Consider the following 56,335-nt stretch of genomic DNA (forward strand, 5'->3'; position numbering starts at 1 on the left):
GCGATGCCGAGGGCCCAGTTCGAGGCGCAGGTCAGGAACGCGTTCTGCGCCACCAGCGAGGTCATCGTGTGGTCGATGTCGCGCGAGAACTCGTAGCGCACCTGGTCGGCGAAGGGCTCGCGCACCAGCGATCCGAGGTGGTCGCGGTCGACGTCGCGCACGTGCTGCGTCCCCGAATAGAGCAGGTAGACCGACACGCCGCGACCGACCAGGGTCGCCATCGAGCGGCTGAAGGTGGCGCGCACCTCGGCCGGGGTCTCCTTCTCCATCGTGAAGATGTTGACGGCGGGCGTGTCGGCGGCCACCGGCGCGGCGTTGGTGAAGGTGCGCCGCAGCCAGCGCATGGTCTTGCCGATCACGGCCGGGTTGGTCGGCGCGGCGAGCGCACGCCGCAGCGAGCGCTCCCAGTGCCAGCGGCGGCCGGCGAAGCTGTAGCCGTCGAACAGCAGGATGCCCGTCACGCGCGGATCGTCCACCGCCAGGTTGAGCGCGTGCGCGGCGCCCGAGCACAGGCCCACCACCAGGAAGCGCTGGATGCCGTGCGTCGTGCGAAGCAGGTCCATGCCGGCCTGCAGGTCGACCACGCACTGCGCGTAGTAGCCCAGGTCGGTGCGCGCCGGGCCGCTGTCGCCCAGGCCCGCCAGGTCCATGCGCAGGCTGGTGATGCCCATCGTGGCGAGCCGGTGGGCCAGTTTCACGTTGATCCGGTGCGGGCCGCCGCGATGGTTGGCGCCCATGTTGAGCATCAGGCATGCGATCGGCGCGCCGGTGCTGCTCGCCGGGGTGGTGATCACGCCGACCAGGTTGCGCTCGGGCCCGAAGAGGATGGGGATTTGCTCGATGTTCATGTCACTCATTCATCGTTGCGAGTAGTTGTTTCAGCGCTTCGGCCGGCACCAGTGCGTTGCTGCTGCCGGGGTCGGAGTTCCAGTCGAGCGGATGATCGAAATCGAGCACGTGGGCCGCGTCCTGCAGCCGAACCCACTGGGCGACGGCCTTGTCGCCCGGTCGGGTGATCACGGTGACGCGGCCGGTCGTCTCGCAGCGCAGCTCGTCCGGCTGCAGCCGCAGGAGCTGCGCGCGCAGCCGGGCGGAGACACCGAAACCGGAGGCTTCGGCGACGAAGGCATTCTCGTCGCTGGCGAGCTGGCGGCGCAACGATGGCTCAGGGATGCAGTAGGAGATCTCCAGGGAATGGACATGCCACTCGCGCAGCATCCGCGCGTAGGCGGGTCCGTCCATGATCGGCTCCCACAGCAGCAGGCGGTCCAGCACGGGCCGCGTCTGGCGCGCCGCCAGCAGGGCCAGCGTGCCGCCCAGGCGGGCGCCGAGCCAGTTCAGGGGCGGCGTGCCGGCGGACGTGGTCGACAGCCGGCGCAATTCCTCGTGGGCGGCCACGACATCGCGCGACCAGCCCTCGAGTTCGCCCTCGACATCGTCGCCCGGCGAGTCGCCGGTGCCGTAGTAGTCGAAGCGCAGGACCGAGAAGCCGGCGCGCGAGAGCCGGTCGGCCAGCACCTTGAAGAAGCGGTGCGACCGCAGCGCCTCCTGGCCGAAGGGCGGGCATATCAGCACCGCGCCACGCACCGGGCGGCCTTCTCCGGCGGGATGGTAGAGGCCGAAAAGCCGGCGCGAGGCCGGACCGAACATCAGGGGAGTCATGCGGAGGTCTTCGAAGCATGCGCGGCGCCGCATGCAGAAACGGAGGGGGACGGGTCGCGGGCCAGACGCAGCGCCAGCGCGCCGACGGCGTCCGGCCCGCAGGGGAACGACTCCAGCCGCACGCGCTCGATGCCCTCGAGGGTCTGGATGTCGATGTCGAGCGCTTCCGCCATGTTCGCCTCGACGCCGACCTCGAAGCTGTCGGTGGCCAGCTGCAGGCCCAGGCCCAGGGCCTTCAGGCAGGCCTCCTTGCGCGTCCAGCAGGTGAAGAAGGCCTTCTCCGCCGCCAGGGCGCCGCGCGACTCGACGCGTTCGAGCGCCCGCTGCTCGGCCGGCGTGAAGTAGGTCCGGGCCATGGCGGCGCGGTCCGAGAGCGGGCGCAGCACCTCGACGTCGATGCCGATCTCGTGCGTGTCCGACAAGGCGACCGCGCCCAGGTCCTGGCTGTGGCTCAGGTTGAAATGCGGCGCGTTCGGCCCGCCCGGTCCCGCTCCGGCCAGCAGCGGCTTGCCGAAGACGTTCTCGGTCAGCTCGACCAGGGCGCCAGGCAGGCCGGTGCGCTGCGCCAGCAGCTGGCGCAGGGCGGCATGCGCGGCGACGAAGCGATGGCGGTCGCGGGCGAAGACGAAGCGCTGCGAACGCTCGCGCTCGGATGTCGAGAGCTGCGCGCGCAGGGCTTGCGGCACCGCCCGGTCGAGCGCGACGAGCCAGACGTCGCAATGGGCCTGGGCCGGCCCGTTCAGCGGCAGCGGCATGGAGAGCGCCATCGTCATCGTCGTCGTGCCCTGCTCTAGCCCTTGCGGCCCCAGCCCTGGAACATGCGGCCGAGCAGGCCGACCCGGGCCGGGGCCGGGGCGTCGGCCGAGGCCAGCGTGCCGGGCGCGGTCGGCACGGCCGCGGGCTTGGCCGCGAGCTGCGCCAGGCTCTCGAACACGTAGCGCCGGGGCTCGACGCGATGGCCGAGCACTTCCTGCGAGTGCTGGACCACGCGCATCGCCATCAGCGAGTCGCCGCCCAGATCGAAGAAGTTGTCGTCCGGGCGGATCTCGTTGACGTCGATGTCCAGCGCGCTGGCCCACAGCTGGGCCAGGCGCGCCTGCTCGGGCTGCAGCAGCGCCGTGGTGCTGGCGACGGGCGCCGGCGCCGGTGCCGCCTGCGCCGCCGAGGCCTGCGCCAGGATGGCGGCCGGCTGCGCCAGCTCGCCCAGGCGCGTCGTCGGGTGCGCCGCGACGGCGGCCAGGATGTCGACGAAGTTCTGCCGGAACGCCGCCGCCGTGGCGGCGGAATAGAGGCTGGCGTTGTAGACGAAGAAGCCCTCCAGGCCGGTGGGGCGGTCGAGCAGCCAGAGGCCGAGGTCGTCGGTCAGGCCCTTCTGGAACAGCATCACCATGTCGTGCGCGAGCGGGCCCCAGTGGCGCTGGCGCTCGCGCGTGTCCTGGAACGAGAACACGGCCTGGTAGAGGCCGGCGCGGCGCTGCGCCGTGCTGGCCTGCTGGGTCAGGTGCTGGAACGGCAGGTCCTGGTGGGCCAGCGCGCCGGTCATGTCCGCGCGCAGGGCGGCGGCGAAGTCGGTGAACGACAGTTCCGGCCGCGCCTCCAGCAGCACCGGCACCAGGCCGACGAAGAAGCCCATCACGTCCTCGAGCTCGGGCACGATGCGCCCGCGCACCGGCATGCCGATGCCCACCGCCGGCTGGCCGATGGCGTTGGCCAGCGCGGTGCCATAGGCGGCCATCAGCACCATGTTGAGCGTCAGGTTGTGGCGCCGGGCGACGTCGCGCAGGGCCTCGGAGAGTGACGCCGGCACGCTCAGGTGCTCGCTGCGGCCCTCGCCGGGCGTGCCCGCGCGCACCGGCGTGTCGGCCGCGAGCATCGACAGCACCGGCGCCGCCGCGAGCCGGGCGCGCCAGTAGTCGCGCTGGCGCGCGGCATCGGCGCCTTCCAGCCAGCGGGTCTGCCAAGCGGCGAAGTCGCCATAGCTCACCGTCGTCTCGGGCAGGGCGGTCTGCACGTCCTGGCCGGCCACCAGGCCGGCGTAGAGCGTGGCCATCTCGCGGTAGAGGACGTCGAACGAGTAGCCGTCCCACACCAGGTGATGCGCCATGAACAGGAAGACGTGCTCCTGCGCGTCCAGCCGGTAGAGCGCGCAGCGGAACAGCGGCGCGGCGTCGGTGGCGATCGGGGTGTCGATCACGGCCTGCGCGCGGCGGCGCATCTCGGCCTCGCGTTCGGCCACCGGCAGCATGCCCAGGTCCTCGAACGGCAGCTCGAGCACGACCTCGTCGTCGATGCGCTGGCGCCAGCCCTCGGCATTGATGGCCGGCACGATGGCGGTGCGCAATGCGTCCTGGCGGCGCACCACGTGGCGCAGCGCGCGCTCGAACAGTGCCCGGTCCAGCGGCCCGGTGAGGCGGTGCACCGATGGCGTGTTGAATGCCGTCGTGCCCGGATGCAGCTCCTCGGCGAAGCGCATGCGCTGCTGCTCCAGCGTGAGCGGAGCGGAGCGGCGGTCGCTGCGGCGCGGGATGGCGATCTGCAGCTGCGTGCCGCTGGCCTGGATGCGGGCGATCTCGGCGGCCATGCGCTCGGCCGTCGGCGCCTCGAACACCTTGCCCAGCGGCAGCTGCAGGCCGAAGGTGGTGCCGATGCGCACCGCCAGCCGCGCGGCCAGCAGCGAATGGCCGCCCAGCGCGAAGAAGTCGTCGACCACGCTCATGTCCGGCGTGTGCAGCACCTCCTCCATCACCGCCAGCACCAGGCGCTCGCGCTCGTTGCGCGGCGCGATGCGCGCCGCCGCGACGGCGGCCGGATGCGGCGCCGTCGCCGCAGCGGGCGCGGGCAGCGCCTTGCGGTCGACCTTGCCGTTGGGCAGCAACGGCAGCGCCGGCAGCGTCACCACGTGCTGGGGCAGCATGTACTGGGGCAGGCTCTCGCGCAGGTGCTCGGCCAGCGTGCTGCGGCCGATGGCGATGCCCGGGAGGGTGGCGAGGTAGGCCACCAGGCGCACGTCGCCGGGCTTGTCCTCGCGCGCCAGCACCACGCTGCTGGTCACGCCGGGCATCTCGTTGCAGCGCGCCTCGATCTCGCCGAGCTCGATGCGGTAGCCGCGCACCTTGACCTGGAAGTCGTTGCGTCCCAGGTGCGCGAGCAGGCCGTCGTTGCGCCAGCGGCCGCGGTCGCCGGTGCGGTAGATGCGCACGGTCCGGCCGCCCAGGGTGGTCGTCACGAAGCGGTCGGCCGTGAGTTCGGGCCGGTGCAGATAGCCGATGGCCAGGCCATCGCCGCCGATGCAGATCTCGCCGGGCACGCCCGCGGGCAGCGGCTGCAGGTGCTCGTCCAGGATCCAGACGGTGGTGTTGGCGATCGGCCGGCCGATCGACACGCCGGTGCGCCCGACCAGTGCCGGATCGACGCGCCAGAGCGTCGACCAGATGGTGGTCTCGGTCGGGCCGTACATGTTCCAGACCTCGCCGGCGGCCTGCAGCAGGTCGTGCGCCAGGTCGCCCGGCAGGCTCTCGCCGCCGACCAGCGCCTTGAACGGGACCCGGCGCTGCCAGCCGGCCTCCAGCAGCAGGCGCCACATGCCCGGCGTGGCCTGCAGCATGGTGGCGCCGCTGGCGTGGATCAGCTCGCCCAGGGCGGTGCCGTTCATGGCGACGTCGCGCGTCGCGATGACGACCTCGGCGCCGACCGACAGCGGCAGCATCAGCTCGAGCACGGCGATGTCGAACGACAGCGTGGTCACGGCCACCAGCCGGTCGTCGCGATCGATGCCCGGCTCGTGGCGCATGCTGCGCAGGAAGTTCGCCACCGCGCCGTGCGGCACCGCCACGCCCTTGGGCTTGCCGGTCGAGCCCGAGGTGTAGATGACATAGGCGGTGTCGGCCGGCCGGGCGTCGAGCGGGCCGGGCGGCAGCGCGGCGTCGGACTCCTCGAGCCAGGCGCGCTGGGTGTCGAGCGCGAGGGTGCGCGTGGCGGCCTCGGCATGCCAGGCGCGCGGCGCGGTCGCCACGTCGGAGAGCGTCAGCAGCAGCGCCAGGCCGGCGTCCTCGGCGTAGTAGTCCAGGCGCGCCTGCGGGAAGTCGGGATCCAGCGGGACATAGGCGGCGCCGCTCTTGAGCACCGCCAGCAGGGCCATCACCATGCCGGCGTCGCGCGGCAGGCACAGGCCGACCAGCGCGCCGCGGCCGATGCCGCGCGCGCGCAGGGCCCGCGCCAGCCGGTTCGACTGCGCGTCCAGCTCGCCATAGCTCAGCGCCAGGCCCTCGAAGCGCAAGGCGTGGCGCGCCGGCTCGGCCCGGGCCTGGGCCGCGAAGGCGGCATGCATGGTCTGCTCGGCGATGTCGAGCGCGGGCCAGGGCGCCGGCTGCAGGGCCTGCAGCGCGCCCAGGCCGGCGGCGTCGAGCAGTTCCAGGCGGCCGACGCCGCGCGCGGGCTCGGCCACGGCGTCGCGCAGCAGGCACTCGTAGGCGGCCAGCCAGCGCTCGATGGTGGCGTGGTCGAACAGGTCGCTGTTGTACTGGAGCTCGACCTGCATGCCGGCGGCGGTCGGCGCGATGTTCACGAACAGCTCGAAGTTCTCGCAGGCGCGCGGCAGGCTGCCCTGCTCGGCCTGGATGCCGGGAAAGCTGCCGGCATCGGGCGCGGCGTCGCGGTCGACGTTGAACAGCACGCTGACCAGCGGCAGCCGGCTCGGATCGCGCGTCATGGGCAGGCGCCGCAGCAGCGAGCCATAGGTCAGGTTCTGGTGCTCGAAGGCATCGAGCAACTGGCTGGCCGACTGGCGCATCAGGGCGTCGAAGGCGAGCGTGTCGTCCACGGCCACGCGCAGCGGCAGGAGGTTCACGCAGTGGCCCACCAGGCGCGGCATCTGGGCCGCCATCTGGCCGGCCGCGGCGATGCCGATGACGATGTCGTCCTGTGCCGTCAGGCGATGAAGCAGTGCCGCGAAGCCGCTGAAGAGCACCGCGTAGAGACTGGCGCCGGCGGCCGAGCCGGTGCGGCGCAGGGCGTCGATCAGGGGGCGCTCGAGCGGGTGGTCGACGCGCCGCGAGGCGAAGGTGCGCACCGCCGGGCGGGCGCGGTCCAGGGGCAGCTCCAGCACCGGCAGGCTGCCGCCATCGAACTTGCCCAGCCAGTAGTCGACGTGCGCCTGCATGTCGGGGCTCTCGGCCTCGGACGCTTCCCAGGCCGCGTACTCCGCATAGCCCGGCGCCGGCTCCAGCGCCGGACCGGCGCCGATGCGCTCGGCGTAGAGCCGCCCGAGGTCGTCGGCGATGACGCCCCACGACCAGCCGTCGCACACCGCGTGGTGCGCGCTCATCACCAGCAGGTGCTCCATCGGCGCCAGGTGGTAGAGCGCGGCGCGGAACAGCGGTCCGTTGGCGAGGTCGAAGCGCTCGCGCACGACGGCCGCGCACTCGGCCTCGAGCGTGCGCTTCTGCGCCGCCGGGGCCAGCGCGCGCAGGTCGTGCTCGGCCAGCTGCAGGGGCGTGGGTTCGCCGATCAGCAGCTGGCTGCCATCGCTGGAGAAGGTGGTGCGCAGCGCCGGGTGGCGCGCCACCAGGGCGTCGAAGGCGGTGACCAGGGCCGGCGTGTCGAGCGCGCCGCGCAGGCGCAGCGTGAGCGACTCGTTGTAGGCCAGCGAGGCCTGCTCGCCGAGACGGTCGGCCAGCCAGACCTCGCGCTGCGCCTCGGTGGCGGGCGCGGTCTGTTCGATGACGCCGGCGGCGAACGGATCGAAGTCGTCCTCTTCGGGAGTCGTGTTCATGGTGGCTCGAGCGTCGTCGGCGGCGGGAGAGGGCGTGGAGGAGTACATGGTCCGGATGGCGCGCAAGGAGGGGGGCCGGGGGCTCAGGCCTGCAGCTTCACGTACTTGCCGTGGGCGGCCGGATCGGGCACGAACCAGGCCGGCTGGCCGTCCTTGTCGCGGCCCAGGCGGGCATCGGGCACCGGCGGGTTGGCGGCGTCGAAGCCGCGTGGCGCGATCGCCCGGCCGGGCAGGAACTCGGCCTGCTGCATCTCGGCGACCGATTCCTTGAAGGCCGACTTGATGGTGGCGATGTCGTCGCGGGTGTGGGCGGTCGTCATGAAGCAGGGGAAATTGTCCAGGATGTGCACGCCGCGGCTGCGCATCATGGCGAACAGCAGGTCCTGCAGCGGGTGGTCCTCCAGCCAGCTCACGCGCCACAGCGAGGCGAAGTGGCGGATCTCCAGGGGCGCGCCGACCTCGCGGCAGAACGCCGTCAGCTCGTCGGCCATGGCCGCGGTGTGCAGGTTGAGCTGCGCCTGCAGCGCGCCGCCGGCGGCGGCCATGTGGTCGAGCGAGGCCTTGGCCGCGGCCAGGGTCAGCGGGTGGCGCACGAAGGTGCCGGCGAAGTAGGTCACGCCCACCGTCGGGATCGAGTCGTCGCCGTAGTTCCAGGCGCCGCCGTCGAGCGCGTCCATGAACTCGCGCTTGCCGGCCACGGCGCCGATGGGCATGCCGCCGCCGATCACCTTGCCATAGGTCGAGAGGTCGGCGCGCAGGCCGAACATCGCCTGGGCGCCGCCGGGGTGGGCGCGGAAGCCGGTGATGACCTCGTCGAAGATCAGGCAGGCACCGCTCTTCTCGGTGATGGCGCGCACTTCCTGCAGGAACTCGCGCGGCTGGAAGTCGGGGCGGCGGCTCTGCACCGGCTCGACCAGCACGGCGGCGAGCTCGTCGGCGTTCTCGCGGATGAACTCGAGCGACTCGGGCGTGCCGTAGTCGAGCACGCGCACGTCGCCGAACACCCCGCTCATCACGCCCGGCGTCGCCGGGATGCCGCGCGCGCCGCGTCCGGCGCGCACCAGCACCTCGTCGAAGGTGCCGTGGTAGGAGCCGGCGAACAGCACGATGGTGCTGCGACCGGTGTGGGTGCGGGCGATGCGCATGGCCGCCATCACGGCCTCGGAGCCGGTGTTGCACAGCGCGGCGCGGTCGAAGCCGGTGAGCTCGCAGATGCGCGCGGTGACCTCGGCGGCCAGCGGATGCTGCGGGCCGATCTCGTAGCCGCGGTCGAGCTGGCGGTGCAGCGCCTCGTTGATGAAGTCGGGCTGCCAGCCGAACATGTTCATGCCGAAGCCGTTGAGCACGTCGACATATTCGTTGCCGTCGATGTCCCAGACGCGCGAGCCCTTGGAGCGGTCGACCACCAGCTGGTAGGTGATCTCCTTGGTCGCCGGCCGGAAGCCGTTGACCACGCGCGGGTCGGCCATGTGGTCGCGGTTGTCGGCCGTGAAGGCCTTGCTCCTGGCGGTGCGCTCGACATAGCGGCGCACGAAGGCGTCCAGGCGGGTCTGCTGGCGGCCGGTGATCTCGCGGTTGGGCGTGGTGTGGATGCGGGCGATGGCGCCGAAGGCCTTCTTGACGTCGTAGCCGACGCCACCGCTGACCTCAGCCGGCACGGCGACGGTCGTGGCCGGCGTGGCGGCCGTGACGACGGGCGTGACGGGCGCGGCCTGGACGGCCACGGCCTGGGCCACGGCGGCCGGCGCGCCCGACAGCAGCACCAGCTGCTGCTGCATGAGCTGCATCTGCTGGGCGATCAGCTGCTGGAGCATCGGCGCGTCGGCGCGCGGGGCGGCCGGCGCGAAGACCGGCAGCGCGACGGTCGCCGCCGCCGGCATCGATGTCGCCTGGGCCGGCGGCGCCGCCTGGATCGCCGCCACGGCCACCGGTGCCGCGACGGCCGCGGCCGCCGGTGCCGGCTCGGGTTCCGGCGGCAGGGTCTGGTCGAGATGGTCGACCAGCAGGTCGAAGCTGCGGCAGCCCTCCATCAGCTGGCGGAAGGTGATGTTGATGCGGAAGTGCTTCTTGACCTGCAGCGCGGCCTGCGTCAGGACCAGCGAATCCAGGCCCTGGTCGATGAAGGACGCGGCGCCATCGGCATCGCCCATGGGCGTGCCGGAGATGTCCTCGAACAGTTCGCGCACCTTGGTGTGGAGCGCGAGGCGGCGGGTGGAGGCGGTGGCGGCGGTGGGCATGGAGGGCTCCGGGGTCGAATCGATGGAAGAGGGGGCGGTCGGGGTGGCGGATGCGGCGGGTGCGGCGGGTGCCGCCGAGGCGTGCGGCTGCGCGGTCGGCGCGGCGATGTCGACCCAGTGGCGCTTGCGCTCGAACGGATAGGTCGGCAGGCGCAGGCGGGCCTTGCGGTCGCGGCCGTCGAGGCTGTCGAGGTCGACCTCGACGCCCAGCGTCCAGAGCCGGCCCAGCCCGAGCTGGAAGGCCACCAGCTCCATGGCCGGCGTGTCCGCCAGCAGCGACACGGCGACCGGCGCGCCATCGCGTCCGGCATGCTGGCGGGCCAGGGTGGCGAGCGTGGCGCGCGGGCCCAGCTCGATGAACAGCGGCTGCGCGAACTCGGCCTGCGCGGTGCGGATCGCGCCGGAGAAGCGCACCGCCTCGCGCAGGTGGCGTGCCCAGTAGGCCGGGTCGGTGGCCTCGGCGGCGCTCAGCATGCGGCCGGTGAGGGTGGAGACGATGTGGCGGTGCGGCGCGTTCAGCGTCACGCCGCGCACCAGGGCCTCGAAGGGCGCCACGGCGGCGTCCATCATGGCCGAGTGGAAGGCGTGCGAGGTCTGCAATGGCCGCGTGGCGATGCCATCGGCCTCGAGCCGCGCCTGCAGGGCCTCGATGCCGGCGGCGGGACCGGCGGCGACGCAGGCCGAGGGACCGTTCTCGGCCGCCAGCGACACGCCATCGGCGGCGGCCACGGCCAGGTAGGGCGCCAGGCGTTCGGCCGCCAGGCGCACCGACAGCATGCGGCCGGCCGGCAGCGCCTGCATCAAGGCGCCGCGCCGCGCCACCAGGCGCGCCGCGTCGGCCAGCGACATCACGCCGGCGATCACGGCGGCGGCGAACTCGCCCACGCTGTGGCCGATCATGGCGGCCGGGCGCAGGCCCAGATGCAGGGCGCGGCGGGCCAGGGCGTACTCGAGCGCGAAGGTGGCCGGCTGCGTGACCGCCGTCGGCGCCAGGGCGGCGGCATCGTCGGAGAACAGGCGTTCGCGCAGGTCGAAGGCCAGCTCGCCCGCGAAGGCGTCGCAGGCCTCGTCCAGCGCCGCGCGGAAGATCTCGTCGTGGACATAGAGCGTGCGTCCCATGCCGGCGTACTGCGCGCCCTGGCCCGGGAACAGCAGCACCGGTTCGTGCACGCGCGCCGCGGTGGCGCCGGCGATGGCATAGGGCGATGCGGGGTCGCGCAGGACCTCGATGGTCTCGGCCACGCCATCGGCCACCACGGCCAGGCGCCGCGCGAAGGCCTTGCGCCCGACGCGCAGCGTGTGCGCCACGTCGCCGAGGTTGCTGCCGGGATGCGCCTCCAGGTGGTCGGCCAGTCGCGCGCGCATGGCGGCCAGTGCCTCGGGCGTGCGCGCCGACAGCGTCAGCAGCCGGGGTCCGGCGACCGGCTCGGTCGGCTGCGCCAGCGGCGCCTCCTCCAGGATCACGTGGGCGTTGGTGCCGCCGACGCCGAACGAGCTGACGCCGGCGCGGCGCGGGGCGCCGTCCCGGCGCGGCCAGTCGGCGAGATGCGCGTTGACGTGGAACGGCGTGCCCTCGAAGTCGATCGCCGGATTGGCGCTCTCGTAGTGCAGGGTCGCGGGCAGGCGTTCCTCGTGCAGCGCCAGCGCCGTCTTGATGACGCCGGCGGCACCGGCGGCCATCAGCAGGTGGCCGACATTGCTCTTGACCGAACCGATGGCGCAGAAGCCGCTGTCGGCGGTGTGGCGGGCATAGGCGCGGGACAGGGCGGCGACCTCGACCGGATCGCCCATCGGCGTGGCGGTGCCGTGCGCCTCGACATACGAGATGCTGCGGGCATCGACGCCGGCCGAGGCCAGGGCCATCGACACCACGGCGGCCTGGCCGTCGATACTGGGGGCGGTGAAGCTGGCCTTGGTGCCGCCGTCGTTGTTCACGCCGATGCCGCGCAGCACGGCATAGATGGTGTCGCCATCGGCCTGGGCGTCGGACAGGCGCTTCATTAGCACCACGCCGGCGCCGTCGCCGAACACCGTGCCCTGGGCCCGGGCATCGAAGCTGCGCGTGTGGCCGTCGGGCGAGAGCATCGCGCCCTCCTGGTGCAGGTAGCCGCTGTGGGGCGGGCAGGTGATGGCGACGCCACCGGCGAGCGCCATGTCGCACTGGCCCGAGCGCAGCGCGGCGAAGGCCTGCGCCATGGCCACCAGCGAGGTCGAGCAGGCGGTGTTCAGGCTGATCGCCGGGCCGGTGAGGTTCAGGCGGTGGGCCACGCGGGTGGCGACATAGTCCTTCTCGTTGCCCAGCATCACCGTGAACTCGCCCACGGCGTCGATCAGGTCGGCGCGCGGCGCGACGTGGCGCTGGAAGTAGGTCGCGTTGTGCATGCCGGCGAAGACGCCGACCGGGCGCTGCTGGCGGTCCGGCGCGTAGCCGGCGCGCTCCAGGCACTCCCAGCAGATCTCCAGGAAGACGCGCTGCTGGGGGTCCATCAGCGTCGCTTCCTTGGGGTTGATGCCGAAGAAGGCGGCGTCGAAGCGGTCGGCGCCCTCGATCACGCCACGGGCCCGCACGTAGTCGGGGTCGGCGCGCAGGGCCGCGCTCACGCCGGCGTCGAGCTCGGCATCGTCGAAGAAGCGGATCGACTCGCGGCCGTCCCGCAGGTTGGCCCAGAAGGCCTCGACATCGTCCGCGCCGGGGAAGCGCCCGGCCATGCCGACCAGCGCGATCGGCTCCTGCGCGGCGGCCTCGGCGTCGAAGCGCGCGCGCTCGGCCGATGGCGCGATCGGCGCGGCCTGGTTCTCGCCGTCGATCGAGCGCGCGATGGCCGCCGGCGTCGGATCCTGGAAGAACAGGTTGGTCGACAGCCGGCGCGGGCTGGCGGCCTGCAGCTCGGCCAGCACCTTGAGCACCCGCAGCGAATCGCCGCCGAGGTCGAAGAAGTTGTCGGCGCGGCCGGCGCGCTCGAGGCCCAGCACGCGCTCGAAGGCGGCGCAGACCCGCCGCTCGGTGTCGGTGCGGCCCTCCTCGAAGGGCTCGCCCAGCTCGGGCCGCGCGGCCAGCGGCGCGGGCAGGGCGCGACGGTCGATCTTGCCGTTGGGCGAGCGCGGCAGCGTGGCGAGCGCGACGAACACCGCCGGCACCATGTAGGGCGGCAGCAGCGCGGCGAGGTGCGCGCGCAGGCCGTCGGCGCCGGACTCGGTGCCGGGCTGCGTGGTGACATAGGCCACCAGGCGCGCGTCGCCGCCGCCGTCGTGGCGCGCCAACACGGCGGCCTCGCTCACCGCCGGGTGGGTCAGCAGCGCGCCCTCGATCTCGCCGAGCTCGACGCGATGGCCGCGCACCTTCACCTGGTGGTCGTTGCGGCCCAGGCAGTCGATCTCGCCATCGGCGCGCCAGCGGCCGATGTCGCCGGTCCTGTAGAGGCGCGCGGCCGGGTCGGTGGAGAACGGATCGGTGACGAAGCGCTCGGCCGTCAGTTCGGGGCGGTGCAGGTAGCCGCGCGCCACGCCGATGCCGCCGATGTGGATCTCGCCGGCCACGCCCAGCGGCGCGGTGCGGCCCCGGGCGTCGAGGACGTGGATGCGGCAGTGGTCGATCGGCCGGCCGATCGAGGGCAATGCGGCCCAGGTCGACGGATCGGCCGGCAGTTCCAGCGCCGTCACCACGTGGCTCTCGGTCGGGCCGTACTGGTTGTGCAGGCGGCAACCGGGCAGGCGGGCGAAGAAGGCGCGCACCGCCGGGCTGGCGTGGAGCTGCTCGCCGGCGGTCATCACGTCCTGCAGGTCGGGCAGCGGCTCGTCGGCGGCGACCAGGTACTCGGCGATGTTCTGCAGCGCGATGAAGGGCAGGTAGAGCCGCTGCACGCGCTGCGCGCGCATCACGGCGGCCAGCGCCTGCGGATCGCGCCGCACGGCCTCGTCGATCAGCACCAGCGTGCCGCCGACCGCCAGCGTGGCGAAGATCTCCTGGAAGGCGACGTCGAAGCCCAGCGCGGCGAACTGCAGCGTGCGCTGCGGTGCCGCCACGCGCGGATGCGCGGCCTGCCAGCGCAGCAGGTTGGCCAGCGCGGCGTGGTGCATGGCGACGCCCTTGGGCGCGCCGGTCGAGCCCGAGGTGAAGATGACGTAGGCCAGGTGGTGCGGGGCCACGGCCACGGCCACGTCCGCTTCGGCGGTGACGGCGGCGGCGGCGGGCGCGGCGGGCTCGAAGGCGGCGAAATCGGCCTCCAGCAGCAGCACCGGGGGGTCGCCCTCGACCGGCGGCAGCGTGGCGGCGAGCGAGCCCTGGGTCAGGATCACGCGCGGCCGGGCGCCGGCCAGCACGGCGGCGGTGCGGTCGCGCGGATGGCTCGGATCGAGCGGTACGTAGGCGCCTCCGGCCTTGAGCACGGCCAGCAGGCCGACCACCATCGCCAGGCTGCGCTCGACCAGCAGGGCCACCGGCACGTCCGGCCCGACGCCGAGGGCGCGCAGGCGGGTCGCGAGCCGGTCGGCGCGGGCGTCGAGTTCGCCATAGCGCAGCGAGGCGTCGCCCAGGGTCACGGCCACCGCGTCGGGCGTGCGGATGGCCTGCGCCTCGACCATCGCGTGGACCAGGTCGCCGGCCGGCAGCATGGCCGCCTCGGCCGCCGGGGTCGCCGGCGTGGCGTTGACGCCGTCGATCAGCCGCTGCTCGGCCGCATCGATCATCGGCAGGGTGTCCGGCGACCGGTCGTCGTGCGCCGGCAGGGCCGCCAGCAGGGTCCGCACATAGCCGGCCCAGCGCTCGGCGGTGGCGCGGGCGAACAGGCGGGTGGAGAAATGCAGCGCGGCCTCGATGCGGTCGTCGCGCGTCTCGAGGCAGAGCATCAGCGCCCCGGTGTGGCCGGCCGGCCGGAGGGTGCCGAACTCGATGCCGGCGCAGGGAGGCGCGTGGCCGTCGGCCGGCGCCGCGCCGGCATCGCGCACCGCGGTGTCGAAGCGCGCCAGCAGCTCGTCCAGCGACGGCTCGCCACGCAGGTCCGCGCGCAGGATCCGCGCCGGCGCGGCGGTGGCGCCATCGTGCCCATCGTGGCCATCGTGGCCGTCACGGAGCTCGAGGTGGAAATGGTCCTGGCCGCCCAGGCGTGCCAGCACCAGGCTCCAGGCGACGCCGCAGGCGGCCTGGACGGTGCGGCCCCGGGCCCTGACCCAGGCCTGGATCGCCCGGGTCGCCGGGGCTTCGAGGACCCAGCGGACATCGTCGAAGGCCGGCGCGGGTGCGCCCTCGGCCGCACGGGTGGGATCGGTCGGCAGTTCCAGCCAGCCAGTGTCCTGGACGTTCGCCATGTCGTTCGCCATCGAGGGGACATTGGGGTCTGGGTTCTGAGCTTTCATGATCTGGTTTTCTGCCCGGGAAATCCCGGATAAGCAAGCCATTCGGTCCTTCCGACGACGACCGGAGACTTTCACGGTCGCAATTCGTTGCTATTCACTTCTTGACAGCATGACCAAGTGGTATGGCTCGACAGGAACATTGTGCACCCGTCGTTCGAGCAGACGAATACCTTTAACTAAGTCGGAAGTGAAAATTCGCTCACTTAGAGCAAAATGACGCACCTGATTTGGCGCTCGACGCGGTGAGGTGTCAAAAACCGTAACGAAGTTCCGTGATGTCGGTCACGGCCGACTGCTGTGCGCGTGGCCCCGCGGGTCAACGGTTCCCATGGGCGCCGCTGGAGGGCGCGCGCCGGACCGGTGCCGGCACGCCATGGGGTTCAGGCGCGGGGTACGCCGGCTTCGTCGCCGGCCTCCTGCGTCAGGTGGGCGACATCGCCCCAGCCGACCAGGCTGAAGCCCTGGGGCGTCCAGAGCAGGCGATTGATGGCCGCGTTGCCCAGATGCCAGGTGCGCGGCGCCTGCAGGGACTGCCCGGTGGCGGCGCGATAGAGCACATCCATCACGCCGCCATGGGCCACCAGCACGACCAGGCCGCCGACGTGGCGTGCCGCCAGCGCCGCCGCCGCATCGGTCACGCGGGCGCGGAACGTCAGGAGCGACTCGCCACCCTCGGGCGGCGTGAAGTCCGGGTCGCGGGTGCGCCACAGGCGCGCCTCGACGGGCCACCGGGCCTCGATCTCGGCGAAGGTCCGGCCCTCGAAATGCCCGAAGGCGCGCTCGCGCAGGAGAGGCTCGGCCGTCGCCGCCACGCCGCTGGTCCGCGCGACGGCCTGCGCGGTATGCCAGGCGCGCAGGAGATCGCTGGCGTAGAGGGCGTCGATCGACTGGTCGGCCAGCGCCTCGGCGAGCTGCCGCGCCTGGCGCCGGCCGAGGTCGTTCAGGTCGATGTCGAGCTGGCCCTGGATGCGGGTGTCGACGTTCCAGGCGGTCTCGCCATGGCGCACGACGATCAGGCGGGTGGCGTTCAAGGCGCCGTGCTTCCGGTGGCCCCGGCCGGGGCGGCGGCCGGGCCGGTCGGGCGGTTGCCAGCGGCACCCGCGCGCTGGATCTCGACATCGACGCGGCGCACGCCCTGCGGCGGCGTCGGGAAGCCCCGCAGCGCGGCCTGGAACATCGCCGGCAGCACCGCCGCGTCGCTGGCATACGGACCGTCGTTGCGCGCATGGGTCTCGTAGACCACGCGCTGGCTGCCCAGGTCGCGCATGACGATGTTGACCTCGCGCGCGTACCAGGGGTTGGCCATGGGCGGGAAACCGCCACCGAAGGCGCCCCAGCCACCCCAGCCGCCGCGTCCGCCCCAGCCCCGGCCGCCCCAGCCGCCCCAGCCGCCGTAGTAGGGCCGGCCGTAGCCGAGACCGCCCCAGCCCCAGCCGCCGTTGAGCCAGGGATCGTCCCAGGGCGAGAGCACGCGCGTGACGCGGGCGCCGATCTGCACGCTGTAGCGCGCGGCGGCATCGTCGCGGCGCAGCCCGGCGGCATCGAGCGCCGGCATGGCGAAGGCCTCGAGCGCATCGGCCTGGCGCGCGAACTCCGGCCCCTGCTGCTGCGAGGGCAGGCGCTCGAAACGGTAGGCGACCGGCGCGCGCGCGGCGGCATCGGCCGGCAGTTCGGAAAAACTGCGCACCTGGCTGTCCACCACCCAGCGGGTGGCGCAGCCGCTGAGCGCGACCGTCAGGGCGAGGGCGAGAGCCGTCAGTACACGCGGGGCCATCGGCGAAGTCTCCTGTGCTGGAAAAACTCGGAACTGCTTCGGATCGCCGCCTGGAGCCATGGCTCGCAGCGGCTCAGAGCTGGACGATACGCAGCGCCGACGGCGCGGCGAACTCCGGCGCGTCGAAGGCCTTGTCGCCCTCGGGGTCGGCCACGCCGGTGGCCCGCAGGCCGCGGAAGTCGAAGGCCTCGCGGTCGAGCAGGTGCGAGGGCACCACGCTCTGCAGGGCGCCGAACATGTTCTCGATGCGTCCCGGGTGCTTGCGCTCCCATTCGCGCAGCATCTCCGCGACCTGCTGGCGCTGCAGGTTCTCCTGGCTGCCGCACAGGGTGCACGGGATGATCGGGAAGTGGCGGTGCTGCGCCCAGCGCACGGTGTCCTTCTCGGCCACGTAGGCGAGCGGGCGGATCACGACGTGGCGGCCGTCGTCGCTCACCAGCTTGGGCGGCATCGACTTCAGCTTGGCGGCGAAGAACATGTTGAGGAAGAAGGTCTGCAGCATGTCGTCGCGGTGGTGCCCGAGCGCGACCTTGGTGGCGCCGAGCTCGTCGGCCACGCGATAGAGGATGCCGCGGCGCAGCCGGCTGCACAGGCCGCAGGTGGTGCGACCCTCCGGGATCACGCGCTTGACGATGCTGTAGGTGTCCTGCTCCTCGATGTGGAACGGCACGCCCAGCGCGGTGAGATAGCCCGGCAGCACGTCCTCCGGGAAACCCGGCTGCTTCTGGTCGAGGTTGACCGCGACGATGTCGAAGTGGATCGGGGCACGGGCGCGCAGCTTGAGCAGGATGTCGAGCAGCGCGTAGCTGTCCTTGCCGCCCGAGACGCACACCATGACCTTGTCGCCTTCCTCGATCATGTTGTAGTCGACGATCGCCTGGCCGACCTGGCGGCACAGCCGCTTCTCCAGCTTGTGCGTCTCGCGCTGGATCTTCAATCCGTTCGCGGCCGCGCCCGTCGCGGCCTCGGCCGCCTCGTCTTCCATCCAGATGGCATTCATGGGTGTCACTTGCTTCCAAAAACTTCGACGCCGACCGCTTCGCAATCCGGATAGACATCCGGCTTGGCGGTCGACACGCGGGCGGCCCGGACCTTGGGGTGGGCCAGCATCAGGCCCAGCAGGTCGTCGCACAGCGTCTCCTGCAGGTGGATGTGCCCCTTGCCCAGGCGCGCGGCGACGGTGCGCCGGATGAAGTCGTAGTCGACCACTTCGTCGAGTTCGTCCGCGCGCGGCGTGGAAAGTTCCAGCGGCACGTAGAGGTCGACGTTGATGATGACGCGCTGCTCGGCGCGCTTCTCGAATTCGTGCACGCCGATGTTGATCCAGACCTCGTAGTTCTTCAGGAACACGCGGCGGCAGGACAGCAGCAGGGGATCGAGGGCTGCGGTGGTCATGGCGGGGGGGCTTTCTGCGGGTCGTCGGGGTGGGGATGGAGCAGCTCGTCGACGACGAACATGATGTCGCGCTCGAGCGGCACCAGGTGCTGGCCGTTGTCGATGCACAGGGTGGTGCCGGTCGCGCCGGGCGTGCCGGCCAGGAAGACGCAGGCGCGCGCCACGTCGTCCGGATCGATCGGCCGGCGCAGCAGGTTGGCGCGCGCGGCGCGGCGGAAGTTCTCGCCGTCCTGCGGTCCGCTCTCGAACATCAGGCCCGGCGCCACGCCGCACACCCGCACGGCCGGCGCCAGCGCCTGCGCCTGCAGCGCCACGGCGCGCTCCAGCGCGAGCTTGGAAACGGTGTAGGAGAAGTAGTCCGGGTTCAGGTTGTAGACCTTCTGGTCGAGCACATGGATCGCCGAGCGATCGGCATCGGGGGCGGCGGCCTGGCGCGCCAGCAGCCGGGCGAAGTCCAGCGGCGCGATCAGGTTGACGCCGAGCTGGCGCAGGGCGGCGTCGGCCTCGAAGTCGAGGCCGGTGTCGGGTTCGAAGGCCGAGGCGTTGTTGACGACGCAGTCGAGGGGACCACCGGCCGCCGCGATGGCCGCCATCAGGGCGGCGCGGCCGGCCGCGTCGGCGATGTCGGCCTCGATCGCCCGCGCGCTGCCGCCGGCGGCGCACAGCCGCTCGCACAGGGCCCGGGCGGCGTCGCGGGAGCCGCGGTACTGGCACCACACCTGCCAGCCGGCCCGCGCGAACGCCTCGCAGATCGCCGCGCCCAGGCGCCGGCCGCCGCCGGTCACCAGCACGCCGCGCGCCGGCGGCGGGGTCGGAGCGGGCGCCGTGGACGGACGCCGCGGGGTCGGGCCGGTCATGCTGATAGATTTCCCGGAATGAACATGGATGCGGACAACGGTGAGCGCGGCAGGAAGGGTTTGAACGGAAGCGGCGGGCCGGGCGGGCCGGGTGCCCCGACGGGGCGGCGCGACGCGCTGGCACGGATTATCGATGCCTCGCTCGTGCGCGCCGGCGGCTGGCTGCCGTTCGACCGCTTCATGGCGCTCGCGCTCTATGCCCCGGGCCTGGGCTACTACGCCAACGCGAGCCGCAAGTTCGGCCACCTGCCGACCTCGGGCAGCGACTTCGTGACGGCGCCGGAGCTCACGCCGCTGTTCGGCCGCGCCCTGGCCGCGCAGGTCGCCGAGGCGCTGGCGGCCAGCGGCACCGACGAGGTCTGGGAGTTCGGCGCCGGCTCGGGCGCGCTGGCGCGGCAGCTGATCGAGGCGCTCGACATCCTGGGCCGGCCGCTCGCGCGCTATCGCATCGTCGACCTCTCGGCCACGCTGCGCGAGCGCCAGCGCGAGACCCTGGCCGCGCATGCCGATCGCGTCGAGTGGCTCGACGAGCTGCCCGAGACCATGACCGGCGTGGTGGTCGGCAACGAGGTGCTCGATGCCATGCCGGTGCGCCTGCTGGCCCGGGTCGGCGGCCGGTGGTTCGAGCGTGGCGTGGTGGCCGACGCGGCCGCGCCGTCCGGGCTGTCCTGGGCCGACCGGCCGACCGATCTGCGCCCGCCGGTGGAGATCGCGGGCGAGCACGACTACCTGACCGAGATCCATCCCCAGGCCGAGGCCTTCGTCGCCACCCTGGCCGACCGGCTGGTGCGCGGCGCGGCCTTCCTGATCGACTACGGCTTCCCGGCCGCCGAGTACTACCACCCGCAGCGCCACATGGGCACCGTGATGTGCCACCAGGGCCACCGAGCCGATGGCGATCCGCTGGCCGAGGTCGGCCGCAAGGACATCACCGCCCACGTCGACTTCACCGGCATCGCCCTGGCGGCGCAGGACGCCGGCCTGAACGTGCTGGGCTATGCCAGCCAGGGCCGCTTCCTCATCAACTGCGGCCTGCCGGGGCTGGCCGAGGCGGCGGGCGTGGCCGAGCGCGCGCGCGCCGCCCACCTGATCCACGAGCACGAGATGGGCGAGCTGTTCAAGGTCATCGCCCTGGGCGCGGGCGAGCCGTGGGAGCCGATGGGTTTCGCGCAGGGCGACCGCAGCCACACGTTGTGAGCGCGGCGTCCGGCTCGGGTCCGGCTCGGGTCTAATCGGATGCCATGAGCCTCGATAGCCCCGATCTCGATCCCGACGCGCTGCTGCGCACCGCCCATGCCCTGGCCGATGCCGCCGCGGCGCAGTCCATGGCCCATTTCAGGACCCCGCTGGACGTCCTGACCAAGGCCGACGAGAGTCCCGTGACCCTGGCCGACCGCGCCGCCGAGACGGCGATGCGCGCGATCCTGGGCACGGCGCTGCCGGGCGACGGCATCTATGGCGAGGAGCACGGCAGCGAGCGCCTGGATGCGCGGCGCGTCTGGGTGCTCGACCCGATCGACGGCACGCGCAGCTTCATCACCGGGTCGCCGCTGTGGGGCACGCTGGTCGGCGTGCTCGAGGGCGATCGCGTGGTGCTGGGAATGATCGACATGCCGGTGCTGCGCGAGCGCTGGGTCGGCCGCGCCGGTCGCGGCGCCGAGCGCGACGGCACGCCCGTGCGCGCGAGCGGCTGCACGCGCCTGGCCGAGGCACGCATCGTCACCACCTCGCCCGACATCTTCGACGCCACCGACTGGCGCGCCTTCGACGCCCTGAGCCGGCGCTGTGCGATGCGCCGCTTCGGCGGCGACTGCTATGGCTACGCGCAGCTCGCCGGCGGCACCATCGACCTGGTGGTGGAGACCGGTCTGCAGCCCTACGACTACCTCGGCCCGGCCGGCCTGATCGAGGCCGCCGGCGGCATCGTCACCGACTGGGCCGGCCGGCCGCTGGGCCTGCGCTCCGATGGGCGCGTGGTGGCGGCGGCCACACCCGAACTTCACCGACAGGCCCTGGACGCGCTCTCTGCCTAGACTCGATCCATGATCCGCTGGCTGCTCGTGACCGTTCTCGCCCTGGTGCTCATGAGCGGACTGACCGACTGGCTGCGGCGCTTCGGCTTCGGCCGCCTGCCGGGCGATTTCGTCTTCCGCGCCTTCGGTCGCCTGTGGCAGGTGCCGCTGGCGAGCACGCTGGTGCTGAGCATGCTGGCCGCGCTGATCGCCCGATTGATCTGAAATCCGGCGGCCGCGCCGGCCCCTCCTTGTCGTATTGAGTTGAAAAAGGACCACGTTCATCCATGAGAGCCTGCGTCGATATCGGTGGCACCAAGGTCGCCGTCAGCCTTTCGCGCGACAGCGCCTCGCCATTGCTGGGCCGCCGCAGCGAACCCACCGCCACCCATGGCGCCAACGATGCGCTGGCCCGGCAGATCCTGCGGCTGATCGACGAGGTCTGCGCCGAGCAGGGTGTCGACCCGGCCATGGTGGACCGCGTCGGCGTGGCCTCGACCGGACCGTTCGTGATCGCTGACGGCCGGATCGAATGCGCCTCGCCCAACATCTGCGGCGGCATCGCCGGACCGGCGCGCGGGCTGCCCAACGACTGGACGACGGCCCTGCTCGAGGCGCCGCTGGCCCGGCGCTTCGCCCACGTCAGGGTCGAGAACGACGCCGTCGCCGCCCTGGAGGCCGAGCGCCGCTGGGGCGCGCTGCAGGGACTCGACCATTGCGCCTTCGTCACCTGGAGCACCGGCGTCGGCGTCGGTCTGTGCGTCGACGGCCGCGCGCTGCGCGGCAAGAACGGCAATGCCGGCCACGCCGGCCACAGCTTCGTCGCCGACGACGACAACGACGCGCTGTGCGGCTGCGGCAACCTGGGTGATGTCGAGGCGCTGATCGCCGGCAATTCGATCGACCGCCGCTTCGGCCGCTCGGCCGAGGACCTGTTCACGGCGGCGACGCAAGGCGACGCGCCGGCGCTGGCCATCGTCGAGGCCCTGTGCCGGGTCATGGGCCGCCTGCTCTACAACCTGGTCGCCACGCTCGACCTGCAGCGCATCAGCCTGGGCGGCAGCGTGTTCTGGCATCACCGCGAGTTCCTGGTGCCGCGCCTGCAGGCCGAGATCGACGGCAGGCTGACGGCGCTCACGCGCGGCGTCCGCGTGGTGCCGGCCGGCCTGGGCGACAAGCTCGGCGACTATGCCGCGCTGGCGCTGGTGGACGACTGAGCCGCGATCGCGCCGAGCCGGCGCAGTCCGTCGGCCAGGTCCGGTGACCAGGGCGCTCCGCAGTTGATGCGCAGGAAATGGTCGCAGCGCGCGCTGTTGGAGAACAGCGTGCCCGGCGCCACCAGGATGTGCTCGGCCAGCGCGGCGTCGAACACCGCCTGGGCCGAGCCGCCCGGGGGCAGTTCCACCCACAGCTGCAGGCCGCCCGGCGGCAGGTTCAGCCGCGTGCCGGGCGGGAAGTGCGCCGCGATGGCGTCGGCCGTGCGTTCGCGCTGGCCGCGCAGCACCTCGCGCAGCCGGCGCAGGTGGCGGTCGTAGGCGCCGGTGGCCATGAACTCGCCGGCCGCCCACTGGGACAGCTCCTCGTTGCTGCGGCTGTGGGTGTACTTGAGCATCTCGACCCGCGCGTGCCAGCGCCCGGCGTGGATCCAGCCCAGCCGCAGGCCCGGCGCGAGCACCTTGTGCAGCGAAGCGCAATGGATCACGCCGCCGTCCTCGTCGAAGGACTTCAGGGCGCGCGGCGTGCCCTCGGCGTCGAGCAGTTCGGTGTAGGTGTCGTCCTCGATCAGCGCCACGTCGTGGTCGCGGCACAGGCGCACCAGCCGGGCCTTGTGGGCATCGGGCATCACGCTGCCCAGCGGGTTCTGCAGGTGCGGCACCACCACCACCGCGCGGATCCGCTCGTAGGCGCGCAGGGCCAGTTCCAGCGCCTCGATCGACAGCCCGGTCTGCGGACTGGTGGGAATCTCCAGCGCCCGCATGCCCAGGCTCTCCAGCACCTGCAGCAAGCCGTAGAAGGTGGGTGATTCCACCGCCACCGTGTCGCCCGGCCGGGCGACGGCGCGCAGGGCCAGGTTGAGCGCCTCGATGCAGCCGTTGGTGGGCAGCACGTCCTCCGGCGCCAGCCGCATGCCGGCGCGCAACGCGCGGCGGGCCACGGCGTCGCGGAATGGCGTGCGCGAGCGCGAGGGCGAGGCGCGCGTGAGCAGCTGCGGCTGCTGACGCAGGCAGCGCGTCATGGCGGCGCGCAGGGCATCGCCGGGATACAGCTCCGGCGTCCCGCGCGCGCTCGACAGGTCCAGCCGCACCTCGCCATAGCGGCGCCGGGTGACGAAGTCCGACACCTTCTCGTGGATGCCGACGAACTGCGCCGGGTCGGGCGCGCGGTCGGCGGCCGGCTCGTCCATCGGCGCCATGGTCAGGCGGCGCGGGTGGCGCACGAAGTAGCCCGAGCGCTCCCGGGCCTCGGCCCAGCCTTCGCTCTCCAGCGTGCGGCAGACCTGCAGCGCGGTCGACAGGCTCACGCCATGCAGCTTCATCAGGTCGCGCAGCGAGGGCAGGCGGTCGCCGGGGTGCAGCGCGCCGGCCCGGATGGCCGCCAGGTAGTGCTGCGACAGCCGGCGATAGCGGGGCAGGGTGGGCATGTCCATGAGGCGATGGTGCGCCCGACCGGGCGATCGGAACAGATGCAGTTGCGCACCGGATCGACCATAACAGCGCCGCGGCGACGCGCCCTGTTGCGGTCCCGGAGCCGGCGGCCTGTGCCTGTCGCGCCTCCGCGCTCCGTCCTACGCTCGGTCCTGTTCCTCGATCCCTTCAGGAGATGGCCATGGACCGGCGTCGCGATGCATCCTCGTTCCTCGATATCCGGCTCGATGCCGGCCAGACGCTGCGTCTGCCGGTCGTGGCCGGCAGCGTGCTGGTGGCCGCCGGCGGGCGCCTGCGCATCGCCGGGCCGCCGCGCTGGCTCGGCGAGCGCATGGTCGCCATGGACCTGATGCTGGACGAGGGGCAGGCGCATGCCATCGATGGCGCCGGCTGGGTGGCGGTGGACGCCGTCGATGGCGCCGGCGGGCGTTTGTGGCGGATCGACCCGCTGCCGGTCGCGAGGTGGTCGTGGGACCGGCTGCGGCTCCCCTGGCGAGGACGGCACCGCCCCGAGGCGCTCCCCTGAGGCATCGCCCCGCGGGATTTCCGCGAGGCCACCGGCCGGCGCGAGGCGTCAGCCCGCCTGCGGCATCTGGCGCAGCGCTTCCAGGAAGGTGCGGCGCCACCAGTGGATGTCCTGCTCGCGGATGCTCTGGAGCAGCTTCTCGTGGCGGGCGCGCCGCTCGTCCAGCGGCATCTGCAGGGCCTGCTGGATGGTCTCGGCGGTGCCGTGGGTGTCGTAGGGATTCACCAGCAGGGCTTCCTTGAGCTGCTCGGCGGCGCCGGCGAAGCGCGACAGCACCAGCACTCCCGGATCGGCCGGATCCTGCGCGGCGACGTATTCCTTGGCCACCAGGTTCATGCCGTCGCGCAATGGCGTCACCAGGCCCACCGCCGCGGCGCGGCACAGGCCCGGCACGCGCTTGCGCGCCACCATGCGGTGGATGTAGCGCACCGGCATCCAGTCGAGTTCGCCATAGTCGCCATTGATGGCCCCGCACAGCGATTCGAGCTCGCGCCGGATGTCGGCATAGGCGTCGACGCTCTCGCGCGTGGGCGAGGCGATCTGGATCAGGGTCGCGCTGCGGCGGTTCTCCGGATAGTTGGCCAGCAGCTCGCGGAACGCGCGCACCCGGTGCGGGATGCCCTTGGAGTAGTCGAGCCGGTCGATGCCCAGCAGCAGGCGCCGGGTCGAGTACTCGCGCTTCATGGTCTCGTACATGTCGCGCGCCTCCTTGGCATGGGTGAGCGTGACGAACTCGTCGACGTCGATGCCGATCGGGAAGGCGCTGCAGCGCACCGTCTGGCCGTAGGCGCGGTACATGTCGTCGCCGAGCGCCTCGCCATGGGCCTCGTTGGCGACGTAGCGCTCGAAGTGCTGCACGTCCTGGTGCGCCTGCAGGCCGATCAGGTCGTAGGAGAACAGCGAACGCGCCAGCCATTCGTGCTGCGGGATCGCCGCCAGGATGATCTGCGGCGGCAGCGGGATGTGCAGGAAGAAGCCGATGCGCTGGCGGCAGCCCATGGCGCGCAGCTCGGCCGCCAGCGGGATCAGGTGGTAGTCGTGGACCCAGATGACGTCGTCGTCCTTGAGCAGCGGCAGCAGCTTGCGCGCGAACAGCTGGTTGACGCGCCGGTAGCCGCCGATGAAGCCGGCGTCGAAGTTCGCCAGGTCGAGCCGGTTGTGGAACACCGGCCAGAGCACGTCGTTGCTGTAGCCGGCGTAGTAGCTGTCGTGGTCGTCGCGGCTGAGGTCGATGGTGGCGAGCGTCACCTTGCCGGCCTGCTGGCGGTGCAGTTCGCCCTCGCCGGTGGGGCCGTCCTCGATGATGTTGCCGCTCCAGCCGAACCACAGTCCGCCGGTCTGCTGCAGCGATTCGCCCAGCGCCACGGCCAGGCCGCCGGCGGCGGGCTTGCGCGGGTCGGCGACGCGGTTGGAGATAACGACGAGCCGGCTCATTCGCCATCTCCTTCGCCACCGGCGCCGGGGCCGTCGGCCGCGTCGTGCGTGCCGCCCGAGGTGTCGCCGCCCGCTGCGGTCGCGCCGGCGGCGGCCGGCTGGCGCAGCAGGTCGCGCGCGCTCACCAGCCACTCGAAGACCGAGCGCGTGGAGTCGAGCCGGTAGGCGGCCTGCGTCGGTCCGGCGCCGACCTTCACGGCGATGCCACCGCGTGGCTGCACGATGGCGAAGCCGGTCTCGTCGGTGGTGTCGTCGCCGGCGAACACCGGCCGGCGGCCGGCGAAGGGCGCTTCCCGCATGAAGGCCTCGATGGCGACGCCCTTGTTGACGCCGGAGGGCTTGACCTCGAAGACGAACTTGCCGTGCAGCAATTCGAGTTGCGGCTGCCCCTCGACCGCGCCGGCCATCGCCGTGCGGCAGACCGCCTCCAGATCGGGCGCCTGGCGGTAGTGCAGGGCGATGGCGGCGTGCTTGCGTTCCACCAGCAGCCCGGGATGCTCGCCCGCGACCCGGTTGGCGGCGTCGAGGACGTGATGCAGGTCGGGCGTGGGGCGTTCCTGCATGTCGCCTGCGGCATTGCGGCGCTGCACGCCGTGCTCGCCGGCGGCGGGCAGGCGCAGGGGCGCCAGGAAGCGGTCGATGACATCGATCGGGCGGCCCGTGACGATGGCCAGCGCGCCGCCCAGGAGCTCGTGCAGGTCGGTCAGCAGCGCGACCAGGGCGGGAGGCACCTCGATGGCCTCCGGAGTCTCGGCCAGGGCGACCAGCGTGCCGTCGAAATCGAGGAAGAGGGCGGCGTCGGGGGTGAGGCGTGGAGGAGTCTGCATCGTCCAGGAACTTAGCAGGCGAGGAGCCGAATGGAAGTCGGCGAAGGCCGCGAAACCCGGTTGCCGCCCGGCGCGCTCAGTCCGCCACGTGCGTCGCGCCGAGGGCCGCCGCCACGGCGGCCACGCGGGCGCGGGTCACGGCCTCGCCGATCCTCGGCCCCTTCGCGCCCGCGAGGGCCGCCGCCTCGGCGATCGGGCGCGTCTCGACGGCCAGGGCCGCCGCCAGCAGCGCGGCGAGCCGGGCGCGCTGGGGGTAGGCGTGTTCCTCGAATCCCAGCCGTCCGCGCGCGTCGCATTCGCAGGCCAGCAGCACCTCGTCGAAGCGCCGCGGCTTGCGCAGCGCGTCGCAGCGCTCGAACAGCCGCAGCAGCGCGGCGGCGCCGAGCTCGGTGCTGCGGTGGATGTTGCCGTGCTCGCGCGCCACCACGTCGGCGAGTTCGCGCAGCTCGACCGGCACGCGCCAGCGCTCGCACAGCGCGCGCAGCAGCCGGGCGCTGCGCTGCTCGTGGCCGATGTGGCGCGGCAGCAGCTCGGCCGGCGTCTCGCCCTTGCCCAGGTCGTGCGTCAGGCAGGCGAAACGCACGGCCAGCGGCGCCTCCAGGCGCGCGGCCATGTCCAGCACCATCATCAGGTGCACGCCGGTGTCGACCTCCGGATGATGCGTGGCGGTCTGCGGCACGCCCCACAGCCGGTCGACCTCGGGCAGCAGCACGGCCAGGGCGCCACAGGCGCGCAGCACCTCGAACATGCGCGACGGCCGGCGCTCCATCAGGCCGCGCGCGAGTTCCTGCCAGACGCGCTCGGGCACCAGCGCGTCGACCTCGCCGGCGGCCACCATCTCGCGCATCAGCGCCTGCGTCTCGGCGGCGATGTCGAAGTCCTCGAAGCGGGCGGCGAAGCGCGCCACGCGCAGGATGCGCACCGGGTCCTCCCGGAACGCATCGGTGACATGGCGCAGCACGCGGTCGCGCAGGTCGCGCTGGCCGCCATAGGGATCGACGAGCAGCGCCGGGTCGATCCGGCCGCCGCCGGCCGCCGCGTCCGCCTGTTCGGCCGGCAGGGCGATGGCGTTGACGGTCAGGTCGCGTCGCGCCAGGTCCTGCTCCAGGGTGACATCCGGCGCGGCATGCACGACGAAGCCGCGATAGCCGGGCGCGCTCTTGCGCTCGGTGCGCGCCAGCGCGTGCTCCTCGCGCGTGGCGGGATGCAGGAACACCGGAAAATCGCGGCCGACCGGCAGGAAGCCGGCATCGGCCATGTGCTGCGGCGTGGCGCCCACCACCACCCAGTCGCGGTCGCCACCGGGGCGGCCGAGCAGGGCATCGCGGATCGCGCCGCCAACGAGGAAGGTCTTCATGCGATCGAGTTTAGGGATAGTCCCGAGCCTTGGAAAAGAACGATCGTTCGAAAATCCGGTCGCCGGTGCTCGACCATCGGTCTGATTCCCTTTCCATCTGCTGTCACTCCATTGCCTTTCCATCATGAAGAAATCCCTCTGCATACTGGCCGCCTCCACGCTCTGTGCCTCCGGCGCCATGGCGCAGCAGGCCGGCGACTGGGTCGTCGGCGCCGGCTGGCTCCACTTCGCGCCCCAGGATTCGAGCAAGCCCCTGACGTTTACGTCGCCCGTCCGCGCCGAGGTGCCCGGTTCCGGCTCGGGCGTCGACAAGGCCGACACGGTGGGCCTGAGCGCGATCTATTTCGCCGACAGCAACTGGGCCGTCGAGGGTGTGGTGGGCGTGCCGCCGAAGTTCAAGCTCCAGGGCGAGGGCTCGCTGGCCCGCCTGGGCGAGATCGGCCAGGCCAAGCAGTGGAGCCCGACCATCCTGGGCAAGTACTACTTCGGCAACGGCAACGACCCCATCCGCTTCTCCCTGGGCCTGGGCGCCACCTATGTCTGGTACAGCGATGTCAATCTCACCGACAGCCTGCAGAACGCCCTGGGCGGCCAGCTGCGCCGGCCCGCCGGCACGACCAGCACCTCGGCCAAGCTCGACAAGTCCTTCGCGCCGGTGCTCAACGCCGGCGTGTCCTGGCAGTTCGATCGCCATTGGGGCGTGTCGCTGTCGGTGTCGTACATCTCCTTGAAGACGACGGCATCGCTGACCACCCGCGCGGCCAACGGCGCGACCATCGGCACCAGCGAGGCGCGCCTGAAGCTCGACCCGATCGTCACCTACGCGGCGGTCACCTACCGCTTCTGATTCAGGGCGCCATCCGGTAGGGCTCGTCGAAGTCGATGAAGTCGTGCTCGGCCAGCGCGTCGTCGATCCAGGCGCGCACGCCCGGCAACGCCAGCACCCGGTCGACGTAGGCCGCCACGTCCGGCGGCACCGGCAATGCATAGGTCCTGATCCGGGTCGCCACCGGCGCGTAGTAGGCGTCGACGATGCCGAAGTCGCCGAACAGCATCGGACCGCCATGGGTGGCGAGCAGCCCGCTCCACATGGCGACGATGCGTTCCAGGTCGGCGCGCACGCCCGGCTGGTCGCGCAGGACCAGGCGGCCCTGCAGCGACAGGTCGGCCTCGAGGTTCATGCCGCAGTGCGCGCGCAGGGCGCGGAAGCCCGCGTGCATCTCGGCGCACAGGGCGCGGGCCTGGGCGCGCCGGGCCCGGTCGGCGGGCCACAGGGCGAGTTCCGGATGGGTCTCGGCCAGGTACTCGGCGATCGCCAGCGTGTCGGCGACGACGATGTCGCCATCGACCAGGATCGGGACCGTTCCCGCCGGGTTGAGCGCATCGACGACGCGGCGGAATTCCGAGCCGGACCCGAACGAGTCGAAGCGCACCTTGACCTCCTCGAACGCGATGCCGGCCTGGCGCATCAGCACCCAGGGCCGCATCGACCAGGAGGAGTAGTTCTTGTTGCCGATGTAGAGCTGGGGCATGGTGCTGGATCCTTGGGTGGGCGGATCCGATGCTAGCGCCGCGGCCTGCCTCGATTGATGCCGAAGCCGCTGCCGATTGATGCCTTCAGCGCCGTGGTGGCGTGCGGTCAAGGGGCTCGCCCAGCGCGCGCTCGATCAGCCTGACCACGTAGGGCATCAGCGTCAGCACCGCCAGGGCGAGCAGCGTGCTGAGCAGGGCCATCGTCTCGCGGCCCAGGCCGCAGGCCATGCCGATGGCGGCGGTCATCCACAGGCCGGCCGCGCTGGTCAGGCCCTGGACCTGCTGCTCGTCGCGCCCGCTCTTGAGGATGGTGCCGGCGCACAGGAAGCCGATGCCGGCGATCAGGCCCTGGATCACGCGGCTCATGTCGCCCGCGACGATGCCGCTCTGCTGAGGCACCAGCACGAACAATGCCGAGCCGATGGCCACCAGCATGTGCGTGCGGATGCCGGCGGCCTTGCCCCGCTGCTCGCGCTCGAAGCCCAGTGCGAAGCCCAGGAGGGTTGCCAGTCCCAGGCGCACCACGATGCGGGTGATCTGCGGCACGTCGCCGAAGTCGGCGAACTCCGTCGCGACGGTGTCGCCGACCTCGTCGAGCCAACCCATCGTCAGGGCAGGTCGCGGTTGGGTTCGGGTTCGCGCGCGTCGCGCGGGCCGACGCGCCCGAGTCGCGCGCGCAGCGACTGCGGCTGGCCGGTGATGATCGCGGCGTAGTTGGTGGTGTTGGCCAGCACCTTCTTCACGTAGTCGCGGGTCTCGGAGAAGGGCACGTTCTCGGCCCAGATGGCGGCGTCCATGACCGGGCCGTTGCGCCAGACGCGCGGCCGGCCCGGCCCGGCGTTGTAGGCCGCGGCGGCGAGCGCCATCGAGCCGTCGAAGTCGTCGAGCGCCAGCTTCAGGTAGTTGGTGCCGATGGTGATGTTGGTCTCGCGATCGTTGATCTGGTTCGGGGTGAAGCCCGCCAGGCCGATCTTGTTGGCGGTCCAGCGGGCCGTCGCCGGCATCACCTGCATCAGGCCGGAGGCACCGACGCCCGAGCGCGCGTCCATGATGAAGCGACTCTCCTGGCGGATCAGGCCGTAGACATAGGCCGGGTCCAGGCCGATGTCGCGGCTCTTGCGCAGCACGGTGTCGTGGAATGGCATGGGAAAGCGCTGCTGGGCATCGATCACGTCCTTGGTGCGCTCGCTGGTGTTGATGCAGCGATCCCAGACCTCGCGCTGGCACGCGAGGTCGGCGGCGGCGAGCAGTTCGCGGTCGCCCATGCCGCCCTTGTCGTGCAGGCTGGTGGCGTAGTTCCATTCGCGCACGCCTTCGGAGCGCAGGCCGATCGCGATGGCCTGGAGTCCGCGCGCGAGCGACGGATTGGCGCGCGCGGCCTGGCGTTCCTCGGTCGTGAGCGGCGCCGGGCGTGGCGCCGCGACGATGGGCCGGCCCAGGTCCTCCTGGGCCAGCATCTCGTAGAAGCCGCGCGTGCCGGCGATGCCTTCGAGCAGCGCGCGGGCCTGGGCGCGGCGTTCGTCGCCGCCGATGGCGTCGAGGGCGCGCGCATGCCAGTAGGTCCAGGTCGGGTCCTGGCGGGCGCTCTCGCCCATCGCTGCGATGGCGGCCTGGACGTCCTTCCACTGGCCGGTGCGCAGCGCGGCGCGCGCCTTCCAGCCGAGCATGTCGTCGGACAGGTCGGCGTTCTTCGTGACATTGGCGAAGTACGAGTTGGCCAGCGGCGACAGCTTGGTCGCGGCCTGCCGCCCGATGGCGCCCCAGACCCAGTTGCGTTCCTCGGGCTTGAGCATCAGGCCCCACTTGCCGGCGAGCAGCGTGGCGGCCATGTCGGGGTCGGCGATGGCGGTCTTGATCAGGGCCAGCACCACCATCTCCTTGCGCTCGGTCGAGGCGGCCATGATGGCGCCCGACAGGAAGCGCCCGGCGTTGGCGTTGATCTGCGTGAAGGTCGGCAGGGCGTCCGGCGCGATCAGCGCGATGGCGTCGCGCGCGGCCTGCGGCCGGTTGGCCTCGATGGCCAGGCGGGCCTTCTTCCAGACGTCCTCCGGTGCGATCAGGCGGGCGGCGACGAGTCGGTCGGCGGCCGTCAGGCACCCGTCCTCGGCCTCGCGCTGGCGCAGCCAGAGGTCGCGCACCTCGTCGGCCTGGGCCCGCGTGCCGACGCCGTTCCTGAGCATGTCCACCAGGATCGCGTAGCAGCGCACCTGGGCGTCGTCGCGCATGCGGTAGAGCGGATGCAGGCCGGCGAAGCCGTCCCAGTCGCGGCGCTGGCCCAGCAGCAGCAGCCAGTCGTTGCGCAGCCGGTCCTCCTGGTAGGTGCCGGCGTAGCGCGCCAGGAAATCCTGCACGTCGGTCGGGCCGGCCTCCTGCAGGCGCGCCTTGAGTTCCCAATAGGCGGCCCAGGGTTCGAGCGCATGGCCGCGCGCCTGCGGCAGCAGGGCCGACAGGCGTGCCTTGTCGCCACGCTGGAAGGCCTGGCGCATCTGCAGGATCGTGTCGTCCGAAGCGCTCTGGGCACACGCCGGCTGGAGCAGCGCGAGCGCGGACAGGAGGAGGGCGCCGACGATGGCGATGGGTCGATGGCGCCGTGATGCCAGAATGCTTAGGAACTGCATCGGGGGATTATGGACAAGGCACACGATGGAAATGCACCGGAAGAGCGGGGACAAACTGCCGCTTTTCTCAAATCGCAACTGCGCGCGGCACTGATCGAGCAGCGCCTGGGACTGCCCGACCGGGCACGACGCGCGGATCTGCTGCAACGCGTGATGCGCATCTGGCTGGTCGGACGCCCCGATACCGTGATCGGCGCCTACTGGCCGATCAAGGGCGAATTCGATCCGCTGCCGGCGCTGCATCGCTGGAAGGAGGATGGCGAGCTGCTCGACGAACCGCATCGTCGCCGCATCGGATTGCCGGTGGTCAACCGCGAGCACGGCACGCTGACCTTCCACTCCTGGTATCCGGGCTGTCCGATGGAGAACGATGCCTACGACATCCCCAAGCCCAAGGACACCGAGCTCATCGTGCCGACGCTGCTGTTCGTGCCCTGCCTGGGCTACAGCGCGGGCGGCTACCGGCTGGGCTATGGCGGGGGCTTCTACGACCGCACGCTGGCGGCGCTCGAGCCGAGGCCCTTCACCGTGGGCCTGGGTTTCACCCATGGCTTCCTCGAGAACTTCGAGCCCCAGGCGCACGACGTGCCGCTCGACGCCATCCTGAACGACAACGGCGTGGTCTGGCCGATCGGCTAGGCACCCCGGGTGGCCACTCGCGATCCTGCCGATGGTCGCCCGCCGCTCAGTCGAGATGGTCGATGGTGTCGGGGTCGGGGACCTCGCCGATGGTCTCGCGCGTGATCCGGGCCTGGTCCTGCAGCCATTCGCAGAAGGCCTTGATCTCCGGGCGCAGGGCGTTGCGCGGACCCACCAGCAGCCAGTAGGCCATCGGCGAGTCCATGCGGTGGCGCGGCAGCACCTCGACCAGATCGCCATTGGCCAGGCTCTCGGCGATGAGCGAACTGCGGGCCAGCACCAGGCCCTGGCCGGTCAGGGCCGCCTGGACCATCTGGTAGGCGTAGTTGAAGTAGAGCCAGCGGCGCGGCTGGGCGCGCTTGACGCCGTGGCTCTCGAACCAGCGCCGCCAGGTCAGCCATTCCAGGTGCGTGCGATGCGCGTCGCCGGCCTCGATCAGCGTGAACGCACTCAGGTCGGCGGGCTCGCGGATCGGCGCGCTGCTCTTGAGCAGCCAGGGACTCGCCAGCGGCGTCAGCGTCTCGCCGAACAGGCGCAGCGCGCCGGACGGCATGTTCTCGCGCGGACCATAGCGCAGGGCGATGTCGACATCGGCCACGTCCAGGTCGACCGCGACATCGCTGGCGTCGATACGGATGTCGATGCCCGGCTGCTCGCGCTGGAACGCCTCCAGGCGGGGAATGAGCCACATCGAGGCGAACGAGGCGAAGGTCGTGAGCGAGACGCTCTGGCGACCCGCGCTCTGGCGGATCTGGCGCACCGCGCCATCGATGCGCGGCAGGGCCTGCTGGACCGCCAGCAGCAGTTGCGCGCCCGCGGACGTGAGTTCCACCGCGCGCGTGTGGCGCAGGAACAGGGCGACGCCGATGTCCTCCTCGATGGCCTGGATCTGCCGGCTGACGGCGGACTGCGTCAGCGCCATCTCCTCGGCGGCGGCGCGGAAGTTCAGATGCCGCGCGACGGCCTCGAAGGCACGCAGCTGGCCGGCGGCGATCGGCCGGGTGCGCAGGTGGGTCTGGGAGAAGTGCATGGATGGATTGATGCGGGAATCGAATCAGTAGCGTATGCCCAATTCATTGGACTGCCAACGGGGCCGGCCGGATCATTCATTCCCGAAGCGCGTCGATGCGACGCGATCCACCTTGTCAGGAACCCGTCATGTCCAGCGCCGTCCTCGATCCTTCGTCCTCCTCGCCGCCGGTGTCCCGGTCGCTGCCGGCCGCGCTCCCCTCCCAGGCCATGGCGGTCCGCGCCACCATCACCGAACTGGCATCGGGACGGGCCACCAGCCTGCGGGCCACGCAGGCCGGCGTGCTGCGGGTGGCCCGGGGCCGCCTCTGGGTCACGCGCGACGCGACGCGCCGCCGCGCCACCGAGGACCTCGTGCTGGCGCCCGGGGACAGCCTGGCGCTGGCCGCGGGCGAGCGGATCGTGCTGGAGCCCTGGGATGCGCAGGGCGCGGCCTACGAATGGGCCGTGGCCGGCGCCGCTCCGCTCAGCCGTTGACGTCGAAGCCGGTGCGCAGCAGCAGGAAGCGTTCCAGCGCGGCCCGGCCCTCGAGTTCGTGGATGCCCGCCATGTCGTCGGGCTCCTCGCTCTGCGCATAGCCCAGGTCGAAGCGCTGGTAGCGCCGCTCGGAACGCGTGCCCTGGTAGACCACGCGCACCGCCTGGTGGCGCGAGTCCTGTTCGATGCGCCGCATCAGCGCCACGACATCGTCGTGCGAGCCTTCCACGTGCTGGCAGAACCGCAGGCCGTCGAAGACGAGCAGGCCGGTGATGCGATGCTGCGCATTGCGTGCCCGTGCCTGGGAGACGATCCGGCCGACGATGCCGATGGGCTGGTCCGGCGCCAGGACGCTGCAATAGAGGATTTCGTGGACTGCTGACATGGGGCTCGGTCGAGGCGGTGCGCGAGTCTATGCAGTCGTGGTCAAGGCCGAAATGTCAAAAGACATGGCCGCGCGTCCTATAGTCGGACGTGAAAGATGACGACCTGATGCCTCCGGAGTTGCCGCACTGCCCCCATGCCTGTCCCACCTGCGAACTGCGTTCCAATCCGGCCTTCCTGGGCATGGCGCAGGAGGAACTGGAGACGATCCACGCCTTCCGCCATGGCACCCGCACGGTGCGCGCCGGCGAATCCGTCATCGAGGAATACAAGCGCAGTCCCTGGATCTTCACGCTCTACAGCGGCTGGGCGTTCCGCTACAAGACCCTGAGCGACGGCCGGCGCCAGATCCTGATCTTCCTGCTGCCGGGCGATTTCATCGGGCTGCAGGAGGAATTCGCCGAAGGCCAGACGCATGGGGTTGAGGCCGCCACCGACGCCACGCTCTGCGTCTTCGAGCGCGACCGGCTGTGGGAGATGTTCAGCGCCCAGCCCAAGCTCGGCTACGACATCACCTGGCTGGCGGCGCGCGAGGAGAAGATGCTCGACGACAACGTCGTGACCAATGGACGGCGCAATGCCTCGGAACGGGTCGCCATGCTGCTCATGCATCTCTACCGCCGGGCCGAACGCGTCGGAATGATGCGCGATGGCAGCGTGCCTTTCCCCTTCAACCAGCAGCACATCGCCGATGCGCTGGGGCTGTCGCTCGTGCACACCAACAAGACGCTGCGCCGGCTCCAGGGCCTGGGCCTGCATCGCATCGAGGACGGCCGGCTTCGCATCCTGGAGCCGCATGCGCTGCAGACGCTGGGCGACTATTTCGAGCGGCCCCTGCGCCGGGTGCCGCTGATCTGAGCGGCGGTCTCAGGCGCGGCGGTAGATGCGGCCGAAGGCGGCGGCGAAACGCACGCACATGCGCTGCCAGGCCAGGTCGCGCGACGAGTGGGCCTGGATCGGGCCGTCGGCGAACTGGAAGTAGGCCTTGCAGGCCATCGAGGGCGGCACGCCACCCAGCGCGCGCTGGATGTGCCGGCCATGCCAGGGCTTGGTCTTGCCGATGGCATGCGACAGGTAGGTGCCGCCCGGAGTGAAGTCCATGCCGTCGGGACCGGTGGTGTTCAACGGCGCATCGGTCACCATGAGCGCGAAGTTCAGGGCGTCCTGGTCGGTGGAATGGAACAGGGCGTCACCGCCGCCGACCTTGAGGTCCTTGGCGCCCTGGTTGTAGTCGACCACCAGCTCGCAGAGCCGGCCCCACAGGTCCAGGAAGTCCAGATGCTGGCGCGAGACCGCGATGAAGCCGGCGTTGTAGTAGCGCTCCAGCGAGCGCCGCGTCTGCACGTCGTGGCGCGCGAAGAACTGGGTCCATTGCAGGCGCTTCGGATGCCGGGCCGGGAACAGGGCGTTGATGTCCTCCACGAGAGAGATGCCATCCTGGCTGAACCAGCCCTCGAACGAGGACCACTGGCACTTCACGACGATGTCCGGATCGAGGTAACCCACCATGTCCGCCGTCGGCGTGTGCTTCGTCAGCATCTCGCGCAGCAGCATCGGCTTGTAGTAGGTGAAATGCAGCGGCGTGTCGACCTGCAGCATCTGGAGCTGGAAGGTCGGCGTGACCTGCAGCCGACCGGTCTGCCGATCGAAATCGGGTGAATCGACGATCCACCCGGGCAGGGCGCCCCGATAGCCGACCCAGAGGGTGCCCGGAAAACCCGACGACGCCAATGAGTTCGTCAACGCAGCAACGCCGAAATGGTAGTTTCCTTCGAACAATGTGCAGAGTGAGATATTCATGGATGTCAATGGTAATCGGCACTGAATTTTAGGGAAAATTACTACTTAAGTTAGAAATACTTAGGCATTTTGGAAGGCTAAAGCATTTTTCGTGACGGAATTCTCAGATTGAAGTGTTGTTATAAATTGTTCAGGGAACTGAATGAGAAGGCTCATATTGAATACCGCGTGATTACATGCGCTCCTCACCGAAAGTGGGCGACGACATCTTTCGTCGAGAATCCGGCGACGTTCCTTTTCCTGATCGTTCCATGAGCCCACAAGCGAATTCTGTTCCATCGTCTCCCGCGATCGACCGTCCGGTCGATGCCATCGTCATGGCCGCCGGCAAGGGCACGCGCATGAAGAGCCGGCTGCCCAAGGTGCTGCACCGGCTGGGTGGCCGGTCCCTGGTGGCGCGCGTGATGGACACCGCCGCGCGCATCGGCGGGCGCCACGTGGTCGTCGTCACCGGTCATGGCGCCGACGAGGTCGAGGCCGCGCTGTCGGCGCTGCCGCAGGGCGGGGACATCCGTTTCGCGCGCCAGATGCCCCAGCTGGGCACCGGCCACGCCGTGCAGCAAGCGATGCCGCTGCTGCCCGACGACGGCACCGTGCTGGTGCTGTCCGGCGATGTGCCGCTGATCGGCGAAGCGGCCCTGCGCGCGCTGGTCGACGCCAGTGGTGGCGAGCGCCTGGCGCTGCTGACGATCGCGTTCGACGACCCTTCCGGCTATGGCCGCGTGGTGCGCGCCCCTGCTGGCGCCGATGGCGCCGAAGGCCGGGTGCTGGCGATCGTCGAGCACAAGGACGCGAACGAGGCCCAGCGTGCCATCCGCGAGGTCTACAGCGGCGTGATGGCCGCGCCGGCCCAGCTGCTGCGTGGCTGGCTGTCCCGGCTGGACAACCTCAATGCCCAGGGCGAGTACTACCTGACGGATGTGGTCGGCTTCGCCACGGCCGATGGCGTGCCGGTGGTGGCGCATCGCATCGACGACGCGGCGCAGGTCGCCGGCGTCAACAGTCCGTCGCAGCTGGCGGCGCTCGAACGGGCCCTGCAGCTGCGCCAGGCCGAGGATCTGATGGCGCGGGGCGTGCGCCTGGCCGATCCGGCCCGTTTCGACCTGCGCGGCACGCTGCAGTGCGAAGGCGACGTCGAGATCGACGTCAACTGCGTCTTCGAGGGCCTGGTGTCGCTGGGCGAGGGCGTGCGCGTGGGCGCGAACTGCATCATCGCCAATGCCCGGATCGAGGCCGGCGCGGTCATCCATCCCTTCACGCACATCGATGGCGAGAGTGCCGGCGTCACGGTCGGCGGCGACGCGCGCATCGGTCCGTTCGCCCGGCTGCGTCCGGGCGCCCGGCTGGGCGCCGAGGTCCACATCGGCAATTTCGTCGAGGTCAAGAATTCGACGCTGGCGGCGGGCGCCAAGGCCAACCATCTGGCCTATCTCGGCGACGCCACGGTCGGCGAGCGGGTCAACTATGGAGCGGGCAGCATCACGGCCAACTACGACGGCGCCAACAAGCATCGCACCGTCATCGGCGACGACGTCCACATCGGCAGCAACTGCGTGCTGGTCGCCCCGGTGGAGATCGGCGCCGGTGGCACGGTGGGGGGCGGCTCGACGGTCAACAAGAGCACCGAGCCCGGCAGCCTGACGGTCTCGCGCGCGCGCCAGGTGAGCTTCGCCAACTGGCGCCGGCCCACCAAGCGCCCGGTCGACCCGGCCTCAGATCGGTAGCGGCAGGCGAGGCTGGAACTTGGCCCGCTTGAGGCCGAAGAACGCCTTGACGTTGCGCACGTTGGCATCGCTGGTGAACAGGCGCTGCGCCAGCGCCTGGTAGCCGGGCATGTCGCGCACGGCCACCACCAGCACGAAATCCGGTCCTGGGGAGACGCGCCAGCATTGCTGCACGGCATCGTCCGCGATCGTGCGGGCCTCGAAGGCATCGAGGGCGGCCGCGTCCTGGCGATCGAGGGAGACCTCGATCACGGCCTGCAGCCCATGGCCGAGGACCTGTGCCAGACGCTCGGGCGCCAGCAGGGCCACCTCGCGTTCGATCAGGCCGGCCGCCCGCAGGCGCTGCACCCGGCGCAGGCAGGTGGGCGCCGAGATGTGCAGGTCGAGCGCCAATTGCTGATTGGTTCGGGACGCATCGCGCTGCAACTGGTCGAGCAATCGCAGATCGATGTCGTCCAATGAAGGATATTCCATTGATGATCCTCTATTGAAATAGGATTTCATTTCGAGTCATTGAAGGAATAATATTTCATAAAGACGATCAATCGGAAATCAATCGTCGTGGGCTCCGTTCTAGGATCATCGACCTCAAAGTTCTTCCAAGGCAGGTCTTCCATGTGCGGCATCGTCGGCGCGGCTTCCCATCGCAACATCGTCCCGGTTCTCGTGCAGGGCCTGCAGCGGCTCGAATACCGGGGCTACGATTCCTGCGGCGTCGCCGTGCATGCCGGCGGACTGACCCGCACGCGCACGACGTCGCGCGTCGCCGATCTCGTGACGCAGGTGCGTGACGACCACGTCGAGGGACTGACCGGCATCGCCCACACGCGTTGGGCCACGCATGGCGCTCCCGTCGTGCACAACGCTCACCCGCATTTCAGCCTGGGCCCGGGCGCCGCCAACAGCGACGAGGCCGGCGCGATCCGCGAGGCCCGCGTGGGCCTGGTGCACAACGGCATCATCGAGAACCACGAGGCCCTGCGCGCCACGCTCGAGGCCCGTGGCTATGTGTTCTCGAGCCAGACCGACACCGAGGTCATCGCCCATCTGGTGGACAGCCTGTATGACGGCGACCTGTTCGAAGCCGTCAAGACCGCCGTCCTGCAGCTGCGCGGCGCCTATGCCATCGCGGTGATCTGCCGCGACGAGCCGCACCGCGTGATCGGCGCCCGCGCCGGTTCGCCGCTGATCCTGGGCGTGGGTGCCGATGGCACCGAGAACTTCCTCGCCAGCGACGCGATGGCGCTGGCGGGCGTGACCGACCAGATCGTCTATCTCGAGGAGGGCGACGTCGTCGACCTCCAGCCGGGCAAGTACTGGATCGCCGATCGCACGCACAAGCTGCTCGATGCCGAGCGGCGGCCGGTGCGCACGGTGCGGGCGCACAGCGGCGCGGCCGAGCTGGGGCCCTACCGCCACTACATGCAGAAGGAGATCTTCGAGCAGCCGCGCGCCATCGCCGACACGCTCGAGGGCGTCGAGGGCATCGTGCCGGAGCTGTTCGACGGCATCGGTCAGGATGGTGCGACCGGCGCCAGCGCGCATCGCGTCTTCAAGGAGATCGACCGGGTTCTGATCCTGGCCTGCGGCACCAGCTACTACAGCGGTTGCACCGCCAAGTACTGGCTCGAGAGCATCGCCGGGATGCCGACCCAGGTCGAGATCGCGAGCGAATACCGCTATCGCGATTCGGTGCCCGATGCGCGCACGCTGGTCGTGACCATCTCGCAATCGGGCGAGACGGCCGACACCCTGGCCGCGCTCCGGCACGCCCGCAGTCTGGGCATGGAGCAGACCCTGACGATCTGCAACGTCGCCACCAGCGCCATGGTGCGAGAGTGCAAGCTGGCCTACATCACGCGCGCCGGCGTGGAGATCGGCGTCGCCTCGACCAAGGCCTTCACCACCCAGCTCGCCGGTCTGTTCCTGCTGACACTGGCCCTGGCGCAGGCCAGGGGCCGGCTCGACGAAGCGCAGGAAGCCTCCTATCTCAAGCAGATGCGTCATCTGCCAGTCGCCCTGCAGGCAGTGCTGGCGCTGGAGCCGCAGATCATCGGCTGGTCGGAGGATTTCGCCCGTAAGGAGAACGCGCTGTTCCTGGGGCGCGGACTGCATTACCCGATCGCGCTGGAAGGCGCGCTCAAGCTCAAGGAGGTCACCTACATCCACGCCGAGGCCTATGCCGCCGGCGAACTCAAGCACGGGCCGCTGGCCCTGGTGACGAGCGAGATGCCGGTGGTGGCCGTGGCGCCCAACGACACGCTGCTCGAAAAGCTCAAGAGCAACCTGCAGGAGGTGAGGGCGCGGGGCGGGGTGCTCTACGTCCTGGCCGACAGCGACACACACATCGGCAACGGCGAAGGCCTCCACGTGATCCGCATGCCGGGGCACTATGGGGCCTTGTCACCGCTCCTGCATGTCGTGCCCTTGCAGCTGCTGGCCTACCACACGGCCTGCGCGCGTGGCACCGATGTCGACAAGCCCCGCAACCTGGCCAAGAGTGTCACCGTCGAGTGACGAGAGGCTGAAATGGGTGCGGTTGACATTCAATTGACAATCCGTGAACAATTGCGACCGTCCGTCTGTTTGACTCCTTCCCGGGTGGTTGGATGAGCGCGTTCGAGCACTACGATTGATGAATGCAAACACTCCACCTGGACAGCGACGACTACGCGGACATGCTCGACTTCATCGCCACGGGCGGTCGCGCGGGGAGCGTGCCCCCGTCGCATGGCGATTCGTCTGAGTTCATCGCCGAGATGTGGGCACCGCGGGCACGCGCCATGACGACCGCCGTCGTGGCCATCGCCCATGCGGTGATCGACTCCCGGATCTGAGGTCTTCCCCGGCCCGGCGGCAGGCCGCTGGATCAGCGATCAGCGGCTCGGTGCCGGGACGGGCGTGACGGTCTCGCGGATCATGCCGCCGCCCATGACGCTGCCCTGCGCGGACGTCTGGCCCGTTCCCTTGATGCGCGCTTCGCAATCCGCACGATCGGCCATCGGCTGGAGCTGGCAGCGTGCCAGGGCGTTGCTGGCCTCGGTACCCGGACCGGGATTGCTCAAGCCGCCGCGCTGCGCTTCCTGACGCGCGGCGCCGGCCTCGCGCAGGCATGCCGCGCGGTCCTGCTGCTTGCCATCGCAGGTCATGTGCTGCTGACCACCCTGCGCATGCGAATGAGCCTTGGACGCCGCGTCCTGGGCCCAGGAGAAGGATGCACCCAGCAGGGCGCCCGTGGCGACGCAGGCGAGGCCGAGGGAACGGAATGCGGTTTTCATGGTCGTCGATCCTGAGAGGTGGTGAAGGAGTCAAAGCACTCTGGTGGTCGATTCGGGCACCGGGCATGAGACCAGGACCCGAGCCACCGATCGGGACATCGCCAGTTTCCGTAGGCGGCGTCCCGCACGATGTGAGGGCTCTCTTCCGACAGGCCGGCGCCGCCCGGCATCAGGCGATCGATCCCGCGGTGCTGCCAGCCAGGGTGGCCGGAGCCACGTCGGCCTGCGCGATGCGCTGGGCCAGGTGCGCCAGTGCTTCCTCCACCTGGTCCACCAGGATCAGCGACAGGTCGCCGGGACGCAGGCGTTCCAGGGCCCGGTCGATGGCCACGAACTCGCCGCGGATCTCGTCGACGTGTCGCGTGCGTCCGGCGCCCTGGAGGCCCTGGCGCAGCAATGCCATCACCTCGCCATCGGCACGGCCGCGCTGCGCCGCGTCCTGATAGAGGATGACGTCGTCGAAGGCCTCGCCGAGGATGGCGGTCTGGTCGCGGATGTCGCAGTCGCGCCGGTCGCCGGCGCCGCTGATGACCACCGAGCGGTGCTTCGCCGGCAGGGTGTCGACCGCCGCCACCAGGGCCTTCATGGCATCGGTGTTGTGGCCATAGTCGGCGATCACGGTGGCGCCGCGATAGCTCATCAGGTTGAAGCGTCCCGGCACGCCGGCGGCATCGTTCTTGAAACTGGCCAGGCCGCTGCGGATGAGATCCCAGTCGAGTCCCAGCGCCCAGGCCGCCGCTGTCGCGGCCATCACGTTCTCGACCTGGAAGGGCAGGGTGCCGTTGCGGGTGATGGGCACGTCGCGCAATGCGATGCGCTCGCGCCACGAGCCCTCGGCCGCCACCAGGGTGTCGCGGTCGACGTACACGGTGCGCTTGCCCTGCGCGCGATGCGTGGCCATGACCGGATGCTGGCGGTCGGCGGTGAAGAAGATGACGGCGCCGGGGCACGAGGGCGCCATCGCCGCGACGTTCGGGTCGGCGGCGTTGAGCACCGCGAAGCCGCGCTCGGCGACATTGCGCACGACCACCCGCTTGAGCACCGCCAGGTCCTCGACGGTGGTGATGTAGTTCAGTCCCAGGTGGTCGCCGCTGCCGATGTTGGTCACGACGGCGACCTCGCAGCGGTCGAAGCCCAGGCCCTCGCGCAGGACGCCACCGCGCGCGACCTCGAACACCGCGGCCTCGACGTCGGGATGGAGCAGGACGTTGCGGGCGCTCTTGGGGCCGCTGCAATCGCCGCTGTCGGTCTGCCGGCCATCGACCCACACGCCATCGGTGTTGGTCATGCCGGTCACCAGGCCGCCGGCGGCCAGCAGGTGGTTGATCAGGCGCGCGGTGGTGGTCTTGCCATTGGTGCCGGTCACCGCCACCACCGGGATGCGGCCGTCGTCGCCCGGCGCGAACAACGTGTCCATCACCGCCTCGCCGACCGCGCGGCCACGGCCGAACGAGGGCGAGATGTGCATGCGCAGGCCGGGCGCGGCATTGACCTCGACCACGCCGCCGTGCTGCTCCTCCAGCGGACGCAGGACGTTCTCGCACACCATGTCGACGCCGCAGATGTCCAGGCCGACCATCTGCGCGGCATCGACCGCGCGCGCGGCGATCTCCGGATGCACGGTGTCGGTGACGTCGGTGGCGGTGCCGCCGGTGGACAGGTTGGCGTTGTTGCGCAGCACGACCCGCTGGCCCAGCGCGGGCACGCTCTCCGGCGTCAGGCCCTGGTCCTCCAGGCGGCCGATGGCGATGTCGTCGAGCCTGATCTTGGTCAGCGAGGTGGCATGGCCCTCGCCGCGTCGCGGATCGAGGTTGACGGTGTCGACCAGCTGGCGCACGGTGGAGCTGCCGTCGCCGATCACCTGCGGCGGATCGCGGCGGGCGGCGGCCACCAGCCGGTCGCCCACCACCAGCAGTCGGTAGTCGAACCCGGGCAGGAATTTCTCCACCATGACCTCGCCATGGATCGCCGCCGCGGCGTGGGCGGCGTCGAGCTGCTCGCGCGTCACGATGTTGACGGTGACGCCCTTGCCCTGGTTGCCGTCCTGCGGCTTGACGACCACCGGCAGGCCGATCTCCTGGGCGGCGGCCCAGCCATCGGCGGCGTCGGCCACGGGACGGCCACGCGGCACCGGGACCCCGGCGGCATCGAGCAGCTGCTTGGTGAGCTCCTTGTCCTGCGCGATGGCCTCGGCGACGCCACTGGTGCTGTCGACCTCGGCCGCCTGGATGCGGCGCTGGCGCACCCCCCAGCCGAACTGGACCAGGCTGCCGCGCGTGAGCCGGCGATGCGGGATGCCGCGCGCCGTGGCGGCATCGACGATCGAGCCGGTGCTCGGGCCCAGGCGCTCGGATTCGTCCAGGTCGCGCAGCTCGGCGAGCGCGCAACGGGTGTCGAAGTGTCCGTCCTCCCGCAGCGCGGCCACGATCAGTTCGGCGGCCAGCGCCATCGCGCGCCGGCCCACGGCTTCCTCGCCGTACTGCACCACGACCTGATAGACGCCCTCCTCGAGCGTGCGCGTGGTGTTGCCGAACATCACCGCGCTGCCCGACTGCGACTGCAGCGCCAGCGCGGCGTTCTCCAGCACGTGGGCGAGCGCGAGCGGCTGGCCCAGGACCGTCGGGTGCAGTTCACCGATGGTCGGGAAGAGCGCGCGCAGGCGTTTCTCGAAACCCGGCAGACGGCCGACCATGTTCTCGTCGCCACGGCAGGCGACGACCGCCTCGATGGAGGTGTGACGGCTCCAGAGATTGGGGCCGCGAAGGGCACGGATGCGGGTGACTTCCATGGCGTGGTCGTTGGTGTTGGATGAGGGGATGGGAGGGAGCGGATGAGCGGACGCGAAGGCGCCGCCGGGGACGGGCCGACCGGCACCGGGGTGCCGACTTCAGGCCACCTGGCGCATGGGTGCGTCTGATGGCGGCAGGGTCTGGGACAGCTGCAGCGAGGCCAGGGCCGCCTGCAGGTCGGACTCGAAGGCCTCCGCGCCGGCGCCGATCAGATTGAGCGGGATGCCCAGGGCCCAGACGGCCGCCACCGCGGCGAGCAGGCTCTCCAGCGTCACGCCGACGTGCGTCGCGCGCCAGACGGTCAGCCGGCCGAGGCCCGGGAGGAACGACTCGCCGCCACCGGAGGACAGCACCACCCGGTCCTGGCGGATCAGGACCGCGCGGCCACCGGCCTCGCGATGCGCGGCCAGGGCGGTGGCGCGATCGTCCTCGCTGTAGAGGATGACGTCGCCGTCGCACAGCGGCGCCAGGGCGGCGACGCGCGGGTCGGTGGCGTTGAGCACCGCGGTGCCGCCGGGCAGCACCACGTCGACCTGGGTGCGCAGCACGCGCACGAGCTGGTCGCTCTCGGTGATGTCGAACTCGTCCAGGCCGCCGAAGCCTTCGAGGTCGTTGACGATGCCGACCTGGCAGCGGTCGTAGGCCAGGCCATCGCGCAGGATGGTGCGCGCGCCGTTCTCGATCACCACGGCCTGCACGGCGCGGTTGACCAGCAGGCGATGGCCGGCGTCCCAGTGGGCGCTGTCGCGCGCATCGACGCGACGGCGATCCAGGAACAGGCCGTCGCGGCAGGCGAGGCCGGTGTGATGGCCGCTCAGGCCGATCAGCCAGGCCACCAGGCGCGCCAGGACGGCGGTGTCGCGCGAGCCGGCCACGCCGACGACGGGGATGCGGCCGGCCAGCGTGTCGTCGCCGGTCTCGGGGAACAGGTGGTCGCAGATCGCGCGGCCGACCGGGCGCGGCGAGCCCACGGCCGGCTTCAGGTGCATCAGCAGGCCGGGGCCGGCATTGACCTCGACGATGGCACCGCGCTGGGCCGCGAGCGGACGGCCGATGTCCTCGGCCACCAGGTCGATGCCGGCGACGTCCAGGCCGACGATGCGCGCGGCCAGGACCGCGGCGTGCGCGACGTCGGGGTGGACCAGGTCGGTGCAGTCGGCGCCCAGGTTGCCGTTGCGCTGGATGGTGACCACGCGGCCGGCGGCCGGCACGCCGTCGCCATCGAGCGCCTGGCGCTGGAGTTCGAGCTGCAGCTTGGCGTCGGTGGCGAGGTCGATGAAGTCGAGCGGATATTCCTCCAGGGCGCCGCGCCGGGGATCGCTGTTGAGCTGGCTGTCGATGAGCTCGCGGACGCTCGACGCGCCATCGCCCGTGATGGTGACAAAGGCGCCGCGCGCCGCCGCCACCACCTGGCCGCCGACCACCAGCAGGCGGTGCTCGTGGCCGCGCACGAATCGCTCGACCATCACGTCGCTGCCCTCGGGCTCGGCCACGGCATAGGCGGCCATCACCTCCTCCCGGGTATGGAGTTCGAGCGACACGCCGCGCCCATGATTGGCATCCGACGGCTTGACCACGACCGGCACGCCGATGTCCTCGGCGGCTTCCCAGGCCTCCTCGGCATCCGCCACCACACGGCCCTCGGGCACCGGCACGCCGCAGCTCTGCAGCAGGGACTTGGTGAGTTCCTTGTCGCTGGCGATCGATTCGCCGATGGCGCTGGTGTGATCGGTCTCGGCCGTCCAGATGCGCTGCTGCATGGCGCCATAGCCCAGCTGCACCAGATTGCCGTCGTTCAGGCGCATGTGCGGGATGCCGCGGTCGGTGGCGGCGGCGACGATGGCCGCCGTGCTCGGGCCGAGGTAGCAGTCCTCCATCTTGCCGCGCACCGCGTCGACCGCGGACTGCACGTCGGCCGCCGTGAAGGGGGTGTCGTTGATCGCCGCCATCAACAGGCGATGGCCCTCGGCCAGGGCCACGCGGGCGACCTGCTCGTCACGGGCGCGGAACACCATCCGGTAGACGCCGTGGCGCGCGGTGCTGCGGGTCTGCCCGAAGCCGGTGGGCATGCCCGCGAGGTTGAGCAGCTCGATGACCACGTGTTCGAGCACGTGGCCGGCCCAGGTCCCTTCGTTGAGCCGCTGGATGAAGCCGCCGCGCTCGCCGACGCCGCAGTGATGCTCGACGAGCGCCGGCAGCAGGGTCGTCAGGCGCCCGGTCAGGCCGTCGATGAGATTGGAGGGGAAATCCTCGAGCCGGCCGAGATCGACCCAGACTTCGAGCACCGGCCGGTAGGTCCAGAGATTGGGGCCGCGCAGGTAACGGATGCGGGTCAGGCGGATGTCGTCGAAACGGGTCATGCAAACGTTCGAGGTGCTGGGGCCGGGCACGCGGGCGGATTCGATGGCGACCATGGGAATGGCTCAGAATCGAAGCCCGGCGCAGGCCGAGGGGCGATTTTTCCGGGGCACAGAGACAGAAACACAATGCAACATCACGATCCAGTCGAGTCCCGGGAGGGCGTGGCAGAAATGGCGCCAGATGGGCTGGAGGCCCAGCTCACGATGGTTGAAAACGTTCTGGCGCGTCTGACGGTTGACCTCGATGCCCGACTGCATTTCAGCAATGGACTGTTGGCGCTCACTGACCATCGCCTGTTGGCGCGCGAATCCGACGGCACCTGGCGCGACTGGGAGCTCGCGCGCGAGGGCCTGGCGCTGCAGCTCACGGACCACGCGGGCATCGGCACCTTCGACCTCGTCGATGCCCGGGGCCGGCTCGGGCGCTGGCGCTACACGCTGGCGCAACAGGCCGAGGCGCTGGCCCTGCTCAAGCTGTTCGAGCGCCAGGTCGCGGGCATCGGCGCGAGCGCGACGGGGTCGGGCGCGACGGACGACGAGGACACGCTGCCGGCCTCGCGCCAGCCTGCCACGCCGCCCTCGACCTGGGTGCTCCTGCGGCTCGGGCGCTTCGCCAGGCCCTACCGCAAGCAGCTCATCGGCGGCTTCCTGCTGACGCTGGCCTCGACCGCCGCGACGCTGGTGCCGCCCTACCTGACGATCCCGCTGATGGACGACATCCTGATCCCGTTCCAGAACGGGCAGCAGATCGCCTTCGAGAAGGTGGCGCTGTTCCTGTCGGCGCTGCTGGCGGCGGCGCTGGCCGGATGGGCCCTGGGCTGGGCCCGCACCTACCTGCTGGCGCTGGTGTCCGAGCGTATCGGCGCCGACCTGCGCACCACCACCTACGAGCACCTGCTGACGCTGCCGCTCGACTACTTCGGCGGCAAGCGCACCGGCGACCTGATGGCGCGCATCGGCTCGGAGACCGACCGCATCAACGTCTTCCTGTCGCTGCACGCGCTCGATTTCCTGACCGACGTGCTGATGATCGTCATGACCGCCGCCATCCTGGTGTCGATCAACCCGCTGCTGGCGGTCGTCACGCTGGTGCCGCTGCCCTTCATCGCCTGGATGATCCACTTCGTGCGCGATCGCCTGCGCACCGGTTTCGAGAAGATCGACCGCGTCTGGAGCGAGGTCACCAACGTGCTGGCCGACACCATCCCCGGCATCCGCGTGGTCAAGGCCTTCGCCCAGGAGAAGCGCGAGGCCGACCGCTTCCGCGAGGCCAACCGCTACAACCTGCAGGTCAACGACCGGCTCAACCGCATGTGGTCGCTGTTCACGCCGAGCGTCTCGCTGCTGACCGAGATCGGCCTGCTGGTGGTCTGGGCCTTCGGCATCTGGCAGGTGGCGCGCGGTCGCATCACGGTGGGCGTGCTCACCGCCTTCATCGCCTACATCGGCCGCTTCTACACGCGGCTGGATTCGATGAGCCGCATCGTCTCGGTGACGCAGAAGGCGGCCGCTGGCGCCAAGCGCATCTTCGACATCCTCGACCACGTGAGCAACGTGCCCGAGCCCGCCCATCCGGTGCCGCTGCAGAAGGTGCAGGGACGCATCCAGATGAAGGGCATGGGCTTTCGCTACGGCTCGCGCTCGGTGATCCGCAACCTCGACCTGACCATCGAGCCGGGCGAGATGATCGGCCTGGTCGGCCACAGCGGCTCGGGCAAGAGCACCCTGGTCAACCTGATCTGCCGCTTCTACGACGTCACCGACGGCGCGCTGCTGGTCGACGGCACCGACATCCGGCGCTTCGCCGTCGCCGACTACCGGCGCCACGTCGGGCTGGTGCTGCAGGAGCCGTTCCTGTTCTTCGGCACCATCGCCCAGAACATCGCCTATGGCCGGCCCGAGGCCACGCGCGAGGAGATCGTCGCGGCGGCGCGCGCGGCCCACGCGCACGACTTCATCCTGCGCCTGCCGCATGGCTACGACTCGCTCGTCGGCGAGCGCGGCCAGGGCCTGTCGGGCGGCGAGCGCCAGCGCATCAGCATCGCCCGCGCGCTGCTCATCGACCCGCGCATCCTGATCCTCGACGAGGCCACCTCGGCGGTCGACACCGAGACCGAGAAGGAGATCCAGAAGGCGCTCGACAACCTGGTGCAGGGCCGCACCACCATCGCCATCGCGCACCGCCTCTCGACCCTGCGCAAGGCCGACCGGCTGGTGGTGATGGACCGCGGCCAGATCGTGGAGGTCGGTCCGCACGACATGCTGATGGAGCAGAAGGGCGCCTACTGGCGGCTCTACCAGGCCCAGCTGCGCCAGGCCGAGAGCGAGAAGCGCACCGACCGCGCGACCGAGGAGCGCGTGGCCGTGGCGGTGGCCCTCGGCACGCATGCGGCGCACCCCTCCGGAGATGTATGAACTTCCGACTCGAACGCGACCCCTTCGGTCGCATCATCCTCATCGACGCCGAGGGCGTGCGCCACGAAGGCATCGTGCCGGTGCGCGCCTTTCCCCTCACCGGGCCCGAGACCGGCCTGTCGCTGGTCGGCGCCGATGGCCGGGAGCGGGCCTGGATCGACCGCATCGACCGGCTGCCGCCGGCCCTGCGCGAACTGCTCGAGGCCGATCTCGCCGCGCGCGATTTCGCGCCGACGCTGACGCGGCTGCACGCCGTCTCCAGCTTCGGCGTGCCCAGCACCTGGACCGTGAGCACCGACCGGGGCGACACGCGCTTCGTGCTCAAGGCCGAGGAGGACATCCGTCGGCTCGAAGGCGGCGCGTTGCTGATCGCCAGCGCCCAGGGCCTGCAGTTCCGGGTGCCCGATCCGAAGGCGCTCGACCGCGCCTCGCGCAAGCTGCTCGAGCGCTTCCTCTGACCCCGGTGGCGATGCGGGGTTGGACGATCCGACGCCGCTCGGCATAATCGGCGCTCCAGGAGAAGCGGCGGCCCCGGGCCGCCCTACCGAAGGCGCAACCCCGAAACGCTCAGGTCCCGTACTGGACACATCATCAAACTGGAGAGTGCCGCAGCATCCCGCGAGAGCGAGGCGCCAGCAGCCGCCGAAGGTGCAACCCGGCATCGCCCCACACGTGGCGATGCCGGCGAATCTCTCAGGCAAAAGGACAGTGGGGCCGACGACCTAGCCAACAGGTCGTCGGCCCTTCCTCGTTTCTTTTCGTCCTGTTTTTGCATTGGAGTCGATGATGAAAGTGATCGTGATGGGTGCCGGCGTGATCGGTACCGCCACCGCCTGGTACCTGAGCCAGGCCGGCCATGAAGTCACCGTGCTGGAGCGCAACGCCGGCGCCGCGCGCGAGACCAGCTTCGGCAACGGCGGACAGATCTCCGTCAGCCACGCCGAACCCTGGGCCAATCCCTCGGCCCCGTTCAAGCTGCTGAAATGGCTCGGGCGCGAGGACGCGCCGCTGCTGTTCCGCCTGCGCGCCGATCCGGCGCAATGGCGCTGGGGCCTCAAGTTCCTGGCCGAGTGCGGCGCCCGGCGCTCGACGCGCAACATGATCCAGCTGCTCAACCTGGGCACCTACAGCCGCGAGAGCCTGCAGCAGCTGCGCCGCGAGACCGGCATCGCCTACGACCATCTGAGCAAGGGCATCCTGCACTTCTACACCAGCCCGGAGGAGTTCGACCTGGCCCTGGAGCCGGCGCGCGTCATGCGCGAACTCGGCTGCGAACGCCAGGTCATCGACGCCGACGAGGTGGTGCGCCTGGACCCCGCGATGGCGGCAATCCGGCCCCGCCTGGCCGGCGCCACCTACACCAGCGCCGACGAATCGGGCGACGTCCACAAGTTCACCACCGGTCTCGCGCAGAAGGCCGCCGAGCGCGGCGTGAGCTTCCGCTACGGCGTGCGCGTGCAGCGCCTGCGCACCGAGGGCGGCGCCATGACCGGCGTGGAGATCGCGAGCGAGACCGGTGGCTACGAGGTGCTGGCCGCCGATGCCTATGTGCTGGCCCTGGGCAGCTTCAGCGCCGGACTCGCGCGGGGCGCCGGCGTGTCGCTCGACATCTATCCGGCCAAGGGCTATTCCGCCACGCTGCCGGTGCTCGACGCCAGCCGCGCTCCCACGGTGAGCCTGACCGACGACGAGTACAAGCTCGTCTACTCGCGGTTCGGCGACCGCCTGCGCATCGCCGGCACGGCCGAGCTCAACGGCTACGACCTCGCGCTCAATCCGGTGCGCTGCGAGGCCATCGTGCGGCGCGCGCTCGACGTGTTCCCGGGCATGAGCCGCCCGGAGCTGGCCACCTACTGGGCCGGCCTGCGTCCGGCGACGCCGGGCAACGTGCCCTACATCGGGCCGAGCAGGGTGGCCGGGCTCTACCTGAACACCGGCCACGGCACGCTCGGCTGGACCCACGGCTGCGGCTCGGGTCGGGCCCTGGCCGACCTGATCTCCGGGCGCCGGCCGGAGGTCGACTTCGCGTTCTGCGGCCAGCCGCAGGGCCGTGGCGAGACCCGCGCCCGGCTGGGCGCGGCGGCGGCCCACTGACGGGTCGCGGGAGGGCGTGGCGGGCCGGACGCGGGCGGGCGAAAATCGCCGGTCCGGCCGCGCGAGCCGCGAGTGCCGCGCGCCTTCGCCATCCCGATCTCCATCCCTCGTTCCGGCCGTCTTCGAGCGGCCCCCATCCTCATGCACACCACCGCCCTCGTCCTCTTCTCCGGCGGCCAGGACTCGACGACCTGTCTGGCCGAGGCACTGTCCAAGTACGAACGCGTCGAGACGCTCGGCTTCGACTATGGCCAGCGCCACCGCGTCGAGCTCGACGCGCGCACCGTCGTGCGCGAACGCCTGCGCGAACGCTTCCCGGACTGGGCTCCGCGCCTGGGCGAGGACCATCTGCTCACGGTCGACGCGCTGTCGCAGCTCGGCGGCTCCTCGCTGACCGAGGAGGTCGCCTTCTCGATGCAGGCCGATGGCCTGCCCAACAGTTTCGTGCCCGGCCGCAACCTGCTGTTCCTGGCGCTGGCGGGGGCGCTGGCCTATCGGCGCGGCCTGCAGGTGCTGGTCACCGGCGTCTGCGAGACCGACTATTCGGGCTATCCCGACTGCCGCGACGACACCATGAAGGCGATGCAGGTCGCGCTGTCGCTGGGCCTGGAGCGCCGGCTGGTGATCGAGACGCCGCTGATGTGGATCGACAAGGCGCAGACCTGGTCGATGGCGCATCGCCTGGGCGGCGATGCGCTGGTCGAGCTGATCGTCGAGGAGACCCACACCTGCTACCTGGGCGACCGCACGCATCGCCACGCCTGGGGCTATGGCTGCGGCAGCTGTCCGGCGTGCGAACTGCGCGCCACCGGCTGGGCCCGCTACGTGGGCGCCCGGGACGGCTCCAGGCGATAGCGCGGCGCATCCGGCGTGCCCGTCATGCCCGGCGTACCTGGCCCATCGGGCGCATCCGGCGTGCCATCGGTGGACGGCACCAGGGTCCAGCGCTGGTCGTGGAAGGCGCCGACCGAGGCGCGATGCGCGATCGACACGATGGCGCCCTCGGTCGACCGCGCATTGGCGTCGAGGCGCCGGTAGAGCGTGTCCTCGGCCGCCGCATCGAGCGCGCTGGTGGCCTCGTCGGCGAACAGCCAGCGCGGCCGGCGCAGCAGCACGCGCGCCATCGCCAGGCGCTGCTGCTCCCCACCCGACAGGCGCCGGCTCCAGGCATCGCTGTCGTCCAGCCGGGTGCGCAGGGCCGGCAGCAGGGCGTCGTCGAGGGCCTGGCGCAATTGCGCGTCGGTGTAGTCGGCGGCCGGCCGCGGATAGGCCAGCGCGTCGCGCAGCAACCCGTCCGGCACATAGGGCCGCTGGGGGATGAACATCGCATCGGCCGGCAACGCCACCGAGCCGGCGGCATGCGGCCAGATGCCGGCCAGGGTGCGCAGCAGCGTGGACTTGCCGCTGCCCGACGGACCCTGCAGCACGATGCGGTCGCCCGGGTGGACGGCCAGCGCCACGTCCCGCAGCAGCGCGGTGCCGTCGGGCAGCGAGACATCGAGGCCGCTGGCGCGCGGTCCGTCGGCGTCCCCGGCCGCGAGGGCGGCGAGGGCGGGAGCGCGTCCGGCATGGGCGCGCATGGCGGCTTCGAAGCCCGTCAGGCGGTCGGCCGTCGCGCGCCAGACGGCCACCCGGTCGTAGTTGTCGACGAACCAGCTCAGCGCGTCCTGCACCCGGCCGAAGGCCGAGTTGACCTGCATGAGCTGCCCGAGCTGGATGGTGCCGGCGAAGAAGCGCGGCGCCTGCACGATGAAGGCGAAGATCACCGACGCCTGGCCGAACGCGGTGGTGAACGCCACCAGGTTCTTCTGCGCCCGCACCAGCTTGAGGTAGTTCCTCAGCACCGCGCCGAAGCGCAGGTCGAGCTGCGCGTGCTCGACCCGCTCGCCACGGTCGAGCGCGATCGCCTCGCTGTATTCGCGCACGCGGATGAGGTGGTGGCGGAAGTCGGCTTCGTAGCGCTGCTGGCGGAAATTGAGCCCGATCAGCGGCCGGCCGATCAGGTGCGTGAGGACCGTGCCCGCCGCGCAGTAGATCATCGCGATCCAGACCATCGAGCCGGCGATCGTCACCTCGTGGCCCGCCAGCGTGAAGTTCGCCGTGCCGCTCAGACTCCACAGGATGCCGATGAAGCTCGCCAGCGTGACGACCGCGTTGAGCAGTCCCATCGACAGCGTCAGGGTGGAATCCGTGAAGATCTGCATGTCCTCCTGGATGCGCTGGTCGGGGTTGTCGGGCTTGGCGTCGCCATCCGCGTAGCGGGCGAGTTCGAGGCGGTAGAAGGCGTGGTCGCGCATCCAGCGCTCGAGATAGCTGCGCGTCATCCAGGCCCGCCAGCGCATCTGCAGCAGCTGGGTCAGGTAGAACTTGAGGATCGCGATGGCGATGTAGGCCGCGGCGATGCCGCAGAACACGCCGATCTCGCGCCAGAACACCATCTGGTTCTTCTCCTGCAGCGCATCGTAGAAGCGCGCGAACCACTGGTTGTTGAGCACCAGCATGTAGACCGCGCCGAGGTTGAGCGCGACGATGCTCGCGAGCATCGCGCGGGCCCGCCACTTCTCCTCGGAACGAAAATAGGGCAGGGCCAGGGCACCGATGCGGCGCAGCGTCCGCGACAGGGGCGGCGCGGGCTCGGCGTTGGAGTCGGAGGCGGAGGCGGAGGTGGCGGGCGATCTGGACATGGAGGGGTTCGCGCAAGTTGTGCGCCAGGACGGCGCGCCGCGATGCCGGCGGGGCCGGATCAGCGCAGGTTGGCGATGCCGCTCGCCACGTGGCCCGAAGGCACGTGCCGCGCGGCGCCATCGACGTGGTTGGTCTGGTCGTCGAAGAAGAAGTCGGGCTCGAACTCGCGCAGGAACGGACCCTTGTCCAGGCCACCGAGGAACATCGCCTCGTCGACCGCCAGGCCCCAGTTCATGAGCGTGTTGATGGCGCGCTCGTGGGCCGGCGCGCTGCGCGCCGTCACCAGCGCGGTGCGCACGCGCATGCCCGAGACGTCGGCCTGCTCCTGCAGCTTGAGCAGCGCCGCCAGCAGCGGCTTGAACGGGCCGCCGGACAGGGGCAGGGACGCCTTGGTGGTCTCGTGGGTCTGGAACGCGGCCAGGCCATCGGCCTGGTAGACGCGCTCGGCCTCGTCGGAGAAAAGCACCGCGTCGCCATCGAAGGCGATGCGCAGTTCCTGCGGATAGTTCATGCCGGCGGCGACCGATTCGGTCAGCACGCGAGCGGCCGGGAAACCGAGGGCCAGGGCCTCGCTCACATCCTGCTCGTTGGCCGACAGGAACAGGTGCGCGCCGAGTGGGCGCAGGTAGCGGAACGGATCGCGACCCTGCGTGAAGACGCCGCGTTCGAGCCGCAGTCCGGCATCCTTGGCGGAGTGGAAGATGCGCAGCGCGCTCACCGGATCGTTGCGCGAGAGCACCACCACCTCGACGCGCCGCGCCGCTTCGGTGTTGAAGGCCAGCAGCTTGTGCACCAGCGGGTAGGCCACCCCAGGGCGGGCCGGGACCTTCAGGCGTTGCTGCTGGAGCTCCATGTAGGCCTGGGGATGGGCCGGGTCGAAGAGGCGGTTCTCCTCCTCGAAGTCGAACAGCGCCCGCGACGAGATCGCCACCACGAGCTTGTCGTCCAGCGTCGGCCTCATTTGACGAACTGGTTGAGCTGGATGATGGGCATCAGCACGGCCAGCACGATCAGCATCACCACGCCGCCCATCGCCACGATCAGCAGGGGCTCCAGGATGGTGGCCAGGTGCATGGCGCGGCGCTGCACCTCGGCGCCGAGCTGCGTGGCGGCGCGCTGCAGCATCAACGGCAGCGTGCCGGTCTGTTCGCCCAGGCGCGCGAACATCGAGACGATGCCGGGAAAGCGCTTCTTCTGCGCCAGGGCCGATGCCAGCGGCGCGCCTTCGCGCACCAGCACCAGCGCCTCGAGCGCATCGGTGCGCATGGCGTGGTTGCCCAGCGTCTCGGCGGCGGCCTGCAGCGCCCGCAGGATCGGCACGCCCGCGGTCGCCAGCATGGCCAGGGTGCTCGCGAAGCGCGCCGCGTTGTAGCCGCGCGCGAGCTTGCCGATGATGGGCAGGCGCAGCCAGGCGGCATCGAAGCGTTCGCGGAACGCCGGGCGCGAGAGCGCCACCTGCATGCCGACGACCAGCGCCGCGACGCCGATCAGCAGCGTCCAGCCATAACCGCGCACGAAGTCGCTCAGGGCCAGCATGGCCACCGTCAGGATCGGCAGCGCCCGCTTGGTGCCGGCGAACACGTTGGCCACCTGGGGCACCACGTAGCTGACCAGGAAGATCACGATGACCACGGCGATCAGCGACACGATGGCCGGATACAACGCCGCGCCGACCAGCTTCTGCTGCAGCGCCTGGCGCTGTTCGAGGTCGTCGGCCAGACGTTCGAGCACCAGGCCCAGGTTGCCGCTGTGCTCGCCCGCGCCGATGACGGCGACATAGATCGGCGAGAACTCGCGCGGATGCTGGGCCAGCGCGCGCGCGAAGGGCGAGCCGCCATTGACCTCGGCCCGCAGCGAGGCGAGCAGATGGCGCTGGTTCTCGCGCTCGGCCTCGTCGGTGAGGGCGGTGAGCGCGCGCTCCAGTGGCAGTCCCGAGGACACGAGGCCGGCGATCTGCCGCGTCCACACGGCCAGTTCGGTGTTGTTGAAGGCGCGCGTGCGGCCGAAGAGGCGGCGGCCGCCGCTCATGCTGCCATCCGGGCGCAGCGTGCCGGCCGCGCCGACCACGGCGACCTCGAGCGGGATCAGCTTCTGGGCGCGCAGCATGCCGCGCGCGGCGCGCGCCGTGTCGGCTTCCAGCACGCCCTTGCGCGGCTGGCCCTGCTCGTCGATGGCGTCGAAGGAATAGGCGGGCATGGTGGGCTCAGTCGCGCGTCACGCGCAGCAGTTCGGCGCGCGAGCTGATGCCGGCGCGCACCAGCCGTTCACCATCCTCGCGCATGGAGCGCAGGCCACCGCGCTCGGCGGCGGTGAAGATCTGGCTCTCCGGCGCGCGGCTGTGGATGAGCGATTGCACGGCGTCGTCGGCCACCAGCAGCTCGAAGATGCCGGTGCGGCCCTGGTAGCCGGTCTGGCCGCAGGCGTCGCAACCCACCGGCGCGGCCTCGCCGTTGTCGGCGTGGCCGGCGCAGACCGGGCACAGCTTGCGCACCAGCCGCTGCGCCAGCACCCCCAGCAGCGACGAACTCAGCAGGAACGGCTCCACGCCCATGTCGGTCAGGCGCGTGACGGCGCTGACCGAATCGTTGGTGTGCAGCGTGGCCAGCACCAGGTGGCCGGTGAGCGAGGCCTGGATGGCGATCTGCGCGGTCTCGAAATCGCG

At 71.2% G+C, this 56,335-nt stretch carries 44 protein-coding genes and 1 riboswitch (2 of these 45 only partly in view); of the genes, 16 read left to right on the forward strand and 28 right to left on the reverse strand.

The window, feature by feature from the left end; genetic code table 11:
* The 10 genes from AC1MLT_RS14770 to AC1MLT_RS14815 form a co-directional block, all read right to left on the reverse strand.
* Window positions 1-848, reverse strand: the 5' portion of a protein-coding gene (locus tag AC1MLT_RS14770; protein WP_481032948.1) for an alpha/beta hydrolase. It extends 166 nt beyond the left edge of the window; the window shows 848 of its 1,014 coding nt (coding positions 1-848); the start codon lies at window positions 846-848; its stop codon lies off the left edge, out of view.
* A 1-nt stretch (window position 849) separates the two neighbouring features.
* Window positions 850-1,662 carry a serine aminopeptidase domain-containing protein gene (locus AC1MLT_RS14775; RefSeq protein ID WP_481032949.1) on the reverse strand — a complete coding sequence of 271 codons (813 nt, stop codon included), beginning with the start codon at window positions 1,660-1,662 and terminating at the stop codon, window positions 850-852.
* Window positions 1,659-2,435 carry a 4'-phosphopantetheinyl transferase family protein gene (locus tag AC1MLT_RS14780; protein WP_481032950.1) on the reverse strand — a complete coding sequence of 259 codons (777 nt, stop codon included), beginning with the start codon at window positions 2,433-2,435 and terminating at the stop codon, window positions 1,659-1,661. The genes AC1MLT_RS14775 and AC1MLT_RS14780 overlap by 4 nt, the downstream gene beginning before the upstream one ends.
* Before the next feature lie 17 nt (window positions 2,436-2,452).
* Window positions 2,453-7,432 carry an amino acid adenylation domain-containing protein gene (locus AC1MLT_RS14785; protein WP_481032951.1) on the reverse strand — a complete coding sequence of 1,660 codons (4,980 nt, stop codon included), beginning with the start codon at window positions 7,430-7,432 and terminating at the stop codon, window positions 2,453-2,455.
* 83 nt (window positions 7,433-7,515) lie between these two features.
* Window positions 7,516-15,021 carry an amino acid adenylation domain-containing protein gene (locus AC1MLT_RS14790; RefSeq protein WP_481032952.1) on the reverse strand — a complete coding sequence of 2,502 codons (7,506 nt, stop codon included), beginning with the start codon at window positions 15,019-15,021 and terminating at the stop codon, window positions 7,516-7,518.
* Window positions 15,022-15,401: 380 nt separating this feature from the next.
* Window positions 15,402-16,052 (reverse strand): histidine phosphatase family protein, encoded by a 651-nt coding sequence (locus AC1MLT_RS14795; RefSeq protein WP_481032953.1) that lies wholly within the window; start codon window positions 16,050-16,052, stop codon window positions 15,402-15,404.
* On the reverse strand, window positions 16,049-16,795 hold the full coding sequence (locus AC1MLT_RS14800; RefSeq protein WP_481032954.1) for a DUF4136 domain-containing protein: 747 nt from the start codon (window positions 16,793-16,795) through the stop codon (window positions 16,049-16,051). The genes AC1MLT_RS14795 and AC1MLT_RS14800 overlap by 4 nt, the downstream gene beginning before the upstream one ends.
* Window positions 16,796-16,868: 73 nt before the next feature.
* On the reverse strand, window positions 16,869-17,795 hold the full coding sequence (gene ttcA, locus AC1MLT_RS14805) for a tRNA 2-thiocytidine(32) synthetase TtcA (protein ID WP_481032955.1): 927 nt from the start codon (window positions 17,793-17,795) through the stop codon (window positions 16,869-16,871).
* Between the two features lie 5 nt (window positions 17,796-17,800).
* Complete coding sequence (locus tag AC1MLT_RS14810) at window positions 17,801-18,190, reverse strand: dihydroneopterin aldolase (RefSeq protein WP_481032956.1); 390 nt, start codon at window positions 18,188-18,190, stop codon at window positions 17,801-17,803.
* A complete protein-coding gene (locus AC1MLT_RS14815) occupies window positions 18,187-19,047 on the reverse strand; it encodes an SDR family oxidoreductase (RefSeq protein WP_481032957.1) in 861 nt (286 codons plus the stop codon). The genes AC1MLT_RS14810 and AC1MLT_RS14815 overlap by 4 nt, the downstream gene beginning before the upstream one ends.
* A gap of 24 nt (window positions 19,048-19,071) precedes the next feature.
* Between AC1MLT_RS14815 and AC1MLT_RS14820 the strand changes: the two genes are divergently transcribed.
* From AC1MLT_RS14820 to AC1MLT_RS14835, 4 genes are all read left to right on the forward strand, one after another.
* The gene (locus AC1MLT_RS14820) at window positions 19,072-20,244 is read left to right on the forward strand and encodes a class I SAM-dependent methyltransferase (protein ID WP_481032958.1); all 1,173 of its coding nucleotides are present in this window, start codon (window positions 19,072-19,074) and stop codon (window positions 20,242-20,244) included.
* Between the two features lie 44 nt (window positions 20,245-20,288).
* Window positions 20,289-21,080, forward strand: a complete 792-nt coding sequence (gene hisN, locus AC1MLT_RS14825; RefSeq protein WP_481032959.1) for a histidinol-phosphatase — start codon at window positions 20,289-20,291, stop codon at window positions 21,078-21,080.
* A 9-nt stretch (window positions 21,081-21,089) separates the two neighbouring features.
* On the forward strand, window positions 21,090-21,284 hold the full coding sequence (locus AC1MLT_RS14830; protein WP_481032960.1) for a DUF2905 domain-containing protein: 195 nt from the start codon (window positions 21,090-21,092) through the stop codon (window positions 21,282-21,284).
* A 62-nt stretch (window positions 21,285-21,346) separates the two neighbouring features.
* A complete protein-coding gene (locus AC1MLT_RS14835) occupies window positions 21,347-22,276 on the forward strand; it encodes an ROK family protein (RefSeq protein WP_481032961.1) in 930 nt (309 codons plus the stop codon).
* On the opposite strand, the gene AC1MLT_RS14840 is transcribed toward AC1MLT_RS14835, so the two are convergent.
* Window positions 22,246-23,700: an aminotransferase-like domain-containing protein gene (locus AC1MLT_RS14840; protein WP_481035039.1), complete on the reverse strand. Its 1,455-nt coding sequence runs from the start codon at window positions 23,698-23,700 to the stop codon at window positions 22,246-22,248. The genes AC1MLT_RS14835 and AC1MLT_RS14840 overlap by 31 nt on opposite strands.
* A 185-nt stretch (window positions 23,701-23,885) precedes the next feature.
* On the opposite strand from AC1MLT_RS14840, the gene AC1MLT_RS14845 reads away from it, so the two are divergent.
* On the forward strand, window positions 23,886-24,230 hold the full coding sequence (locus AC1MLT_RS14845; RefSeq protein ID WP_481032962.1) for a hypothetical protein: 345 nt from the start codon (window positions 23,886-23,888) through the stop codon (window positions 24,228-24,230).
* A 48-nt stretch (window positions 24,231-24,278) separates the two neighbouring features.
* On the opposite strand, the gene otsA is transcribed toward AC1MLT_RS14845, so the two are convergent.
* The 3 genes from otsA to AC1MLT_RS14860 form a co-directional block, all read right to left on the reverse strand.
* Entirely contained in the window at window positions 24,279-25,664 is a 1,386-nt protein-coding gene (otsA, locus tag AC1MLT_RS14850) for an alpha,alpha-trehalose-phosphate synthase (UDP-forming) (protein ID WP_481032963.1), read from the reverse strand.
* The gene (gene otsB, locus AC1MLT_RS14855; RefSeq protein WP_481032964.1) at window positions 25,661-26,491 is read right to left on the reverse strand and encodes a trehalose-phosphatase; all 831 of its coding nucleotides are present in this window, start codon (window positions 26,489-26,491) and stop codon (window positions 25,661-25,663) included. The genes otsA and otsB overlap by 4 nt, the downstream gene beginning before the upstream one ends.
* A 76-nt stretch (window positions 26,492-26,567) precedes the next feature.
* Window positions 26,568-27,848, reverse strand: coding sequence for a multifunctional CCA addition/repair protein (locus AC1MLT_RS14860; RefSeq protein WP_481032965.1), 1,281 nt, complete (start codon window positions 27,846-27,848; stop codon window positions 26,568-26,570).
* Window positions 27,849-27,972: 124 nt separating this feature from the next.
* Here AC1MLT_RS14860 and AC1MLT_RS14865 point away from each other — a divergent pair, with 124 nt between their 5' ends.
* Window positions 27,973-28,695 carry an OmpW/AlkL family protein gene (locus tag AC1MLT_RS14865; protein WP_481032966.1) on the forward strand — a complete coding sequence of 241 codons (723 nt, stop codon included), beginning with the start codon at window positions 27,973-27,975 and terminating at the stop codon, window positions 28,693-28,695.
* Between the two features lies 1 nt (window position 28,696).
* Here AC1MLT_RS14865 and AC1MLT_RS14870 read toward each other — a convergent pair whose 3' ends face one another.
* From AC1MLT_RS14870 to AC1MLT_RS14880, 3 genes are all read right to left on the reverse strand, one after another.
* Complete coding sequence (locus tag AC1MLT_RS14870; protein WP_481032967.1) at window positions 28,697-29,380, reverse strand: glutathione S-transferase N-terminal domain-containing protein; 684 nt, start codon at window positions 29,378-29,380, stop codon at window positions 28,697-28,699.
* Between the two features lie 85 nt (window positions 29,381-29,465).
* Window positions 29,466-29,987 (reverse strand): MgtC/SapB family protein, encoded by a 522-nt coding sequence (locus AC1MLT_RS14875; RefSeq protein WP_481032968.1) that lies wholly within the window; start codon window positions 29,985-29,987, stop codon window positions 29,466-29,468.
* A 2-nt stretch (window positions 29,988-29,989) separates the two neighbouring features.
* Window positions 29,990-31,999 (reverse strand): lytic transglycosylase domain-containing protein, encoded by a 2,010-nt coding sequence (locus AC1MLT_RS14880; RefSeq protein ID WP_481032969.1) that lies wholly within the window; start codon window positions 31,997-31,999, stop codon window positions 29,990-29,992.
* Between the two features lie 9 nt (window positions 32,000-32,008).
* Between AC1MLT_RS14880 and AC1MLT_RS14885 the strand changes: the two genes are divergently transcribed.
* Window positions 32,009-32,638, forward strand: coding sequence for a 5-formyltetrahydrofolate cyclo-ligase (locus AC1MLT_RS14885; RefSeq protein ID WP_481032970.1), 630 nt, complete (start codon window positions 32,009-32,011; stop codon window positions 32,636-32,638).
* A gap of 46 nt (window positions 32,639-32,684) precedes the next feature.
* Here the strand turns inward: AC1MLT_RS14885 and AC1MLT_RS14890 are convergent, their stop codons facing one another.
* Window positions 32,685-33,668 (reverse strand): LysR substrate-binding domain-containing protein, encoded by a 984-nt coding sequence (locus AC1MLT_RS14890; RefSeq protein WP_481032971.1) that lies wholly within the window; start codon window positions 33,666-33,668, stop codon window positions 32,685-32,687.
* Between the two features lie 128 nt (window positions 33,669-33,796).
* Between AC1MLT_RS14890 and AC1MLT_RS14895 the strand changes: the two genes are divergently transcribed.
* Entirely contained in the window at window positions 33,797-34,144 is a 348-nt protein-coding gene (locus AC1MLT_RS14895) for a DUF2917 domain-containing protein (protein WP_481032972.1), read from the forward strand.
* Here the strand turns inward: AC1MLT_RS14895 and AC1MLT_RS14900 are convergent.
* Complete coding sequence (locus tag AC1MLT_RS14900; protein ID WP_481032973.1) at window positions 34,134-34,529, reverse strand: BLUF domain-containing protein; 396 nt, start codon at window positions 34,527-34,529, stop codon at window positions 34,134-34,136. The two genes, AC1MLT_RS14895 and AC1MLT_RS14900, sit on opposite strands and share 11 nt — an antisense overlap.
* A gap of 107 nt (window positions 34,530-34,636) precedes the next feature.
* On the opposite strand from AC1MLT_RS14900, the gene AC1MLT_RS14905 reads away from it, so the two are divergent.
* Entirely contained in the window at window positions 34,637-35,386 is a 750-nt protein-coding gene (locus AC1MLT_RS14905; RefSeq protein WP_481032974.1) for a Crp/Fnr family transcriptional regulator, read from the forward strand.
* Between the two features lie 9 nt (window positions 35,387-35,395).
* On the opposite strand, the gene AC1MLT_RS14910 is transcribed toward AC1MLT_RS14905, so the two are convergent.
* Window positions 35,396-36,328 carry a glycosyltransferase family protein gene (locus tag AC1MLT_RS14910; RefSeq protein ID WP_481032975.1) on the reverse strand — a complete coding sequence of 311 codons (933 nt, stop codon included), beginning with the start codon at window positions 36,326-36,328 and terminating at the stop codon, window positions 35,396-35,398.
* Window positions 36,329-36,579: 251 nt separating this feature from the next.
* Between AC1MLT_RS14910 and glmU the strand changes: the two genes are divergently transcribed.
* A complete protein-coding gene (gene glmU / locus AC1MLT_RS14915; RefSeq protein ID WP_481032976.1) occupies window positions 36,580-38,052 on the forward strand; it encodes a bifunctional UDP-N-acetylglucosamine diphosphorylase/glucosamine-1-phosphate N-acetyltransferase GlmU in 1,473 nt (490 codons plus the stop codon).
* Here the strand turns inward: glmU and AC1MLT_RS14920 are convergent.
* Window positions 38,041-38,526 (reverse strand): Lrp/AsnC family transcriptional regulator, encoded by a 486-nt coding sequence (locus tag AC1MLT_RS14920; protein WP_481032977.1) that lies wholly within the window; start codon window positions 38,524-38,526, stop codon window positions 38,041-38,043. The genes glmU and AC1MLT_RS14920 overlap by 12 nt on opposite strands.
* A 141-nt stretch (window positions 38,527-38,667) precedes the next feature.
* Between AC1MLT_RS14920 and glmS the strand changes: the two genes are divergently transcribed.
* Entirely contained in the window at window positions 38,668-40,569 is a 1,902-nt protein-coding gene (gene glmS, locus AC1MLT_RS14925) for a glutamine--fructose-6-phosphate transaminase (isomerizing) (protein ID WP_481032978.1), read from the forward strand.
* Between the two features lie 122 nt (window positions 40,570-40,691).
* Window positions 40,692-40,889, forward strand: a complete 198-nt coding sequence (locus tag AC1MLT_RS14930; RefSeq protein ID WP_481032979.1) for a hypothetical protein — start codon at window positions 40,692-40,694, stop codon at window positions 40,887-40,889.
* A 39-nt stretch (window positions 40,890-40,928) separates the two neighbouring features.
* Here AC1MLT_RS14930 and AC1MLT_RS14935 read toward each other — a convergent pair whose 3' ends face one another.
* From AC1MLT_RS14935 to AC1MLT_RS14945, 3 genes are all read right to left on the reverse strand, one after another.
* On the reverse strand, window positions 40,929-41,330 hold the full coding sequence (locus AC1MLT_RS14935; RefSeq protein ID WP_481032980.1) for a hypothetical protein: 402 nt from the start codon (window positions 41,328-41,330) through the stop codon (window positions 40,929-40,931).
* Window positions 41,331-41,499: 169 nt separating this feature from the next.
* A complete protein-coding gene (gene cphA, locus AC1MLT_RS14940) occupies window positions 41,500-44,118 on the reverse strand; it encodes a cyanophycin synthetase (RefSeq protein ID WP_481032981.1) in 2,619 nt (872 codons plus the stop codon).
* Window positions 44,119-44,217: 99 nt separating this feature from the next.
* Window positions 44,218-46,479 carry a cyanophycin synthetase gene (locus AC1MLT_RS14945; RefSeq protein WP_481032982.1) on the reverse strand — a complete coding sequence of 754 codons (2,262 nt, stop codon included), beginning with the start codon at window positions 46,477-46,479 and terminating at the stop codon, window positions 44,218-44,220.
* A gap of 126 nt (window positions 46,480-46,605) precedes the next feature.
* Here AC1MLT_RS14945 and AC1MLT_RS14950 point away from each other — a divergent pair, with 126 nt between their 5' ends.
* The 4 genes from AC1MLT_RS14950 (at window position 46,606) to queC (ending at window position 51,843) form a co-directional block, all read left to right on the forward strand.
* Window positions 46,606-48,894: a cyanophycin metabolism-associated ABC transporter gene (locus tag AC1MLT_RS14950; protein WP_481032983.1), complete on the forward strand. Its 2,289-nt coding sequence runs from the start codon at window positions 46,606-46,608 to the stop codon at window positions 48,892-48,894.
* Window positions 48,891-49,352 carry a cyanophycin metabolism-associated DUF1854 family protein gene (locus AC1MLT_RS14955; RefSeq protein ID WP_481032984.1) on the forward strand — a complete coding sequence of 154 codons (462 nt, stop codon included), beginning with the start codon at window positions 48,891-48,893 and terminating at the stop codon, window positions 49,350-49,352. Before AC1MLT_RS14950 ends, AC1MLT_RS14955 begins: the two co-directional genes overlap by 4 nt.
* 128 nt (window positions 49,353-49,480) lie before the next feature.
* Window positions 49,481-49,613, forward strand: a riboswitch (glycine riboswitch).
* Between the two features lie 67 nt (window positions 49,614-49,680).
* Window positions 49,681-50,988 carry a D-amino acid dehydrogenase gene (locus AC1MLT_RS14960; protein WP_481035041.1) on the forward strand — a complete coding sequence of 436 codons (1,308 nt, stop codon included), beginning with the start codon at window positions 49,681-49,683 and terminating at the stop codon, window positions 50,986-50,988.
* Between the two features lie 141 nt (window positions 50,989-51,129).
* A complete protein-coding gene (gene queC / locus AC1MLT_RS14965; RefSeq protein WP_481032985.1) occupies window positions 51,130-51,843 on the forward strand; it encodes a 7-cyano-7-deazaguanine synthase QueC in 714 nt (237 codons plus the stop codon).
* Here the strand turns inward: queC and AC1MLT_RS14970 are convergent.
* The 4 genes in view from AC1MLT_RS14970 to gspE are tightly spaced (at most 59 nt apart) and all read right to left on the reverse strand, a layout consistent with a single transcriptional unit that may run on beyond the window.
* Window positions 51,810-53,672, reverse strand: a complete 1,863-nt coding sequence (locus AC1MLT_RS14970) for an ABC transporter ATP-binding protein/permease (protein WP_481032986.1) — start codon at window positions 53,670-53,672, stop codon at window positions 51,810-51,812. The genes queC and AC1MLT_RS14970 overlap by 34 nt on opposite strands.
* Window positions 53,673-53,731: 59 nt before the next feature.
* Window positions 53,732-54,634 carry a 5'-nucleotidase gene (locus AC1MLT_RS14975; RefSeq protein ID WP_481032987.1) on the reverse strand — a complete coding sequence of 301 codons (903 nt, stop codon included), beginning with the start codon at window positions 54,632-54,634 and terminating at the stop codon, window positions 53,732-53,734.
* On the reverse strand, window positions 54,631-55,869 hold the full coding sequence (gene gspF, locus AC1MLT_RS14980; protein ID WP_481032988.1) for a type II secretion system inner membrane protein GspF: 1,239 nt from the start codon (window positions 55,867-55,869) through the stop codon (window positions 54,631-54,633). The genes AC1MLT_RS14975 and gspF overlap by 4 nt, the downstream gene beginning before the upstream one ends.
* 7 nt (window positions 55,870-55,876) lie before the next feature.
* A protein-coding gene (gene gspE / locus AC1MLT_RS14985) for a type II secretion system ATPase GspE (protein WP_481035042.1) crosses the window boundary here: on the reverse strand, window positions 55,877-56,335 show its end. 960 nt of this gene lie beyond the right edge of the window; 459 of the gene's 1,419 nt are visible here — the last part of the coding sequence; its start codon lies off the right edge, out of view — the gene reads right to left on this strand; it ends in the stop codon at window positions 55,877-55,879.

The sequence above is a fragment of the Variovorax sp. PEI5 genome (assembly GCF_056679935.1).

What these genes read in the sequence shown, in the direction of transcription:
- AC1MLT_RS14775 (WP_481032949.1), bottom strand. Translation starts at nt 1,662, where the DNA reads ATGACTCCCCTGATGTTCGGTCCGGCCTCGCGCCGGCTTTTCGGCCTC.
- AC1MLT_RS14780 (WP_481032950.1), bottom strand. Translation starts at nt 2,435, where the DNA reads ATGACGATGGCGCTCTCCATGCCGCTGCCGCTGAACGGGCCGGCCCAG.
- AC1MLT_RS14785 (WP_481032951.1), bottom strand. Translation starts at nt 7,432, where the DNA reads ATGAACACGACTCCCGAAGAGGACGACTTCGATCCGTTCGCCGCCGGC.
- AC1MLT_RS14790 (WP_481032952.1), bottom strand. Translation starts at nt 15,021, where the DNA reads ATGAAAGCTCAGAACCCAGACCCCAATGTCCCCTCGATGGCGAACGAC.
- AC1MLT_RS14800 (WP_481032954.1), bottom strand. Translation starts at nt 16,795, where the DNA reads ATGGCCCCGCGTGTACTGACGGCTCTCGCCCTCGCCCTGACGGTCGCG.
- ttcA (WP_481032955.1), bottom strand. Translation starts at nt 17,795, where the DNA reads ATGAATGCCATCTGGATGGAAGACGAGGCGGCCGAGGCCGCGACGGGC.
- AC1MLT_RS14810 (WP_481032956.1), bottom strand. Translation starts at nt 18,190, where the DNA reads ATGACCACCGCAGCCCTCGATCCCCTGCTGCTGTCCTGCCGCCGCGTG.
- AC1MLT_RS14815 (WP_481032957.1), bottom strand. Translation starts at nt 19,047, where the DNA reads ATGACCGGCCCGACCCCGCGGCGTCCGTCCACGGCGCCCGCTCCGACC.
- AC1MLT_RS14820 (WP_481032958.1), top strand. Translation starts at nt 19,072, where the DNA reads ATGGATGCGGACAACGGTGAGCGCGGCAGGAAGGGTTTGAACGGAAGC.
- hisN (WP_481032959.1), top strand. Translation starts at nt 20,289, where the DNA reads ATGAGCCTCGATAGCCCCGATCTCGATCCCGACGCGCTGCTGCGCACC.
- AC1MLT_RS14830 (WP_481032960.1), top strand. Translation starts at nt 21,090, where the DNA reads ATGATCCGCTGGCTGCTCGTGACCGTTCTCGCCCTGGTGCTCATGAGC.
- AC1MLT_RS14835 (WP_481032961.1), top strand. Translation starts at nt 21,347, where the DNA reads ATGAGAGCCTGCGTCGATATCGGTGGCACCAAGGTCGCCGTCAGCCTT.
- AC1MLT_RS14840 (WP_481035039.1), bottom strand. Translation starts at nt 23,700, where the DNA reads ATGCCCACCCTGCCCCGCTATCGCCGGCTGTCGCAGCACTACCTGGCG.
- AC1MLT_RS14845 (WP_481032962.1), top strand. Translation starts at nt 23,886, where the DNA reads ATGGACCGGCGTCGCGATGCATCCTCGTTCCTCGATATCCGGCTCGAT.
- otsA (WP_481032963.1), bottom strand. Translation starts at nt 25,664, where the DNA reads ATGAGCCGGCTCGTCGTTATCTCCAACCGCGTCGCCGACCCGCGCAAG.
- otsB (WP_481032964.1), bottom strand. Translation starts at nt 26,491, where the DNA reads ATGCAGACTCCTCCACGCCTCACCCCCGACGCCGCCCTCTTCCTCGAT.
- AC1MLT_RS14860 (WP_481032965.1), bottom strand. Translation starts at nt 27,848, where the DNA reads ATGAAGACCTTCCTCGTTGGCGGCGCGATCCGCGATGCCCTGCTCGGC.
- AC1MLT_RS14865 (WP_481032966.1), top strand. Translation starts at nt 27,973, where the DNA reads ATGAAGAAATCCCTCTGCATACTGGCCGCCTCCACGCTCTGTGCCTCC.
- AC1MLT_RS14870 (WP_481032967.1), bottom strand. Translation starts at nt 29,380, where the DNA reads ATGCCCCAGCTCTACATCGGCAACAAGAACTACTCCTCCTGGTCGATG.
- AC1MLT_RS14875 (WP_481032968.1), bottom strand. Translation starts at nt 29,987, where the DNA reads ATGGGTTGGCTCGACGAGGTCGGCGACACCGTCGCGACGGAGTTCGCC.
- AC1MLT_RS14880 (WP_481032969.1), bottom strand. Translation starts at nt 31,999, where the DNA reads ATGCAGTTCCTAAGCATTCTGGCATCACGGCGCCATCGACCCATCGCC.
- AC1MLT_RS14885 (WP_481032970.1), top strand. Translation starts at nt 32,009, where the DNA reads ATGGACAAGGCACACGATGGAAATGCACCGGAAGAGCGGGGACAAACT.
- AC1MLT_RS14890 (WP_481032971.1), bottom strand. Translation starts at nt 33,668, where the DNA reads ATGCACTTCTCCCAGACCCACCTGCGCACCCGGCCGATCGCCGCCGGC.
- AC1MLT_RS14895 (WP_481032972.1), top strand. Translation starts at nt 33,797, where the DNA reads ATGTCCAGCGCCGTCCTCGATCCTTCGTCCTCCTCGCCGCCGGTGTCC.
- AC1MLT_RS14900 (WP_481032973.1), bottom strand. Translation starts at nt 34,529, where the DNA reads ATGTCAGCAGTCCACGAAATCCTCTATTGCAGCGTCCTGGCGCCGGAC.
- AC1MLT_RS14905 (WP_481032974.1), top strand. Translation starts at nt 34,637, where the DNA reads ATGCCTCCGGAGTTGCCGCACTGCCCCCATGCCTGTCCCACCTGCGAA.
- AC1MLT_RS14910 (WP_481032975.1), bottom strand. Translation starts at nt 36,328, where the DNA reads ATGAATATCTCACTCTGCACATTGTTCGAAGGAAACTACCATTTCGGC.
- glmU (WP_481032976.1), top strand. Translation starts at nt 36,580, where the DNA reads ATGAGCCCACAAGCGAATTCTGTTCCATCGTCTCCCGCGATCGACCGT.
- AC1MLT_RS14920 (WP_481032977.1), bottom strand. Translation starts at nt 38,526, where the DNA reads ATGGAATATCCTTCATTGGACGACATCGATCTGCGATTGCTCGACCAG.
- glmS (WP_481032978.1), top strand. Translation starts at nt 38,668, where the DNA reads ATGTGCGGCATCGTCGGCGCGGCTTCCCATCGCAACATCGTCCCGGTT.
- AC1MLT_RS14930 (WP_481032979.1), top strand. Translation starts at nt 40,692, where the DNA reads ATGCAAACACTCCACCTGGACAGCGACGACTACGCGGACATGCTCGAC.
- AC1MLT_RS14935 (WP_481032980.1), bottom strand. Translation starts at nt 41,330, where the DNA reads ATGAAAACCGCATTCCGTTCCCTCGGCCTCGCCTGCGTCGCCACGGGC.
- cphA (WP_481032981.1), bottom strand. Translation starts at nt 44,118, where the DNA reads ATGGAAGTCACCCGCATCCGTGCCCTTCGCGGCCCCAATCTCTGGAGC.
- AC1MLT_RS14945 (WP_481032982.1), bottom strand. Translation starts at nt 46,479, where the DNA reads ATGACCCGTTTCGACGACATCCGCCTGACCCGCATCCGTTACCTGCGC.
- AC1MLT_RS14950 (WP_481032983.1), top strand. Translation starts at nt 46,606, where the DNA reads ATGCAACATCACGATCCAGTCGAGTCCCGGGAGGGCGTGGCAGAAATG.
- AC1MLT_RS14955 (WP_481032984.1), top strand. Translation starts at nt 48,891, where the DNA reads ATGAACTTCCGACTCGAACGCGACCCCTTCGGTCGCATCATCCTCATC.
- AC1MLT_RS14960 (WP_481035041.1), top strand. Translation starts at nt 49,681, where the DNA reads ATGAAAGTGATCGTGATGGGTGCCGGCGTGATCGGTACCGCCACCGCC.
- queC (WP_481032985.1), top strand. Translation starts at nt 51,130, where the DNA reads ATGCACACCACCGCCCTCGTCCTCTTCTCCGGCGGCCAGGACTCGACG.
- AC1MLT_RS14970 (WP_481032986.1), bottom strand. Translation starts at nt 53,672, where the DNA reads ATGTCCAGATCGCCCGCCACCTCCGCCTCCGCCTCCGACTCCAACGCC.
- AC1MLT_RS14975 (WP_481032987.1), bottom strand. Translation starts at nt 54,634, where the DNA reads ATGAGGCCGACGCTGGACGACAAGCTCGTGGTGGCGATCTCGTCGCGG.
- gspF (WP_481032988.1), bottom strand. Translation starts at nt 55,869, where the DNA reads ATGCCCGCCTATTCCTTCGACGCCATCGACGAGCAGGGCCAGCCGCGC.